This is a genomic window from Arsenicicoccus sp. UBA6765 (assembly GCF_002453335.1).
In the GTDB taxonomy this organism is placed as follows: domain Bacteria; phylum Actinomycetota; class Actinomycetes; order Actinomycetales; family Dermatophilaceae; genus Arsenicicoccus; species Arsenicicoccus bolidensis.
This window is the reverse complement of sequence record NZ_DKGR01000018.1, coordinates 107280-164950: the sequence shown is the minus strand read 5'-3', so window position 1 is coordinate 164950 and position 57671 is coordinate 107280. Positions and strand designations below refer to the sequence as shown.

The 57671-nt window shown below is 72.2% G+C and carries 50 protein-coding genes (1 of these 50 only partly in view); 29 read left to right on the top strand and 21 right to left on the bottom strand.

Features of this window, described 5'->3' with window-relative positions; all coding sequences use genetic code 11:
* Positions 1-813 carry the 5' end (the start) of an acetyl/propionyl/methylcrotonyl-CoA carboxylase subunit alpha gene (locus B4K29_RS05175; protein WP_239265743.1) on the bottom strand. The gene continues 972 nt to the left of window position 1, outside the view, so the window shows 813 of its 1785 coding nt (coding positions 1-813); its start codon is at positions 811-813; its stop codon lies off the left edge, out of view.
* Between the two features lie 118 nt (positions 814-931).
* On the opposite strand from B4K29_RS05175, the gene B4K29_RS05170 reads away from it, so the two are divergent.
* On the top strand, positions 932-1783 hold the full coding sequence (locus B4K29_RS05170) for an aldo/keto reductase (protein WP_239265745.1): 852 nt from the start codon (positions 932-934) through the stop codon (positions 1781-1783).
* A 325-nt stretch (positions 1784-2108) separates the two neighbouring features.
* Here the strand turns inward: B4K29_RS05170 and B4K29_RS05165 are convergent, their stop codons facing one another.
* A complete protein-coding gene (locus B4K29_RS05165) occupies positions 2109-2987 on the bottom strand; it encodes a vWA domain-containing protein (RefSeq protein WP_286966557.1) in 879 nt (292 codons plus the stop codon).
* Between the two features lie 16 nt (positions 2988-3003).
* Between B4K29_RS05165 and B4K29_RS05160 the strand changes: the two genes are divergently transcribed.
* A complete protein-coding gene (locus B4K29_RS05160; protein ID WP_286966556.1) occupies positions 3004-3183 on the top strand; it encodes a hypothetical protein in 180 nt (59 codons plus the stop codon).
* Between the two features lie 71 nt (positions 3184-3254).
* Here the strand turns inward: B4K29_RS05160 and B4K29_RS05155 are convergent, their stop codons facing one another.
* The 3 genes from B4K29_RS05155 to B4K29_RS05145 form a co-directional block, all read right to left on the bottom strand.
* Entirely contained in the window at positions 3255-4652 is a 1398-nt protein-coding gene (locus tag B4K29_RS05155) for a tryptophanase (RefSeq protein WP_029210736.1), read from the bottom strand.
* A 45-nt stretch (positions 4653-4697) separates the two neighbouring features.
* On the bottom strand, positions 4698-6392 hold the full coding sequence (locus tag B4K29_RS05150; RefSeq protein WP_286966555.1) for an excalibur calcium-binding domain-containing protein: 1695 nt from the start codon (positions 6390-6392) through the stop codon (positions 4698-4700).
* Between the two features lie 92 nt (positions 6393-6484).
* Positions 6485-6871 (bottom strand): MerR family transcriptional regulator, encoded by a 387-nt coding sequence (locus B4K29_RS05145; RefSeq protein WP_286966554.1) that lies wholly within the window; start codon positions 6869-6871, stop codon positions 6485-6487.
* A 126-nt stretch (positions 6872-6997) separates the two neighbouring features.
* Here B4K29_RS05145 and B4K29_RS05140 point away from each other — a divergent pair, with 126 nt between their 5' ends.
* Both B4K29_RS05140 and B4K29_RS05135 read left to right on the top strand, forming a co-directional pair.
* Positions 6998-8191: an acyl-CoA dehydrogenase family protein gene (locus tag B4K29_RS05140; RefSeq protein WP_019287271.1), complete on the top strand. Its 1194-nt coding sequence runs from the start codon at positions 6998-7000 to the stop codon at positions 8189-8191.
* Positions 8192-8230: 39 nt separating this feature from the next.
* Entirely contained in the window at positions 8231-9781 is a 1551-nt protein-coding gene (locus tag B4K29_RS05135; protein WP_034251834.1) for an acyl-CoA carboxylase subunit beta, read from the top strand.
* A gap of 141 nt (positions 9782-9922) precedes the next feature.
* Here B4K29_RS05135 and B4K29_RS05130 read toward each other — a convergent pair whose 3' ends face one another.
* From B4K29_RS05130 to B4K29_RS05105, 6 genes are all read right to left on the bottom strand, one after another.
* Positions 9923-10567 (bottom strand): Maf family protein, encoded by a 645-nt coding sequence (locus B4K29_RS05130; RefSeq protein ID WP_286959052.1) that lies wholly within the window; start codon positions 10565-10567, stop codon positions 9923-9925.
* A 59-nt stretch (positions 10568-10626) separates the two neighbouring features.
* Positions 10627-11352, bottom strand: a complete 726-nt coding sequence (locus tag B4K29_RS05125; RefSeq protein WP_286966553.1) for an alpha/beta fold hydrolase — start codon at positions 11350-11352, stop codon at positions 10627-10629.
* A 73-nt stretch (positions 11353-11425) separates the two neighbouring features.
* A complete protein-coding gene (locus tag B4K29_RS05120; protein ID WP_286966552.1) occupies positions 11426-13285 on the bottom strand; it encodes a Na+/H+ antiporter in 1860 nt (619 codons plus the stop codon).
* A 186-nt stretch (positions 13286-13471) separates the two neighbouring features.
* Positions 13472-15208 carry a DUF885 domain-containing protein gene (locus B4K29_RS05115; RefSeq protein ID WP_376786852.1) on the bottom strand — a complete coding sequence of 579 codons (1737 nt, stop codon included), beginning with the start codon at positions 15206-15208 and terminating at the stop codon, positions 13472-13474.
* Between the two features lie 37 nt (positions 15209-15245).
* Positions 15246-15491 (bottom strand): acyl-CoA carboxylase epsilon subunit, encoded by a 246-nt coding sequence (locus B4K29_RS05110; protein ID WP_019287280.1) that lies wholly within the window; start codon positions 15489-15491, stop codon positions 15246-15248.
* 28 nt (positions 15492-15519) lie between these two features.
* Positions 15520-17124 (bottom strand): acyl-CoA carboxylase subunit beta, encoded by a 1605-nt coding sequence (locus B4K29_RS05105; protein ID WP_286959051.1) that lies wholly within the window; start codon positions 17122-17124, stop codon positions 15520-15522.
* Positions 17125-17147: 23 nt separating this feature from the next.
* Between B4K29_RS05105 and B4K29_RS05100 the strand changes: the two genes are divergently transcribed.
* The 6 genes from B4K29_RS05100 (at position 17148) to purE (ending at position 24192) form a co-directional block, all read left to right on the top strand.
* Positions 17148-17948, top strand: coding sequence for a biotin--[acetyl-CoA-carboxylase] ligase (locus B4K29_RS05100; RefSeq protein ID WP_286966551.1), 801 nt, complete (start codon positions 17148-17150; stop codon positions 17946-17948).
* 61 nt (positions 17949-18009) lie between these two features.
* Entirely contained in the window at positions 18010-19197 is a 1188-nt protein-coding gene (locus B4K29_RS05095; protein WP_286966550.1) for an adenylate/guanylate cyclase domain-containing protein, read from the top strand.
* Positions 19194-19997 (top strand): enoyl-CoA hydratase/isomerase family protein, encoded by an 804-nt coding sequence (locus tag B4K29_RS05090; protein ID WP_286966549.1) that lies wholly within the window; start codon positions 19194-19196, stop codon positions 19995-19997. Before B4K29_RS05095 ends, B4K29_RS05090 begins: the two co-directional genes overlap by 4 nt.
* Positions 19998-20113: 116 nt before the next feature.
* Positions 20114-22339 carry a hypothetical protein gene (locus B4K29_RS05085; RefSeq protein ID WP_286966548.1) on the top strand — a complete coding sequence of 742 codons (2226 nt, stop codon included), beginning with the start codon at positions 20114-20116 and terminating at the stop codon, positions 22337-22339.
* Positions 22340-22438: 99 nt separating this feature from the next.
* Positions 22439-23662, top strand: a complete 1224-nt coding sequence (locus B4K29_RS05080) for a 5-(carboxyamino)imidazole ribonucleotide synthase (RefSeq protein ID WP_286966547.1) — start codon at positions 22439-22441, stop codon at positions 23660-23662.
* Positions 23659-24192, top strand: a complete 534-nt coding sequence (gene purE, locus B4K29_RS05075) for a 5-(carboxyamino)imidazole ribonucleotide mutase (RefSeq protein ID WP_034251826.1) — start codon at positions 23659-23661, stop codon at positions 24190-24192. Before B4K29_RS05080 ends, purE begins: the two co-directional genes overlap by 4 nt.
* Before the next feature lie 97 nt (positions 24193-24289).
* Here purE and B4K29_RS05070 read toward each other — a convergent pair whose 3' ends face one another.
* The gene (locus tag B4K29_RS05070) at positions 24290-26548 is read right to left on the bottom strand and encodes an FG-GAP-like repeat-containing protein (protein WP_286955692.1); all 2259 of its coding nucleotides are present in this window, start codon (positions 26546-26548) and stop codon (positions 24290-24292) included.
* A 121-nt stretch (positions 26549-26669) separates the two neighbouring features.
* On the opposite strand from B4K29_RS05070, the gene B4K29_RS05065 reads away from it, so the two are divergent.
* Positions 26670-27824 (top strand): acyltransferase family protein, encoded by a 1155-nt coding sequence (locus tag B4K29_RS05065; RefSeq protein WP_286955693.1) that lies wholly within the window; start codon positions 26670-26672, stop codon positions 27822-27824.
* On the opposite strand, the gene B4K29_RS05060 is transcribed toward B4K29_RS05065, so the two are convergent.
* The 3 genes from B4K29_RS05060 to B4K29_RS05050 are packed head-to-tail and all read right to left on the bottom strand — an operon-like array spanning position 27778 to position 30397.
* Complete coding sequence (locus B4K29_RS05060; RefSeq protein WP_286955694.1) at positions 27778-28563, bottom strand: SDR family oxidoreductase; 786 nt, start codon at positions 28561-28563, stop codon at positions 27778-27780. The two genes, B4K29_RS05065 and B4K29_RS05060, sit on opposite strands and share 47 nt — an antisense overlap.
* A complete protein-coding gene (locus B4K29_RS05055; protein ID WP_286955695.1) occupies positions 28560-29417 on the bottom strand; it encodes a cytidylyltransferase domain-containing protein in 858 nt (285 codons plus the stop codon). The genes B4K29_RS05060 and B4K29_RS05055 overlap by 4 nt, the downstream gene beginning before the upstream one ends.
* Complete coding sequence (locus B4K29_RS05050; RefSeq protein ID WP_286955696.1) at positions 29414-30397, bottom strand: Gfo/Idh/MocA family oxidoreductase; 984 nt, start codon at positions 30395-30397, stop codon at positions 29414-29416. The genes B4K29_RS05055 and B4K29_RS05050 overlap by 4 nt, the downstream gene beginning before the upstream one ends.
* 154 nt (positions 30398-30551) lie before the next feature.
* Between B4K29_RS05050 and B4K29_RS05045 the strand changes: the two genes are divergently transcribed.
* The 8 genes from B4K29_RS05045 (at position 30552) to B4K29_RS05010 (ending at position 39635) form a co-directional block, all read left to right on the top strand.
* A complete protein-coding gene (locus tag B4K29_RS05045) occupies positions 30552-31232 on the top strand; it encodes a NeuD/PglB/VioB family sugar acetyltransferase (RefSeq protein ID WP_286955697.1) in 681 nt (226 codons plus the stop codon).
* Entirely contained in the window at positions 31229-32299 is a 1071-nt protein-coding gene (locus B4K29_RS05040) for an N-acetylneuraminate synthase family protein (protein ID WP_286966545.1), read from the top strand. Before B4K29_RS05045 ends, B4K29_RS05040 begins: the two co-directional genes overlap by 4 nt.
* Positions 32296-33474: a UDP-N-acetylglucosamine 2-epimerase gene (gene neuC, locus B4K29_RS05035; protein WP_286966544.1), complete on the top strand. Its 1179-nt coding sequence runs from the start codon at positions 32296-32298 to the stop codon at positions 33472-33474. The genes B4K29_RS05040 and neuC overlap by 4 nt, the downstream gene beginning before the upstream one ends.
* Positions 33471-34529, top strand: coding sequence for a nucleotidyltransferase family protein (locus tag B4K29_RS05030; protein ID WP_286955700.1), 1059 nt, complete (start codon positions 33471-33473; stop codon positions 34527-34529). Before neuC ends, B4K29_RS05030 begins: the two co-directional genes overlap by 4 nt.
* 2 nt (positions 34530-34531) lie before the next feature.
* On the top strand, positions 34532-35569 hold the full coding sequence (locus B4K29_RS05025) for a GDP-mannose 4,6-dehydratase (RefSeq protein ID WP_286955701.1): 1038 nt from the start codon (positions 34532-34534) through the stop codon (positions 35567-35569).
* Positions 35566-36798: an aminotransferase class I/II-fold pyridoxal phosphate-dependent enzyme gene (locus B4K29_RS05020; protein WP_286955702.1), complete on the top strand. Its 1233-nt coding sequence runs from the start codon at positions 35566-35568 to the stop codon at positions 36796-36798. The genes B4K29_RS05025 and B4K29_RS05020 overlap by 4 nt, the downstream gene beginning before the upstream one ends.
* 118 nt (positions 36799-36916) lie before the next feature.
* Positions 36917-37873 (top strand): TIGR03885 family FMN-dependent LLM class oxidoreductase, encoded by a 957-nt coding sequence (locus tag B4K29_RS05015; protein WP_286955704.1) that lies wholly within the window; start codon positions 36917-36919, stop codon positions 37871-37873.
* 85 nt (positions 37874-37958) lie between these two features.
* The gene (locus B4K29_RS05010; RefSeq protein WP_286955705.1) at positions 37959-39635 is read left to right on the top strand and encodes an alpha-amylase family protein; all 1677 of its coding nucleotides are present in this window, start codon (positions 37959-37961) and stop codon (positions 39633-39635) included.
* Positions 39636-39746: 111 nt separating this feature from the next.
* Here B4K29_RS05010 and B4K29_RS05005 read toward each other — a convergent pair whose 3' ends face one another.
* Complete coding sequence (locus B4K29_RS05005; protein ID WP_286955706.1) at positions 39747-41030, bottom strand: cupin domain-containing protein; 1284 nt, start codon at positions 41028-41030, stop codon at positions 39747-39749.
* Positions 41027-41242, bottom strand: a complete 216-nt coding sequence (locus B4K29_RS05000) for a hypothetical protein (protein ID WP_029210705.1) — start codon at positions 41240-41242, stop codon at positions 41027-41029. Before B4K29_RS05000 ends, B4K29_RS05005 begins: the two co-directional genes overlap by 4 nt.
* Positions 41243-41372: 130 nt before the next feature.
* On the opposite strand from B4K29_RS05000, the gene B4K29_RS04995 reads away from it, so the two are divergent.
* From B4K29_RS04995 to B4K29_RS04985, 3 genes are read left to right on the top strand one after another with little or no spacing between them, the layout of a single operon-like run.
* Positions 41373-42539, top strand: a complete 1167-nt coding sequence (locus B4K29_RS04995) for an acyl-CoA dehydrogenase family protein (protein ID WP_019285702.1) — start codon at positions 41373-41375, stop codon at positions 42537-42539.
* Between the two features lie 8 nt (positions 42540-42547).
* Complete coding sequence (locus tag B4K29_RS04990) at positions 42548-43480, top strand: glycosyltransferase (RefSeq protein WP_239264068.1); 933 nt, start codon at positions 42548-42550, stop codon at positions 43478-43480.
* Positions 43477-44310, top strand: coding sequence for a glycosyltransferase (locus B4K29_RS04985; protein ID WP_286955707.1), 834 nt, complete (start codon positions 43477-43479; stop codon positions 44308-44310). The genes B4K29_RS04990 and B4K29_RS04985 overlap by 4 nt, the downstream gene beginning before the upstream one ends.
* 68 nt (positions 44311-44378) lie before the next feature.
* On the opposite strand, the gene B4K29_RS04980 is transcribed toward B4K29_RS04985, so the two are convergent.
* From B4K29_RS04980 to B4K29_RS04970, 3 genes are read right to left on the bottom strand one after another with little or no spacing between them, the layout of a single operon-like run.
* On the bottom strand, positions 44379-45704 hold the full coding sequence (locus tag B4K29_RS04980; RefSeq protein ID WP_286966542.1) for an LCP family protein: 1326 nt from the start codon (positions 45702-45704) through the stop codon (positions 44379-44381).
* Entirely contained in the window at positions 45691-46134 is a 444-nt protein-coding gene (locus tag B4K29_RS04975; RefSeq protein ID WP_286955709.1) for a DUF2304 domain-containing protein, read from the bottom strand. Before B4K29_RS04975 ends, B4K29_RS04980 begins: the two co-directional genes overlap by 14 nt.
* Positions 46131-46814 (bottom strand): glycosyltransferase family 2 protein, encoded by a 684-nt coding sequence (locus B4K29_RS04970; RefSeq protein ID WP_286966541.1) that lies wholly within the window; start codon positions 46812-46814, stop codon positions 46131-46133. The genes B4K29_RS04975 and B4K29_RS04970 overlap by 4 nt, the downstream gene beginning before the upstream one ends.
* An 89-nt stretch (positions 46815-46903) precedes the next feature.
* Here B4K29_RS04970 and B4K29_RS04965 point away from each other — a divergent pair, with 89 nt between their 5' ends.
* On the top strand, positions 46904-48040 hold the full coding sequence (locus B4K29_RS04965; protein ID WP_286966539.1) for a glycosyltransferase family 4 protein: 1137 nt from the start codon (positions 46904-46906) through the stop codon (positions 48038-48040).
* A gap of 131 nt (positions 48041-48171) precedes the next feature.
* Entirely contained in the window at positions 48172-49257 is a 1086-nt protein-coding gene (locus B4K29_RS04960) for a hypothetical protein (protein WP_286966538.1), read from the top strand.
* Between the two features lie 3 nt (positions 49258-49260).
* Here B4K29_RS04960 and B4K29_RS04955 read toward each other — a convergent pair whose 3' ends face one another.
* Positions 49261-50667: a lipopolysaccharide biosynthesis protein gene (locus B4K29_RS04955; RefSeq protein ID WP_286966537.1), complete on the bottom strand. Its 1407-nt coding sequence runs from the start codon at positions 50665-50667 to the stop codon at positions 49261-49263.
* A gap of 127 nt (positions 50668-50794) precedes the next feature.
* On the opposite strand from B4K29_RS04955, the gene glf reads away from it, so the two are divergent.
* From glf to B4K29_RS04930, 5 genes are read left to right on the top strand one after another with little or no spacing between them, the layout of a single operon-like run.
* Entirely contained in the window at positions 50795-51982 is a 1188-nt protein-coding gene (gene glf / locus B4K29_RS04950; protein WP_029210696.1) for a UDP-galactopyranose mutase, read from the top strand.
* The gene (locus tag B4K29_RS04945) at positions 51979-53952 is read left to right on the top strand and encodes a glycosyltransferase (protein ID WP_286966536.1); all 1974 of its coding nucleotides are present in this window, start codon (positions 51979-51981) and stop codon (positions 53950-53952) included. Before glf ends, B4K29_RS04945 begins: the two co-directional genes overlap by 4 nt.
* A 16-nt stretch (positions 53953-53968) precedes the next feature.
* Positions 53969-54859 (top strand): ABC transporter permease, encoded by an 891-nt coding sequence (locus tag B4K29_RS04940; protein ID WP_286966535.1) that lies wholly within the window; start codon positions 53969-53971, stop codon positions 54857-54859.
* A 2-nt stretch (positions 54860-54861) separates the two neighbouring features.
* Positions 54862-55614 carry an ABC transporter ATP-binding protein gene (locus B4K29_RS04935; protein WP_286966534.1) on the top strand — a complete coding sequence of 251 codons (753 nt, stop codon included), beginning with the start codon at positions 54862-54864 and terminating at the stop codon, positions 55612-55614.
* Positions 55611-57641: a DUF6541 family protein gene (locus B4K29_RS04930; RefSeq protein WP_286966533.1), complete on the top strand. Its 2031-nt coding sequence runs from the start codon at positions 55611-55613 to the stop codon at positions 57639-57641. Before B4K29_RS04935 ends, B4K29_RS04930 begins: the two co-directional genes overlap by 4 nt.
* The last annotated feature ends 30 nt before the right edge of the window (positions 57642-57671 follow it).

Here is a 57671-nt window from a genome sequence, read left to right as displayed (position 1 = left end):
GTAGTAACCGGCCTCCTGGAGGATCGCCTTGGAGGCGCGGACCAGCTCGGCGTTCTGCTCGTCGCTGAGGAACGGCGCGGGGGCCTCCTCGACGAGCTTCTGGTTGCGGCGCTGCAGGGAGCAGTCGCGCGTCGACACCACGACGACGTTGCCGTGCTGGTCGGCCAGGCACTGGGTCTCGACGTGCCGCGGCTTGTCCAGGAAGCGCTCCACGAAGCACTCGCCGCGCCCGAACGCCGTGACCGCCTCGCGCACCGCGGAGTCGAACAGCTCGGGGATCTCCTCCATGGTGCGGGCGACCTTGAGGCCGCGCCCGCCACCGCCATACGCGGCCTTGATGGCCACGGGGAGACCGTGCTCCTGCGCGAAGGCCACGACCTCGTCGGCGCCGCCGACCGGCTCCTTGGTGCCCGGCACCAGCGGCGCGTCGGCCTTGGTCGCGATGTGCCGGGCCTTGACCTTGTCGCCGAGGCCGTCGATCGCGGCGGGCGGCGGGCCGATCCAGATCAGCCCGGCGTCGATGACGGCCTGGGCGAAGTCGGCGTTCTCCGAGAGGAATCCGTAGCCCGGGTGCACGGCGTCGGCGCCGGACTCCTTGGCGATCTCGAGCAGCTTGTCCTGCACGAGGTAGGACTCGCCGGGCGTGGAGCCACCGAGGGCGTAGGCCTCGTCGGCGACCTTGACGTGCAGCGCATCTCGGTCGGGCTCGGCGTAGACGGCCACGGAGCCGATGCCTGCGTCCTTGCAGGCTCGGGCCACGCGGACGGCGATCTCGCCGCGGTTAGCGATCAGGACTTTGGTGATGGACGCCATGGCTCGGACTCTACTGCGGCCCACCCCCGCGGGCTTGCCGACGGGGGTGTGATCTGCGTCAGACGGCAGGTGGCGTGCGACGTCCGGCCGGGTGGGGCTCACGTCATAGGCTGGCCGTATGACGCAGAGCACAGCCCCCCAGATCATGCTCAACGACGGCCACGCCATCCCGCAGCTCGGCTTCGGGGTGTGGCAGGTGCCCGAGGACCAGGTCGTGGACGCGGTCAAGCACGCCCTGGCCACCGGCTACCGCCACCTCGACACGGCCGCGGCCTACGGCAACGAGGAAGGCGTCGGTCAGGCGCTCGCCGAGTCCGACGTGGCGCGCGACGAGGTCTTCGTCACCACCAAGCTGTGGAACGACGCGCACGGCCGCGACCGGACGCTGCGGGCGTTCGACACCTCGATGGACAAGCTCGGCCTGGACGTCCTGGACCTCTACCTCATCCACTGGCCCGTACCGTCGGCCGACGCCTACGTCGAGACGTGGAAGGCCCTGCTGGAGCTGCGCGACTCCGGGCGCGTGCGCTCCGTCGGGGTCTGCAACTTCCACGTCCCGCACCTGCAGCGTCTCGTCGACGAGACCGGCGTGGCGCCGGCGGTCAACCAGATCGAGCTGCACCCCTACCTCCAGCAGCGCGAGCTGCGCGCCCACGACGCCGAGGCGGGGATCGTCACCGAGGACTGGAGCCCGCTCGCCTCCGGCAAGCAGGTCATGGCGGACGAGACGATCCGCGCGATCGCCGACGAGGTCGGGGCGACGCCCGCCCAGGTGATCCTGCGGTGGCACCTGCAGCTCGGGTCGGTCGTCATCCCCAAGTCGGTGACGCCGTCGCGCATCGAGGAGAACTTCGGCTCCCTCGGGATCGAGCTCACGCAGGACCAGATGGAGCGCATCGGCGACCTCGACCGCGGCATGCGGACCGGGCCCGACCCCGACGAGTTCGCCGTGGGCGCCGTCACCGACTGACGGTCGAGCCCCGTCCACACCGACAGGGACACAGACAGGGACACAGATCGGGGACCTGAGTGCCGGGGATGCCGGCACGAGGGTCCCCGATCTGTGTCCGAGGTGGGGTCAGCTCACTTGCCGAGCAGCCAGATCAGCAGCAGGACCAGGAGGACGGCGACGGCGACGTCGCGCGAGGCCGAGAGCGGCGCGGCGGCCAGGGCAGCGGTGTGCAGTGCGGTCATGCCCAGCATGGTGCCACGACGAGGGCGCCGTGGTGGTGATGCACGCCGATCAGCCTGTATGCCGACTGGGTGGGCGCGACGCGGGAGGGGTCGAGCGGGGCTCAGCCCCGGCCCTGGCTCCCGCGCTGGCGACCGCTGCCCCGCGTGAGCAGCCACAGCAGGAGCAGCACCAGGATGGTGGCGCCGACGGCGCCGGGGTTGGTCTCGCCGCCGAGACCTGCGAGCCCGCTGCGGCTCCACCAGCCGGTGCCCGGCGCGGACCAGCCGGTGCTCGCGGCCCGGGCCGAGCCCACGGTGTCGGAGACGATCTTGGTGAGGTCGTCGCTCGTGGCGTCGTGGTAGGTGCCGCCGGTGGCGTCCGCCACGCACCGCAGCTGGCTGCGCGCGGGGGCCGAGACCTCGAGGCCGACGGTGTGCACGTGCAGGTCGATGCCCTGGCCGGCGAGGGTCTTGGCCACCGCGCACGGGTCGGCGGAGCAGGACTCCTCGCCGTCCGAGACCAGCACGACGCTGCGCCGACCGGTGGTGCCGAGATCGCCGGCGACCTGCTGCAGGGTGTAGCCGATCGGGGTGTCGCCGTGCGGGGCGAACGCGTCGATCGCGGTCTTGAGCCCACGGCGGTCCAGCGGACCGACCGGTGTCACGAGGCGGCTGTCGGTGCACGCCCTCGACCCGGGCGCCGCCTTGCCGGCGACCTTGACCCGCGATCCGTAGACGCGCAGACCGACCTGCGCGCCGTCCGGCAGCTCGTCGACGAGGGAGCGCAGCGCGTCCTGGGCGCCCTGCATGCGGGTGCGGCCCCGGGCGTCACGCTCGGCCATGGACCCGGAGGAGTCCAGGACCAGGAGCAGTCGTCCGTCACCCGCCCCCGCAGCGCCCGTGCCGGCAGTGCCCGTGCCGGCGGTGCCCGCCCCGCTCTCCGAGCCTGGCTGGATCCCCGGAGTCGCCCGCGCGACGGCTCCCGAGGCGGTGGCCTGCACCGCTGACGTGACGGTGGTGCTGGTCGTGCGAGTGGCGTCGGAGCACCCGGCGACCAGCAGCGTCACCGCCGACAGGGCCGAGATCGCCGACGCCCTCGAGATCGCCGACGCTCTCGACAGCTTCGACGCCGTCATCGCAGCCGACCGGGTGCGCCTGGGGGCAGCAGCTGCCCCCGTGGCGGCGGCGCGGGCGTGAGGCTGGCGGGACGGCATACGGTGCATTGTGCCCGCCCAAAGGTGACGAATCGGGCACGACCCAGGTCACGATCAGGTCATGGGCGCGAACCTCGCGGTGAAGTGCCGCAGGGCCGGCGGCTCTTCGACGATGCGGTAGCCCGGCAGGTCCCCGGCGCGGGCCTTGACCTGCTCGCACACCTCGATGACGTAGTCGATGTGGCTCTGGGTGTAGGTGCGGCGGGGGATGGCGAGGCGGACCAGCTCCATGGCGGCGGGCTTCTCGGAGCCGTCGGGCTGGCGCGCGAACATGACGGACCCGATCTCGCACGCCCGCACCCCGCCGGTCTCGTAGAGCGCGACGCTCAGCGCCTGCCCGGGGAAGTGAAGCGGGTCGATGTGGGGGAGCATCGCCTTGGCGTCGATGTAGACGGCGTGGCCGCCGGCCGGCTTGATGCACGGGATGCCCGCGTGCTCCAGGGCGTCGGCGAGGTAGGCCGTGGAGCGGATGCGGTAGCGCAGGTAGTCGTGGCTCACGGTCTCCTTGAGCCCCTGCGCCAGGGCCTCGAGGTCGCGCCCGGCCAGCCCGCCGTAGGTCGGGAAGCCCTCGGTGAGGATCAGCAGGTTGCGGCAGGCGGCGGCGAGCTCGTCGTCCTGCAGCGCCAGCCAGCCGCCGATGTTGCCCATCGGGTCCTTCTTGGCGGACATGGTCATGCCGTCGGCGCAGGCCGCCATGTCCTGGATGATGCTGACGACGTCCCGGTCGGCCTGGCCGGGCTCGCGCTCCTTGATGAACCAGGCGTTCTCGGCGAACCGGCAGGCGTCGAGGAACAGCGGCTTGCCGTGGCGGTGCGCGATCTCGGACACGGCGCGGATGTTGTCGAGCGAGACCGGTTGCCCGCCACCGGAGTTGTTGGTGACGGTGAGCATGACGACCGGCACGTCGTCGCCCCGCTCGGTGAGCAGGGCCTCGAGCCGGTCGACGTCCAGGTTGCCCTTGAACGGGTGGACCAGCGAGGGGTCGTGGCCCTCGGGGATGACCAGGTCGACGGCCTCGGCGCCGGTGAACTCGATGTTGGCGCGGGTGGTGTCGAAGTGGGTGTTGCTCGGCACGACCTTGCCGGGGCCGCCGAGGACGCCGAAGAGGATCTTTTCCGCGGCACGTCCCTGGTGGGTGGGGATGACGTGCTCGTAGGGGAAGAGGTGCCTCACCGCGTCACGGAACAGGTAGTAGGACGGCGAGCCCGCGTAGGACTCGTCGCCGTGCTGGATGGCGGCCCACTGGTCGCGGCTCATGGCGCCGGTCCCGGAGTCGGTGAGCAGGTCGATCAGCACGTCCTCGGCGTGCAGCTGGAAGAGGTTGTAGTGCGCCTCGGCGGCCTTGGTGCGGCGCTGGGCGGCGGTCGTCATGCGGAGCGGCTCCACGCTGTGGATGCGGAACGGCTCGATGACGGTGCGGAACTGCGGCTCGTGGCAGACGTCGTTGTCCATGGCCACACTGTGCCAGTGATGTCTGACAGACCCGTTCGCGGGGTGTCAGGCGCGCGCGCGGCGGCGGCCGAGGCGCACCAGCAGCGCCCCGAGCCCGATGGTGCCGAACGCCAGCGCGGACAGCTGCGGCGCCTCGAAGCCCGTCTGGGCGAGGGCGCCGGAGCCGCGGGGTCCCTCGTAGGGCTCGCAGGCGACACCGTCACCGTCGCGGTCGAGGTCGCCGCGGTAGAGCGGGCTCCCCGCGGGGATGCTCGACTGTCCGGCGGCGCGCAGCTCGTCACAGCTCTGGGTGGTGGTGGTCGTGCTCGTGCTCGTGCTCGTCGTCGGGCCTCCAGGCGTGACCGTCACCTGGTTGGTGGTCTGCGGGGCGGTGGCGACCCGGTTGCCGCCGAGGTTGACCGCGCCGTCGGCCCCGCTGCTCTCGCAGGCGATCCCGTCGTTGTCGCGGTCGAGCGCTGGGCGGTAGTCCGCGTCGAGGCGGGAGACATCGGTGCGGCCGAGCGCCGTGCAGGAGCTGGTGTCGGCGGCGGGGATCCGGGTGAGCGCTGAGGGAGCCTTGGCCGGGTCCTTGGACGGGGCCTTGACCGGGGCCTTGGCGAGGGGCCCCGTGACCGTCCCCGGCCTGGACGCCGACCTCGGCTGCGCGGGAGCCTTGGCGGCCGGCGCCGGGGCGGCCTGCCCAATCCTGGGCCGGGCGGCGGCGGTCGGCCGGGCCACGACGAGGGCGGGGGTGGCGGCGGTCGCCCCCGCCGCCACGATGCTGCGGCCACCGGTGATGCGCAGGGCGGCTCCGGGGGCGGCGCTCGCGGTGGGCGCCTGGATGCGATAGACGTCGACGGCGCCGGACGGGGTCAGCGACGCGTCCTGGACGAGGCGGGAGGTTAGGGCGCCGAGGGTGGCGGCGTGGCGGGCGTCCCCGGCATACGGCACCTCAGGGGCGACGGTGACGCCGGAGGAGAGCTGCCACACGGCCAGCTGGGCGGCCTGCAGCACGAGCTGGTCCACCTCGGCGGGCGTGCCGGCGGTGGCGTCGAGGCCGGCCCGCTGCGCGAGCGCGACGCGGGTCGGCTGGTCCGCGACGGCGCGGGCGATCCCGGCGACCCGGGCACGGATGCGGTCCCACTCGGCCGGGTCGGGCACGGCGCGGGTGGAGGAGTCGCTGGACCACTCCTGCTCGACGCCGAGGGTGACGCTGGAGCTCGTGGGCACCTGCAGGTCGGGCTCCATGACCAGGGCGGTGGACTCGCGGACGCCGTCGTGGTCCCGGTCGAGGGAGTAGGGGAGGGCCAGCACGGTCCGGCGCTCGCCGGTGCCCGGCAGGACGATGGTGACGGGGGTGGCCCCCGCGGGCCGGGCCGGCTGCAGGGCGGCGTCGGCGGGCGGGAGGGCGGGTGCGGCAGCGACCGGGGTGGTCGGGGCGGCGGTGGTCGGGACGGGCGTGGCGGACGGCGCTGTGACCGGGGCGACCTGCTCCGAGGGGGGCGCCGGTGGTGCGGCAGGGGTGGTGGGCGCCGGCGTCCGCGGGGCGGGCTGGCTCGCGGGGACCGCGGGCGTGGTGGAACGGGTGGGCGTCGGGGCCGGGGCGACGACGTCGCTGTTCGGCGAGGGAGCCGCCGGGAGAGACGTGGCCGGGGCCACTGGCGCGGGCGACGCGAACACGGGCGACGTGCTGCCGGCCGTCAGCGCGAGTAGCAGGACGGTGGATCCCAGGGCGGAGCGAGCGCTTAGGTGCTGGTGCATGCGCGTCCTTCGGTCGGCCACGTTCTGTCGCAGGATACCGAATGGAACGGTCAAACCATTACTCAAAGTACCGTCGATAGGCCGAACGGGTGTCAGGTGACGCGGCGACCCAGCTCCTCGCGGCACCGGCGCTCGAAGGCGTCCAGCTCGCGCATCGACTCCTGCAGGTCGGCGAGCCGTCGCTCGAGGTCGGTCCGCCGGTCGTCGATCTGCTCGAGGACGTAGCGCAGCTGTGAGGTAGGGCCCTGCGCCTCGTCATACATGTTGACGATGGTCCTGATCTCCTCCAGCGGGAAGCCGAGGCGCTTGCCGCGCAGGATCAGGGAGAGGCGGGTGCGGTCGCGGCGGCGATAGACGCGCTGCGTGCCGCGGCGCTCCGGCGCGAGCAGCCCCAAATCCTCGTAGTGCCGGATCGTGCGGTGGGTCACGCCGAAGTCGTCGGCGACCTGAGCGATCGTCCACTCCTCGGGGGTTGCCATGGGCGCCATCGTGCTTTACGTTTACGTCAACGTCAAGCATCTGTCCGTATGCCGTCACCGCCCGTCATCCCTCAGCCGCTCTCCCACCCATCCCCCGATCGCCACCGTCGTCGAAAGGCCCCACCCGTGTACGAGCTCAGCCAGGACCACGAGGACTTCCGCCGCACCGTGCGCGACTTCGCCGAGGGCGAGATCGCGCCGCACGTCGCCGAGTGGGACCGCGAGCACCACTTCCCGGCCCACCTGATCCCCAAGATGGGGGAGCTCGGGCTGTTCGGCCTGGTCGTCCCCGAGGAGTTCGGCGGCCACAAGTCGGCGGACGGCGAGGGCGGCGAGTTCACCTATCTGTGCGTCGCGATCGAGGAGCTCGGCCGCGTCGACCAGTCCATGGGCATCACCCTCGAGGCGGGCGTCGGCCTCGGCATCAACCCGATCCTGACCTTCGGCAGCCAGGAGCAGAAGGAGCGCTGGCTGCCCGACCTGGCCGCCGGGCGCACCCTCGCGGGGTTCGGGCTCACCGAGCCCGACGCGGGCTCCGACGCCGGCGGCACCAAGACGCGAGCCGTCCTCGAGGGCGGCGAGTGGGTCGTGAACGGCGCCAAGTCCTTCATCACCAACTCGGGCACCGAGATCACCTCGGTCGTCACCGCCACCGCGCGCACCGGCACCCGCGAGGACGGCAAGCCCGAGATCAGCGCCATCATGATCCCCTCCGGCACACCGGGATTCGAGGTCGCGCCGCCTTATCACAAGCTCGGGTGGAACATCTCGGACACCCACGGCCTGTCCTTCAGCGACGTCCGCGTCCCCGAGAGCAACCTGCTGGGCGCGCGCGGCAAGGGCTTCGGGCAGTTCCTCGCCACGCTCGACGACGGCCGCATCGCCATCGCCGCCCTCGCCGTCGGCTGCATCGCCCGCATGCTCGAGGAGTGCATCGCCTACTCCACGAGCCGCCTCGCCTTCGGGCGGCCCATCGCCGTCAACCAGGGCGTGTCCTTCCAGATCGCCGACCTGGCCGTGATGCTCGAGAACGCCCGCCTGCTCACCTACAAGGCCGCGTGGCTCAAGGACGAGATGGACGCCGGGCGGCGCAGCCTCGCCGAGGTCAAGCAGGCCGCCTCGATCGCCAAGCTCTACACCTCCGAGGCGGCCGTGACCTCGACCCGCATGGCGACCCAGATCTTCGGCGGCAACGGCTTCATGGAGGAGTATCCCGTCGCGCGCTTCTATCGTGACTCCAAGATCCTCGAGATCGGCGAGGGCACCTCCGAGGTGCAGCGCATGCTGATCGGCCGCGGCCTGGGCCTCCCCACCGCCTGACCCCGGCGCGCCCGACATACGACCCCCGAAGGGAATCTGATGGCCCACCAACCGGATCCGAAGGTCGCCGACGTCCGGGAGCGGCTCGAGGCGGCGCTCGAGGCCTCGGCCACACCACCCGACAAGGCCGCCGCCAAGCTCGCCTCCCAGGGCAAGCTCTATGTCCGCGAACGGATCTCGTTGCTGTTCGACGAGGGGAGCTTTGTCGAGGACGGGCGCTACGCCAACGCGATGGCGACCGGGCTGCCGGCCGACGGCGTCGTCACCGGCCGCGGTCTCGTGGACGGGCGACCGGCGATCGTCGTCGCGAACGACCCCACCGTCAAAGCGGGTTCGTGGGGCGCGCGGACCGTCGAGAAGATCGTGCGAGCCACCGAGAGCGCGCTGCGCGAGGAGCTGCCGGTCTTCTGGTTCGTGGACTCGGCGGGGGCGCGCATCACCGACCAGGTCGAGATGTTCCCGGGGCGGCGCGGGGCCGGACGGATCTTTCACAACCAGGTCGCGCTGTCGGGCAAGGTGCCCCAGATCTGTTGCCTGTTCGGCCCGTCCGCGGCCGGCGGGGCCTACATCCCCAGCTTCACCGACATCGTGATCATGGTCGACGGCAACGCCTCGATGTATCTCGGGTCGCCCCGCATGGCCGAGATGGTCGTGGGGGAGAAGGTTTCGCTGGAGGACCTCGGCGGCGCCCGGATGCACTGCACCGTCTCGGGGGTCGGCGACCTGCTCGCGGGCGACGACGCGGAGGCCATCGACCTGGCCAAGGAATACTTCTCCTACATGCCGCTGTCGTGGCGGCAGCCGACGCCGCACTTCTCCGTGGAGGAGCCAACCGCGGCCCTGACCCGGGAGGACATCCCGGAGGTCGAGTCCGTGCCGTTCGACATGCACGAGGTCATCGACCGGCTCGTCGACGACGAGCAGTTCTTCGAGGTCAAGCCGACCTTCGCCGCGGAGCTCATCGTGGGCTACGGCCGGATGGCCGGGCAGACCGTGGGCTTCGTGGCCAACAACTCCGCCGTCAAGGGTGGCGTGCTGTTCAGCGACTCCGCCGACAAGGCAACGCGATTCATCACGACGTGCGACGCCTACTCGATCCCCCTGGTCTACCTCGCCGACGTGCCGGGCTTCATGATCGGCTCCGAGGTCGAGCGCGGCGGCATCATCCGGCACGGCGCCAAGATGGTCTATGCCGTGTCGGCGGCGACCGTGCCGCAGCTGTGCGTCGTGGTGCGCAAGGCGTATGGCGCCGGGCTGTACGCGATGGGGGGCCCGGGCTTCGCGCCGGACGCGACGATCGCGCTGCCCACGGCGCGCATCGGGGTCATGGGTCCCGAGGCGGCCGTGAACGCGGTGTACGCCAACAAGATCGCCGAGATCCCCGAGGGGCCGGAGCGGGACGCGTTCGTCGCCGAGAAGCGGGCGGAGTACGAGAAGGACATCGACCTCGAGCGCCTCGCCGCCGACCTCGTCATCGACGACATCGTCGAGCCGGAAGCCTTGCGGGACACCATCATCCACCGGTTGAGCTACGCCGGGGGTCGGTCGCGCCACTTCACCGAGCGGCACACGGGGATCTCGCCGGTCTGACGCCGGTCACTCCGCGTCGCTGGACGCGGCGCGTGGCCGGCGCCGGCGTCACCCGACCGGTGAGGGTGGCGACGGGTGGAGAAGGCCACCGTCATCGGTGGTGCTCTCCACCCGTTGGTGATGCGGTGGGCGGGTGGGGCGTCATACGGCTCGCTCGAGGTCCCACCAGCCGATGCCGAGCTCGAGCAGGAGCTCGCGCAGCAGCGGCAGGGAGACGCCGACCACGTTGTGGTAGTCGCCCTCGATGCCGGTCACGAACGCGCCGCCGAGACCGTCGACGGTGAATCCGCCTGCGACCCAGAGGGGCTCGCCGGTCGCGACGTAGGCGTCGATCTCGGCGTCCGAGAGGTCGGCGAAGTGCACGACGGTCGACGCCGTGCGCGAGACCTGGCGGCCGGTGGCGAGGTCGGTGATGGCGTGGCCGGAGTGCAGGACGCCCTCGCCACCACGCATCCGCCGCCACCGCTCGACCGCGACGGACGACGTCTCGGGCTTGCCGTGCACCTCGCCGCCGAACTCCAGGACCGAGTCGCACCCGAGGACCAGCGTGGGGGTCGTCGTCGAGCCGGTCTCTGCGACAAGGGAGTCCGCGACGTCGTCACGCTTGGCACGGGCCAGGGCGAGGGCGTGCTCGGCCGGGCCAAGGCGGGCGCCGTCGGCCTCCAGCGCGGCGATCGTGGCGGGCTCGTCGACGCTCGAGACCTGGACGCGTGGAGCCAGGCCGGCCGAGCGCAGGGTGGCGAGGCGGGCGGGGGAGGCGGAGGCGAGGACGAGCTGGACGACCATGGCGCGACCCTACCGGGGGCAGAGGCATCGACCGGCCGTCGTCCGCCAGGCTGATGCCTCTACCCCCGGTAGGTCTGCGTGGCGCGGTCGAGCAGCCCCCGCAGGTGCGTCGCGCACGCCTCGGGGTGCGTCAGCGGCAGGAAGTGCGTCGCCCGCGGCACCGTCACCACCTGCGCGGCGGGGCAGGCGGCGGCATAGGCCCGCACCCCGAGCCGCATCTGGTCCAGCCCTCCGTTGAGGAGCAGGACGGGTATGTCGAGCCCGCCCAGCAGGTGGGGACCGCACTGCGCCATCACCGCCGACCAGGCCGCGGGCATCGCCGCGTAGCCCTGCCCGTCGTCGGTGACCTGGCTGATGTCGCGACCGCCAGCGAGTCGGCGCATGACGCCGTTGGCGACATGGGCCATCCGCGCCGACCCAACCACGGGCACGAGCCGGGCGAAGCCGCGGTAGACGGCCGCGCCCGCACCGGCCGGCACACCGGTGGCCCCGACGAGCCCGAGGCCCGCGAGGCGGTGAGGCTGCGCGGCGGCATACGACATCGCGACATAACCCCCCAGGCTGTGGCCGGCGAGGACGACCGGGCCGTCAGCGGGCAGGGCCTGCTCGACCGTCGCGACGGCGCCCTCCCACGTGAAGTCCTCGGCGCCGCGGGAGCCGTGGCCGGGGAGGTCCGGGGTGACGACGCGGACGCCGGGCAGCAGCGCGGGGTAGTCGCGCCAGAAGCCGGCGTTCATGCGGGTGCCGTGCAGCAGGACCAGGGTGGGTGTCGGGGTGGGGCCCATGCCGCGAACCTACCTGAGGTAGTCACAGCCGCCTGGCGTGCCAACCCGGGCGAGTGTGACGACCTGAGGTAGGTCAGTCGCCGGAGGCGAGCAGGCCGTCGACGAAGCACCAGCGCCAGGACTCGCCCGGCTCGAAGGACCGCATGGTCGGGTGACCGGTCGCCTCGTGGTGCCGCGTCGCGTGCCGCCCCTCGGAGGAGTCGCAGCAGCCGACATACCCGCAGGTCAGGCACAGTCTCATGTGCACGGGCGTGGTGCCCTCGGCGAGGCAGCCGATGCACTCGCCGTGGGTGCGCGGCTCGACGAAGGTCGGCGCCTCCGCCAGGTGCTGACAGGGCGCGTCGGGCAGGGCGGGGGAGAGAGCCCGCAGCCGACGGGCGCGCTGCTCGACCCGGATCAGCGAGGTCTCCTCGAAGTCCAGCGACGCCAGGACCGCCGAGATCACCTCGGACTCGACCTCGCCCTCGCTGCGCACCCGCAGGACCTCCTCGCGCTCGGCCCGGATGGCGGCGGTGCGGAGCCGGCGGTAGGTCTGGCTCGGGGTCTCCTTGCGCTCGTCGGGGCGGCCGAGCCGCTCCCAGATGGCGTTGACGCGGCGCTCGGCCTGGTCGCGGAGGGTGGCGATGGTGGCGGCGTCGTCGGGGCCGGCCTCGGCGTCCATGGCGCGGCGCCCGGCCTCGACCGCGCGGGCATAGACGGTCGCCTCCTGCAGCGCGTCCTCGCGGGGGTCCGGGCCGTGCACGTCCAGGCGGCGGGCGAGGACGGGGAGGGTGAGGCCCTGGATGAGGAGCGTCCCGGCGGTGACGACGAGCGCGACGAGCACGAGCACTGGGCGGTGCGGGGTGGCGAGCGGCAGGGTGAGCGCGGCGGCCAGGGTGACCACGCCCCGCATGCCCGCCCACGCGATGAGGGCCGACTCCTGCCAGGGGGTGACGCCGTCGCGGCCGCGCGCCCGCACGACGAACCGCGTCGCCATGATCCACGCGACGCGGAGCACCATCACCCCGACCAGGACGAGCAGGCACGCGGCGACGATGCGGCCCCAGCCGAGCGGAGAGCTCGAGGCGGCGGAGACGATCGAGCGCGTCTGCAGCCCGACGAGGAGGAAGACGGAGTTCTCGAGGAGGTAGGTGATGGTCTTCCAGTTGATGCGGGTGGTGACGCGGGACTGCGCCGTCTCGACGACGGGCGCCACGTGCCCGATGAGCAGACCGGCGACGACGACCGACAGCACGCCTGACGCGTGGAAGTGCTCGGCCGGCGCGAACGCGATGAACGGCAGCAGGAAGGACAGGGCCGTGGTGGCGACGGGGTCGCTGGTGCGCTTGAGCACGTATGACGCCGCCTTGGCCACGACCACGCCGACCACGATCGCGATGACCACCGCCTTGGCGAAGTCCAGCAGGACCGCGCCGACGGTGACCGCCGCGGTCAGGGCACCGGTCGCCGTGCGCAGCGACACCAGGGCCGTCGCGTCGTTGACCAGCGACTCGCCCTCGAGGATGGTGACGACCCGTCTCGGCAGGCCGATCTGCTTGGCGACGGCGCTCGCGGCCACGGCATCGGGCGGGGCCACGATGGCGCCCAGGGCGAACGCCGCTGCGAACGGCAGCGGCAGCAGCGCCCACGCCAGCAGGCCGATCCCCGCAGCCGTGAACAGCACGAGTCCGATCGACAGCCAGCCGATCGCGGACAGGTTGTCGCGGAAGTCCATCAGGCTGGTGTTGTGCGCCGCGGTGTAGAGCAGGGGCGGCAGGATGCCCACCAGCACGAGCTCGGGGGACAGGGTCGGCTCGTGGATGAACGGCAGGTAGGAGCCGACCAGCCCCACGACGATGAGCACCAGGGGTGCCGACAGGCCCCAGCGGTTGGACAGGGTCGTGACGGCGAGGACGGTCAGCGCGAGGCCGACCACGAGCGTGAGGATCTCCACGGCGCACATCCTCCCACCGGCGGGGCGGTGGCGCGGCCCGCGTTCAGACCCGCCGGGGGCCGAGGCATCAGCCTGGGGGACGAAGGCCGGTCGATGCCTTTACCGGGGGCGGGTGATCAGCCGGGGGTCAGCACATCCGCCTGGGGTCGGCACATCCGCCTGGCGTGCGAGGTCGGGCGAACGTGACTACCTGAGGTAGGGGTGGAGGACGGCGGTGCGCAGCGTGTCCAGGCCGACCCCGCCGATGTCGAGCGCCCGACGGTGGAAGTCCTTGAGCGAGAAGGCCTCGCCCTCGCGCCGCTGCACCTCGTCGCGCAGCTGCAGCCAGAGCCGCTCGCCGACCTTGTACGACGGGGCCTGCCCCGGCCAGCCGAGGTAGCGGTCCAGCTCGAACCGCAGCACGGCCTCCTCCATGTTGGCGTGCGCCGTCAGGTAGGCCCAGGCCTTGTCGTAGGTCCACTCGCCGCCGCCGACCTCGGCCGGCGCCTCGAAGCCGCAGTGCACGCCGATGTCGATGACCACGCGGGCCGCGCGCAGCGACTGCCCGTCCAGCCAGCCCATGCGGTTGCCCGGGTCGTCCATGTGCCCGAAGTCGGCCATGAGGCGCTCGGCATACAGCGCCCACCCCTCCCCGTGGCCCGAGGTCCACGAGAACTGGCGCCGCCAGGTGTTGAGCTGCTCGCGGTTGTGGACGGTCTGGGCGACCTGGAGGTGATGCCCGGGGACGCCCTCGTGGTAGACGGTGGTGAGCTCGCGCCAGGTCGTGAACTCGGTGACGCCCTTGGGCACCGACCACCACATGCGGCCGGGGCGGGTGAAGTCGTCGGAGGGGCCGGTGTAGTAGATGCCGCCGGTCTGCGTCGGCGCGATGCAGCACTCGATCTCGCGCACGGGCGCGGGGATGTCGAAGTGCTCGCCGTCGAGCAGCCGGACGACCGCGTCGGCCTCGTCCTGCATCCAGCGACGCAGCGCGTCCGTGCCGTCCAGGCGGTAGGCGGGGTCCTGGTCGAGCAGCGCGATCGCCTCGGCCACCGTCGCGCCGGGGCGCACCTGCTGGGCCACGTCCTGCATGGCCGCGGTGATGCGGGCGACCTCGTCCTGGCCCCAGCGGTAGGTCTCCTCGAGGTCGACGTCGGCACCGAGGAAGTAGCGCGAGCACAGGGAGTACTGGTCGCGGCCCACGGCGTCCTCCTCGGGCGCCTCGTCGAGCAGCTCGACGCGCAGGAACTCCGCCATGCGGGCGTAGGCGTCGCCCGCCGCCCCCACCTCGCGGGTCAGGCGCTCGCGCAGCTCGGGCGGCAGGGCGCGGTGGGGAGCGAGCGCGCCCTTGAGGAAGCCCGCGAAGTAGCCCTCGGGCTCGACCAGGTCGCGGCACTGCTGGATGCACGCCTCGACCTGGCGGCGCGCCGACACGGTTCCCTTGTCGCGGGCGGACAGCAGGGACTCCTGGTACTGCTCCAGGGCGAGCGGGATCCGGCCCATGCGCAGCGCGATCGTCGCCCAGTGCTCGACCGTCTCGGTCGGCATCAGGTCGAAGGCCGCGCGGATGTCCTGCAGCGGGGAGGCGATGACGTTGAGCGAGGACTCGACGATGCCTGCGGCATACATCTCCTCGGCGAGACCGAGCCGCTCGGTCATGGCGGTCACCGTGACCCGGTCGGTGTCGCTCGTGGGCTGGACGGAGGCGAGCGCCGCGAGCGTGCGGCGGCGCAGCTCGGACTGGGCGCGCAGCCCGTCGGGGGAGAAGTCGTCGATCTGGTCGTCGTGACCGGGGATGCCGACGTAGGTCGCGGTCAGCGGACTGAGCTCGAGCGTCTCGCGGACGAACTCGTCGGCGATGCGGTCCACGGCACTGCGGTCGGCGGCACTGCGGTCGGCGGCACTGCGGCGGGAGGTGGGGGAGGTCTCCTGGGCACTGGTCACCTCGAGCACGCTACCCAAGGAGGCGAGAGCCGGCCCGTCAGCGCGCCGATCGCCATCCCCACGAGGACCGGCGGCGGGCGCCGAGCGACGAGACGCCGAGGTTGCGGGCCCGGCTGGCCCAGATGCCGGTGGGCTGCTCCTCGGCGGTCGGCTCCCCGCTCGCGGCAGCGGCCACGACGAGCAGCAGCGCCGCGAGCTCCTCGTCGGTCGGGTTGCCCTTGGTCACGGACAGCAGGGTCGGTATGCCGCCCGTCTTCACGTCCGTCTTCACGTCGTCGGTCATCGGCGGGCCCTCCTGCGTCGGCGAGCGGTCACAGCGGGATGTTCCCGTGCTTCTTGGGCGGGTGGTTCTCGCGCTTGGTCTGCAGGGCCCGCAGCGCCTGCACGACGTTGCGGCGGGTCTCCTGCGGGGCGATGACCGCGTCGATGTAGCCGCGCTCGGCCGCGATGTAGGGGTTGGCGAGGTGGTCCTCGTACTCCTTGATGAACTGCGCGCGCGTCGCGTCGACGTCGCGGCCCTCCGCCTCGGCCGCGGCGATCTCCTTGCGGTAGAGGATGTTGACCGCACCCTGAGCGCCCATCACGGCGATCTGCGCGGTGGGCCAGGCGATGTTGACGTCGGCGCCGAGGTGCTTGGACCCCATGACGTCGTACGCGCCGCCGTAGGCCTTGCGGGTGATGACGGTGACGAGCGGGACGGTGGCCTCGGCATACGCGTAGATGAGCTTGGCGCCGCGGCGGATGATGCCGTTCCACTCCTGGTCGGTGCCCGGCAGGAAGCCCGGCACGTCCACGAAGGTCAGCACGGGCACGTTGAACGCGTCGCAGGTGCGCACGAAGCGCGCGGCCTTCTCGGAGGCGTCGATGTCCAGGCACCCGGCGAACTGCATCGGCTGGTTGGCGACGATGCCGACGCTGCGCCCCTCGACCCGCCCGAAGCCGGTGAGGATGTTGGGCGCGAACATCGGCTGGACCTCGAGGAAGGCCTGGTCGTCAAGGATCGCCGTGAAGACCTCGTGCATGTCGTAGGGCATGTTGGGCGAGTCCGGGATGATCGTGTCCAGGGCGACGTCCAGCTCGTTGATCTCGAGGTCCACCTCGGCCTCGAAGACCGGCGGGTCCTCGTGGTTGTTGCTCGGCAGGTAGGACAGGAGCTCCTTGACGTAGTCCATCGCGTCGTTCTCGTCGGAGCCCATGTAGTGCGCGCAGCCGGACTTGGAGTTGTGCGCCGTCGCGCCGCCCAGCTCCTCCATGCCGACGCTCTCGCCCGTGACGGTCCTGATGACGTCCGGGCCGGTGATGAACATGTGGGACGTCTGGTCGACCATGACCGTGAAGTCCGTGATGGCGGGGGAGTAGACCGCCCCGCCCGCGCAGGGCCCCATGATCAGCGAGACCTGCGGGATGACGCCGGACGCGAGGACGTTGCGGCGGAAGATCTCGCCATACATCCCCAGCGAGGCGACACCCTCCTGGATCCGCGCGCCGCCGGAGTCGTTGAGGCCGACGACCGGGCAGCCGATCTTCATGGCGAAGTCCATGACCTTGACGATCTTCTCCCCGAACACCTCGCCGAGGGACCCGCCGAACACCGTGAAGTCCTGGGCGAACACGCACACCTGACGACCGTCGACGGTGCCGTAGCCGGTGATCACGCCGTCGCCGTAGGGGCGGTTCTTGTCCTGCCCGAAGGAGGTCGAGCGGTGGCGGGCGTACTGGTCCAGCTCGACGAACGAGCCCTCGTCGAGGAAGGCCTCGACGCGCTCCCGGGCGGTCTGCTTGCCGCGGGCGTGCTGCTTCTCGACCGCCTTCTCGGAGGCCCCGTGCAGGACCTGCTCGTTGCGGTGGTGCATGTCGGCGAGCCGACCTGCGGTCGTGGCCAGGTCGAAGGTGTCCGTCGTCGGAGCGTCAGCCATGGCGACACCATAGCCTTGGCCTCGTGACCTCCGCTCTGCGACAAAGCGCTCTGACCAGCCATGTGACGGACGCCATGTCCCCGTGGCTCGATGTGGAGGTCCGCGACGCCGTCGCCAGCACCAACGCGGCGCTGCTGGCGTACCCCCGGCCCTGGCACGTGCTCACCACCGACCACCAGCAGGCCGGACGCGGTCGGCTCGCCCGGTCCTGGGAGACCCCGGCCGGCACCGCCGTCGCGCTGTCGGCCTGCGTGCCCGTCCCACCGGCTCGTATGACGGACGCGGGGTGGCTGCCCCTGCTCACCGGCCTGGCCGTGCGGGACGCCCTCGTCGGGCTCGGGCTGGCGGGGGCGGTGCTCAAGTGGCCCAACGACGTGCTCGTCGCCACCGACGGCGACCGCAAGGTGTGCGGGGTGCTGTGCGAGCTGGCGCCGGCCCCTGGTCCTGGGGATGGGGTCGCCGTGCTGGGGATGGGGATCAACGTGCACCAGACCCGCGACCAGCTGCCCGTCGAGACGGCGACCTCGCTCGCGCTGTGCGGCCTCGAGGTCGGACGCGAGGAGGTCGTGGTCGCCGTGCTGCGCGCCCTGGCCCACCGGCACCGGCAGTGGGCGACGGCGTCGCGGATGCCGGCGCTGCGGGCGGACTACGCCGCGGCGTGCGCGACGCTCGGGCGCCAGGTCGCCATCCACCTGCCCTCGGGTGCGGTGGAGCGGGGCGAGGCGGTGCGGGTCGACGAGGCCGGTCGTCTCGTCATACGCACCGCTCACGGGGACCGCACCCACGCGGCCGGTGACGTGGTGCACGCGAGGCTGTCGGCCTGAGGCATCATGGCGGGAGCGGTCGACGGCCAGCGTCGTCCCGCTGGACGGCAAGGAGGCGACGGTGGCGGACCCCCGCGAGGAGTCGATCCGGCTGTCGGAGGCCCCGGCCGGCCTCGACCCCCTGGTCGAACGCGTGCAGCGCGAGCTGCTCGGCGGCCCCCTGGACCTCGACCGCCGCGACGTGTCCCGCACCGTCGGGGTCTCCCTGCGCACCGCCGAGCGCTTCTGGCACGCCCTCGGCTTCCCCGGCAACGAGGACGGGGAGGCGGTGTTCTCCCAGCTCGACCTGACGGCGCTGCGGGGGGTGGCCGCCCTGGTGCGCCGCGGCGAGCTCGACGAGGAGTCGGCGCTCAGCCTGACCCGGGCCTTCGCGCGGACGGCGGACCGGTTGTCGGTGTGGCAGTGCTCGGTGTTCGCCGAGTCGCTGAGCCCGTGGGCGCAGGGCGAGGTCGACCTCGGCCGCGTGGCCGTCTCCGACGAGAGCCACGACTCCACCCGCGCCGAGCCCGACGAGGACACCGCCCTGGCCGCCGCGCGCAAGGTCGCCGAGCTGGCCGACGAGCTCGAGCCGCTCCTGGTCTATGCCTGGCGGCGGCACCTGGCGGCGGCCACGGCGCGCATGGTCGCCGACGCCGACCCGTCGGTGGGGGAGCAGGGGCTGCGGCGCTGCGTGGGGTTCGCCGACCTCGTGTCGTTCACGTCGCTGGTGCGGCGGCTGTCCGAGCGCGAGCTGGCCACCGTGGTGCAGAGGTTCGAGGCGCTGTGCAGCGACGTCATCACCGGCCACGGCGGCCGGGTGATCAAGACCGTGGGGGACGAGGTCCTGTATGTCGCCAAGGTGCCCGCCGACGGCGCCCGGATCGCGCTGGACCTGGTCGACGCCATCCGCTACGACGACATGCTGCCTCCCGTGCGGGTCGGCCTCGCCTACGGCCACGTCGTGTCGCGGCTCGGCGACGTCTTCGGCACCACGGTCAACCGCGCCGCGCGCCTGACCGCCGTCGCCCCCTCCGGCAAGGTGCTGGCGGACGAGGGGCTCGTCGCCCGCCTCGCCGACGCCCCCGACCTGACGGCGGTGCGCCAGCGCAGCCGCACGCTGCGCGGCGTTGGCGTGGTCGCACCGTCCCTGCTCCACCGCACGGTCGCCGTGCCCCACGGCCTGCCCGATGCGGCCCTGCCCGATCCGGCCCTGCCCGACCCAGCACCTCACGAGCTCCCCGACCCCGTCCGCGACCTGGAGGTCCGATGACCCACGACCACAACGTGACGATCACCCGCCACGGCGAGCACGGCCACGTCGCCGAGCTCGCCCTGGACCGGCCCGAGGCGATGAACGCCGTCTCGACCGCGATGGCCCGCGACCTCGGCGCCGCGACCGCCGAGCTGTTGGCGCTCGCCCTCAGCGGTGAGGTGCGGTCGGTGGTCGTGACCTCCACGCACCCCAAGGCCTTCTGCGTCGGGGCGGACCTCAAGGAGCGCAACGGCTTCACCGACGCGGACCTCATGGCGCAGCGACCGATCGCGCGGGCCGCCTACACCGGCGTGCTGACCCTGCCCGTCCCCGCCATCGCGGCCGTGGACGGCTTCGCGCTCGGCGGGGGCTTCGAGATCGCGCTGTCCTGCGACGTGATCGTCTGCGGGGCCGGGGCGACCGTGGGCCTGCCCGAGGTGTCGGTGGGCGTCATCCCCGGCGGTGGCGGCACCCAGCTGCTGACCCGCCGCGTCGGCTGGTCGCGGGCGTCGCGCATCATCTTCGGCGCGAGCAGGATGACGGCAGCCGAGGCGCTCGCGCTCGGGGCGGTCGACGAGGTCGTGGACGTCGGGACCGCCCGCGAGCACGCGCTGGAGCTGGCGTCCCTGATCGCCACCCACTCGCCGGTCGGGGTGCGCAACGCCAAGAAGGCCATGCGCCTCGGCTCCGACGTCGACCTGGCGGCCGGGCTGGAGATCGAGGACGGCTGCTGGCGGGCGACGGCGTTCAGCGGCGACCGGCGCGAGGGCGTCGCCGCCTTCGCCGAGAAGCGTCGACCGGCCTGGCCCGGCGTCTGACGACACCCGCCCACCCCGGCCCGGCTCCCCACGCAACCGGGGCCCTGACGGCCTGACGCCGCGCGCAGAGGTGCACCGTGTGCGACGGTGCTCGGCCACCGGGGCATCATGGCCCTGTGCCCTACCTCCTGCTCGTGCTGGGTTGCGCCCTCGTCGCCCTCGTGCAGGGGGTCGCCCCGGGTGACGTCCTGGGGTGGACGACCGTCCAGCTGGCCCTCTGCGTCGTCGGGCTGATGGTGGTGCGCGCCACCCGTGGGCGAGGTCAGCCGCTCGCGCTCGACCTGGCCCTCGGCGGTGCGGTCGGCACCGCGCTGCTGCTGCCGGCCTGGTGGGGACAGCTGCACCTCGGGGTGCCCTGCGCACTGACCCTCGCCGTCGTCGTCGTGGCGCTGCTGGCGCCGCCCACCACGCGGCGCCGGGTGCTCGATCGCGGCGCGGGGCGCCTGTCACGGGGTGTCTCCGCGTCGCTCTCGGGACTGGTCCTGCTCGTGCTGGGGTGGACGGTCGGTGACTTCACCCGGTGGACCGACCACTGGCAGAGCACCTCACGGACCTACTACCCCGACGTCCTCTTCAACCTGTCGCTGACCGCCGAGGCCCATCGGGCCCTGCCCCTCACCCTGCCCCAGGTCGCCGGCGAGGGTCTGCCCTACCACTGGTTCGCCAACGTCGCCATGGCGGCCGTCGGCGAGCTGGGCCGGGTGCCCGACCCGGTCGTCGTGCTGCAGCTCTGGTACCCCTACGTCACCGGTCTGACGGCACTGGCGCTGGCCGCGGCGGCCGGCGAGATGTTCTCCGACCGCAGCACCGGCAGCTGGGCCGCGTGGATCGCCATGGGCTGGACCTCGATCGGAGGCGCGACCGCGCTCGCCGCCGCCCCCCTCACGATCACGCAGAACTCCTGGGCGAGCCCCTCCATGAGCTATGCCCTGCTGCTCATGATGCCCGCCCTCGCTGCGATCGTCGGTCAGCTGAGGGGGACCTGGCGGCCGGGCCCGACGCTGGCGCTGGGGGCGGGGCTCTTCGCCGTGCTCACCGTCGCCAAGACGACGGTCCTCCCGGTCCTCGGGGTCGGGGTCGGATCCGTGCTGCTCGTCGCGGCCGCCCGCAGGCGGTGGCCTGACGCCGCCCGCGCGTCGGCCTGGTGCCTCCTGGTCGGAGCGGCCTTCCTGGGGGCCCGCGGGCTGGTCTACGGCAGCTCGGTGGACGGGCTGGTGGTCCGCCCGTTCTCCTACGTGTGGCGCTCGATGGTCGGTCGCGACGCGATGCTCGCCGACTCGGTCCCACGGTCGGTGTCGCAGGCCTGGACGTCGGCGACCGGGGTCGGTGTGCTGATTGTCCTCGTGGCCGTCCTCGCCGTCTCGACCCTGGCCGTCGTCTGGCCCGGGATCCGCCGGCCGGCGGGCGGAGAAACGGTCCTGGCCCCGCTGCTGCTCGGCGGGGGAGCCGCCGGGCTGGGCGCGACGCTGCTGCTCTCCCACCCGGGCACGAGCGAGGTGTTCTTCCTCCGCACGGCCTTCCCGCTCCTGGCGATGTCGGCGGCGGGAGCCTTGGCGCCGACCTGGCAGGCCGCGTCACCTCGCCTGCGCCTCCGGCTGCTCGTCGCCGTGGCGGTCGGGGCCGTGGCCTGGACGGCACTGACCCGCGCGCGGCTGCTCGAGCAGCTCGTCGTCGAACCCTGGGCCGTGCTGGGGGCCGTGCGCCTCGGTGGCTATGCCGTCGCGGTGGCCGTCCTGGCGCTGGCCGCGTGGGTCGCGACGCGCCGCCGGGACGACCTGCTGACGCTCGCCCCCTGGGCCATGGTGCTGGCGGCCGGGCTGGGGACGACGCTGGGCCACGTCGTGCCGACGGAGCGGGGGACCGTCGCGGCCGCGATCCGGGCCGACAACCCCAATCCCCTCCGGGTGGCCGAGCTGGAGGCGGCGGCGGTCCTGAGGTCGACGGCACCACCGGAGGACGTCGTCGTCACCAACACCAGCTGCCTCCTGCCCCGCGAGCGGATCGCGGGCCACTGCGACGCGCGGGGCTTCTGGGTGAGCGCCCTGGGCGGGCACCGCACCCTGGTCTCCGGCTGGGGCTACGACCGCAGGATCCTGGCGCGGGGGGCGACCAGCACCCGCCCCTACCCGACCCTGGCCTTCTGGGACCCCCCGCTCCTGCGGACCAACCTGCAGGTGATCGAGCGCGCCGACCCCGAGGCGGTCACCCGGGTCTGCCGGTCCGGCGCCCGGTGGATCCTGGCGGATGCGGCCTACGGCCCCGTCAGCCCACGGTTGTCCGAGGTGGGCGAGCGTCTGTTCGTCGCCGACGGGGTCCAGGTGCTCCGGCTCCGCTGCCCCTGACCCTGCCGCCCGAAGGCTCCCGGGGGCGTGGGTGCTCCCAGCAGGCCCGGACCGGCCGGCGCGTGGTGGCGGGCGCGGCCGCACCGTACCCTGTGGCCTGTGACATCTCCCCGCACCGCACCAGGTGGATTCCCCGTCGTCGGCATCATCGGGGGTGGACAGCTGGCTCGTATGACGGCACCTCCCGCCGTCGGGCTCGGCGTCACGCTGTCGGTGCTGGCGGAGTCGGAGACCGCGTCGGCCGCGCAGGTCGTGCCCTCGTCGCCGGTCGGTGACCACACCAGCATCGAGGACGTGCTCGCCTTCGCGCGGAGGTGCGACGTCGTGACCTTCGACCACGAGCACGTGCCGCCGGAGGTGATCGCCGCCGTCCAGGACGCCGGGGTCCGGGTCGAGCCGTCGCCCGACGCGCTCCTGCACGCCCAGGACAAGCTGGTCATGCGGCGCAGGCTCAGGGCCCTCGGCATCCCCTGCCCGGACTGGGCGCACGTGACGAGCCGCGCCGACCTCGAGGCCTTCGGCCGACGGGTCGGCTGGCCGCTCGTGCTCAAGACGCCGCGAGGAGGCTACGACGGCAAGGGGGTCCGGGTGGTCACTGGCCCGGACGACGCTCGCGACTGGCTCGACGCCGTCGAGGCCGCCGGTGCCGGTGGGACCGACGGCGAGCACGGGACCACGATGGCTGACGGGCTGCTCGCCGAGGCCATGGTCGGGTTCACGCGCGAGCTGGCCGTCCTCGTCGCCCGCTCGCCGTCCGGGCAGGCCGCCGTCTGGCCGGTCGTCGAGACCGTGCAGACCGACGGGATCTGCACCGAGGTGCTGGCCCCCGCGCCGGACCTCGACCCCGAGCTGGCCTCGCGGGCGAGCGAGTCCGCGCTGCGCATCGCCGGGGAGCTGGGTGTCACCGGCGTCATGGCGGTGGAGCTCTTCGAGACGCGTGACGGCGACGGCCGTCCGGCATACCTGGTCAACGAGCTGGCGATGCGCCCCCACAACTCGGGCCACTGGACCATCGACGGCTCGGTCACGAGCCAGTTCGAGCAGCACCTGCGGGCGGTCCTCGACCTGCCGCTCGGCTCGACCCGCTCCCGGGCGCGCTGGACCGTGATGGGCAACGTCCTCGGCGGCGACTACCCCGAGCTCTACGCGACCTACCGCCACCTCATGGCGCGCGACCCCGCGATGAAGTTCCACCTCTACGGCAAGGACGTGCGCCCCGGCCGCAAGATCGGGCACGTCGACGTGAGCGGGGACGACCTCGACGACCTGCGGGCGCGAGCGCGCCACGCCTGCGACTACCTCCAGGGAGTGATCACCGAATGACACGGTCCGACCATGACTCTCAGGGCCCGGCCGTCGGGCTCGTGATGGGCTCCGACTCCGACTGGCCGGTCATGGAGCAGGCGGCGCTGGCCCTCGACGAGCTCGGCATCGCCTACGAGGCGGACGTCGTCTCGGCCCACCGCATGCCGACCGAGATGATCACGTATGGCGAGCAGGCCGCCTCGCGCGGGCTGCAGGTGATCGTCGCCGGCGCCGGGGGTGCGGCGCACCTGCCCGGGATGCTCGCGGCCGTGACGCCGCTGCCGGTGATCGGGGTCCCGGTGCCGCTGAAGCATCTCGACGGCATGGACTCGCTGCTGTCGATCGTGCAGATGCCGGCCGGCGTGCCGGTCGCGACCGTGTCGATCGGCGGCGCGCGCAACGCCGGCCTGCTGGCCGCGCGCATCATCGGCTCTGGCCCGGGTGAGGAGGCGCGGCGCGTGCGCGAGGCGATGATGGCCTTCCAGGCGGCGCTGCGCGACGAGGCGCACGCCAAGGGCGAGAAGCTGCGCTCCCGCCAGTCCTCCTGACGTCCCCCGGGTGCGCGAACGACGGGCTCGTCCGGCAACGGCCCGACGCACGTGAAGGGGCCCGCGCCACTGCGCGAGCCCCTTCACGTGCGGGTGGTCAGGACTGCCAGGTGTAGGACAGGCCGCCGCCGCCCACCTGCTGCTGGAAGTCCGGCCAACCGAGGCTGGACTCGTCGACGAAGGGCACGTCCCGCAGGAGACCGTCCTGGGAGATCATCAACAAGCTGTTGAACCAGCCGGTGAAGCGCTCGGGGGCGGTCATCTGGGGGATCGCGGCAAAGCTGCCGGCGCGCGGCTGATAGACACCCGCGAAGGTTCCGGCCGCCACGCCCTTGGACGTGTAGACGCGCAGGGTGCCGTCGTTGCGGTTGCGGACGAGCAGGTCGAAGTGGTTGTCGTAGTTGGCGTCGCCGACCCCGAGGATCACGTTGAAGGGCGCCCAGCCGGTCCCCAGCTGCACACGGGGGGAGAACATGCCGGCGCCGGGCGAGCTCGTGCGCCCGTTGCCGGGGTACAGCCACAGCACGCCGTTCCAGTCGCGTGCCACGAGGTCAGGCTTGGTGTCGCCATCCCAGTCGCCGCCGAACGCCGGGACGTACTTGTGCCAGCCGCCACCGATGGAGATTCGCGGCTGGAGGCTGCCTGCGGCATTGCCGCGGTACAACCACAGGGCGCCGTTGGGCTCACGGGCGGCAAGGTCGCCGTGGCCGTCGCCGTCCCAGTCGCCGACCGAGAAGACGTGGTTGTAGACCCCCCAGCCCGACCCGAGGGACGTGCGCGGGGCCGACAGCGGACTCTGCGGGCTGGTGCTGTTGCGGTAGAGCCAGAGCGTCCCGGAGGCATCCTTGGCCAGCAGGTCGTTGTACCCGTCCCCGGTGAAGTCGGAGGTCGACTTCGGGGAGGTCTGGCGGACGTCGAAGTACCTGGCGACGGCGAGCGGATCGCTTGCCGTCGCCCCGCCCCGGGTCAGCTGGGGCGTGCTGTCGGTCAGGCGGTAGATGCCGGTGTAGGCGTCGCCGTTGGTGGCGTCGGCCGGCGTCGGGTCGGTGTCGATGCGCAGGTAGTAGGCCCGACGGTCCTGCGTGAGCCGAGGATTGGCCACCCGCTGCCCGACCGCCCCCCGCCACCGCACCGTGACCTGGCCCGCGGGGCTCACGATGGCGAGAGAAGACGACTGGTCGCCGTTGCGGATCGCCGCCAGGATCGCCCCGTTGGCGGCGACCGACACGTCATAGGCGCCCGGGGCGCCGATGACGGACTGGGCTCCCGTGGCGGTGCTGGTGCGCACCAGGTCGCTGGAGCCCCCAGCGGCGTGACGCACGCCCACCGTGGTGATGCCGTCGGCGAGGAACGTGGAACGCTCGGGCACGACGCTCCCGGCGGTGCGGGGCACCGTGGTGGTGGCGCCGGTGTCGAGGACCCTCACCATGGTGCGCAGGGCGACACCGTCAGTGTCGTAGACCGTCCAGACGAGCTTGCGTCCATCAGGTGAGAACGACGGCTCGGAGTGGTAGTCGGTGCCGCCGGGAGCGACGGTGGTGACTGCCCCGGTCCCGTCCGCGCGACGCAGGACGAGGTCGCCGCCCTGGGAGGCGTTGGCACGGGTGACGGCGAGCCACATGCCGTCGGGGGAGAACGCTGGGGTCTCGGTGCCGGCGTCGGAGCCGACCGGGATGCCGGCGGACGTGTCGTTCTGCATGACGAGCGGGCCGTTGTCCCACGTCGACACCACGAGGTCGGGAGTGCCACGCCCGGCATCCTCGAACATCGCGAGGCCGTCGACGGGATTGCCGTTCCCGTCGACGAACGAACAGGTCTGCACCCCGGTGGAGAACGGCACGACGAGGCGGTACTCCACCGGTGCGTTCGGCGCGGTGTCGCGGTCGACGGCGACGCCGGCGGACCCGGCGGCCGCGGTCACGGCTCGCCACTGGGTGCCCGTCGAGATGCGCCGCTGCACGGTGATGGTGCCGGTCGGGGCGGCCGACGGCGTCCACAGCAGCGCGGTGCGATCGCGCAGCTGGGAGATGTCCAGGTCCAAGGCCGCGCACTGCGGGGTGACCGCGGTGGCGGAGCCTGTGGTGGAGCCCTGTCGCCTGGTGGCGCCCCTGCGGGTCGAGGTGCCCTCCTGCATCCGGCCCAGGTCGACGGTCTCGGGGGAGGAGGACGGTCGGGCCGGGGCGGGACGAAGCCGCTCGGCGGACGACGTCGTCGTCATCCGGTCACGGTTCGGGCCGGCACCGTTCTCGGCGGAGGCCGGCCCGACGGCGGGTGCGGCGAGAGCGATGACCAGGGAACCGGTGACGGCGAGGGGCAGACGGGAGGTTCCCCGCTGCAGGCGTAGACGTTGGTACATGTCTCCCCTTGTTACTAAGAGTGATGAATGGCTACATAGTGCCATCCCTGGGAGATTTCTGGCAGGCGGCTCACGAGAGTCCTTCGCGGGGTGCCGCCTGGTGGTCGTTAGGGTGGCGGCCATGACCTCGGGCCTCAAGCACCAGATGACCTATTTCGACCTGGTCCGGGGTCTGTCCGCCCAGCTCGTGGTGCTGGGGCACGCCAGCGTGCTGGCCCTGCCGGCGCTGTTCGCCGCCCGCGGGCGCGATGGCCGCCTGGGCGCTCGGCCGGATCAGTTCCACGTCCAGTCCTACGGCGTCGTGATCTTCCTGGTGCTCTCCGGCTACCTGATCACCATGTCCGTGCAGCGTCGGCGACGCGACCCGTCCTACGGCTTCCGGGCCTATCTCGTCGACCGGTGGGCCCGTATCTTCACCCCGCTGCTGCCCGCGATGGTGGCCGTCGTCCTCATCGACCGCCTGGTCTTCTCCGGCAGTGCATCCTCGCGCTTCATCGTCGTGAGGCACGACATCACCACCGTGCTCAGCAACCTCCTGATGCTGCAGGACAACTCCGTCCTGCGCCAGGCTGCCGCCGCCACGGGAGCGCCGCTCGCGGCACGGTCTCTGGGCAGCGCAGCGCCGTGGTGGACCGTTGCCTTGGAGTGGTGGATCTACGTCGGGTTCGGCCTGGTCGCCCTCGTCCTGCTGCACCGACCGACGACCGGGCGCGGCCTCGCCGCCCTGCCCGCGCTGGTCTTCGCGGCTGCCACGGTCCTCGGCACCGTCGAGACGGGGAGCGGCTTGATGCTCTCCTGGCTGGTCGGTTTCGCCTATGCCTGGTGGGCGCCGGCGATGCGGGCCGTCCCACGGTCCGTGCACGCGGGACTCACCGTTCTGGCGGTCCTTTGGCTGTGGTGGTGCTTCGACGTCGTCCACCTCGGGGTCTACGCTCCCACGGTGTGCGTCCTGACGGGGGTGGCCGTGGTCTCCGGCTTCCACATGCTCGACTGGTCACGGGTGCTCGGCCCAGCCCGCGGGCCGGTGGCCTTCGTCTCGGACTACTCCTACTCGCTGTACCTCGTGCACTTCTCGGTCATGATCTGGCTCGCGCACCTGGTCGAGGGCCGCGTGACGGGGATCGAGCTCTACGTCCTGCTCGTGGCCGCGGGCAACGGGGCGGGCGTGTTGTGGTGGTGGTTGTTCGAGCGGCACTTCGGCCGCGTCCGCGACACGCTGCGGCGGGTTGTCACCAGGCCGTCCAGCCCCCGTCCACGGCGATCACCTGTCCGGTGACATAGGCCGACTCGTCGGACGCGAGCCAGCGCACGACCCCGCGGAAGTCGTCCTCCGTGGCCATGCGCCGCAGCGGCGTGAGGCCCTCGTAGCGCTCGACGAACTCCTCGGCCTGCCCGCGCGCGATCCCTCCGGGGGCGAAGGCGTTGCACCGCACGTCGGGGGCGAGCACCGTCGCGAGATAGCGCGTCAGCTGGGCGATCCCGCCCTTGGACGCGCCGTAGGCCGCGGGGTTGCCCATCACCGTCCCGGCATACAGGCCCATGTTGGGACCGACCAGGCCGTAGATGCTGGACACGTTGACGACGCTGCCGTGGCCGGTGCGCCGCAGGAGCGGCAGCAGGCGCCGGGTCAGGCTGAAGGGCACCGTGAGGTTGAGCCGCAGCGCCAGCTCGAAGGCGTCGTCGGTCTGGTCCTCGAACGGGACGGCATAGCCCGGGACGCCCGAGGTGCCGGTGAAGGCGGCGTTGTTGACGAGGACGTCGCAGGCGCCCAGCCGCTCGACCTGCGCCACCACCGAGGCCAGGGCGTCGGCGTCCAGCAGGTCGCCGACGATCCCGCGATGATCGCCAGCGGGCAGCTCGGCCAGGGCCTGGTCGACCAGGTCGGTGTCGCGGTCGACCAGGACCACCCGGGCACCGGCCTCGGCGAGCGAGGCGCACAACGTGCGTCCGAGCGGGCCGGCCCCGCCGGTCACCACCGCGGTGCGGCCCTCGAGGGACCCGGCGTCGCCGCTCATCGCCCTGCCTCCTGCCGGTCGCCGTCGTCGCTGTCGCTGTCGCTGTCGCTGTCGCTGTTGCTGCCGGCGCCGAGCCACGGCAGGTCCAGCAGCCCGGCGCCCAGCAGCGCCTCGATGAGCCGGAACTCGTACTCGTCGTCGATGGAGAAGGCCTGCGGCTCCGGGATCTCGTACATCCCGTGCCGGCCCTCGTCGAACCAGGACACCTGCAGGCGGCGCACGAAGTCCGCCCGCCAGACGTAGAAGTTGCCATTGATGCGCAGGAAGCGGCCCGTGTCCTGGCGGCGGGTGACACCCCGCCCCTCGGCGTAGTAGCGCTCCACGGGTCCGGACGGCGTGGTCTCGCGGACGCCGACCCAGGTGGGCTGGAAGGTCGGCTCGGACACGCTGATGACGCCGTCGAGGTCCGGGGAGTCGTGCAGCTGGGAGATGGCCTCGGCGATCTGCTGCGGGATCCGCGAGGGGCTGGTCGGGTCGAGCAGGACGAAGACGTCGTAGGTCGAACCCTCCTGCTGCTCCACGGTCTCGAGCGCGTGCTGCATCACCGGCCCCATGGGGGTCCAGTCGGTCGCGAGCCGGTCCGGACGCAGGAAGGGCACGTCCCCGCCGTGGGTGCGCGCCACCTCGGCGATCTCCGGGTCGTCGGTGGAGACGATGCAGCGGGTGATGCCCGGGCACAGGGCGGCGGCCTTGATGCTGTGGCAGATCAGGGGCAGCCCGGCCAGCTCACGGACGTTCTTGCCGGGGAGGCCCTTGGACCCGCCCCGGGCGGGGATGACCGCGAGCACGCGCGGGGCGCCGTCGCCGGGCTCCGCCGGGGTCGGGGGAGCGGGCTTCCTGGTCGGGCCGGTCATGGGGTCCTCCGATCGGGACGGGTGGGGGCCGACGGGGGGTCGGTCCCCCGGGCGCGATCGCACAGGCGCACGGTCTCGAGCGCCTCCGCGAGCGTGGGTGGTGCGGCGGGGTCGGCCGGTGCCGCCGGGCCAGGGCCCTCGTCGAGGAGGGCCCTGGCCTGACGGGCCATGATGGCGTTGCGGTCGGCGTCGTCGGCGTAGGTGCGCTCGTGCCGCTGCCCCTGGGCGTCGACGTGGACCACGGTGTGGGACAGCACGTCCCAGTCGACGCGGAGGTCGGGTCCGTCGAGGCACAGCTGCCGACGGCCGGGTCTGGAGACGTAGTCCAGCCGGGCCAGGACCCGGTCGCCGGCCGGTGTCGTCCACGCGAGCGTCGCGGCCTGCTCGGCGCTCATCTCCAGGGGGCCGGAGCGGTCGAGGGCGGCCCAGGACAGCTCGGGCCGCCCGAGCAGGGCCGTAGCGTAGTCGAGCTCGTGGACGAGGTCTCGCAGCACCCCGCCCTCGTCGGCGCGGGCGGAGTAGCTCTCGCGGTAGTCGCGCCCCGGCCGCCAGTCGGGGAGCCAGGACTGGCAGGAGACGTGGGCCGACAGCGGTCGGCTCGCGCCACCGACCAGGTCGAGGACAGCGGCGTAGGCCCGGTGCCCGCGCAGGGGCGCGGCGACGCGCACCCGGTCGGCCCGACCGTGCCGGGCCAGCGGCTCGGCGTCGGCGGCGGTGGGGGACAGGGGCTTCTCGACCAGGACGCGGTCCGCCCCCGCGTCGAGCGCGGCCACGGCGTCACCGACGTGCCGTCCGGTGTCGGTGGCGACCACCACGAGATCGGCCCTGGCGCAGGCCGACGGCCCCTCCTGGTCGTCGAGGATCCCGGCAGCCGGGGGGCGCGGCCGGACCGGCCACAGGTCGACGGAGAGGCCCAGGGAGCGCAGGACCTCGACGTGCCGTGCGCCGATCGACCCGCCCCCTCGGACGACTGCGTGCACGGGCACCTCCTGGCTGCGATGTGCGCCCCATGGTGCCACGCGCCTGCTGGGCCGGCGGGGTCACACGCCGCCGTCCTGCCCGTCCTGCCCTGCCCGCCCGGCCCTCCCGGCGCGGGGGCGGGGGGAGAGCGGCGCTCGTCACTATGCTGGACGGGTGCCCGCACCGAACCCCCAGACCGACGCCCCGTGGGCCGTGCTGGGAGCCGGGGGCCACGCACGCAGCGTCGCCGACGTCCTGCGCCGCGCCGGGGCACGGGTGGTGGCCGTCAGCGGCACCCCCCAGGGCGCCTGGCCGGGCCACGTGCGGCTCCTGGCCGACGACGCGGCGGCCCTCGCCCTGGCACGCAGCCAGGGGGTTGCCCTCGTCCCCGGGATCGGCGCCAACCACGTCCGGCTGCGAGTCGTGGACGCCGCGTGGCCGCACGCCTCGATGCCGCCCGTCGTGGCCGCCACCGCCACCGTCGCCCCCGACTGCGCCGTCGGCGAAGGCACCGTCGTGCTGGAGCACGCGCACGTCGGTCCGTCGGCTCGCATCGGCCGAGCCGTGATCGTCAACACCGCCGCCGTGGTGGAGCACGACGTCGTGGTGGGCGACGGCGTGCACGTGGCGCCGGGGGCCGTGGTGCTGGGGGGCGCGAGCGTCGGAGACCTGACGCTCGTGGGCAGCGGGGCCCGCGTCCTGCCCGGGGTCCGCGTCGGGGCCGGATGCGTGGTGGCGGCGGGCGCGGTCGTCATACGGGACGTGCCCGACGGCCACCGCGTGGCCGGGGTCCCGGCGCGCAGCATCGACGACCATGACGACGAGCAGGACGAGCAGACGGAGGAGCAGCAGTGAGCGTGCGAGCAGCGAGCATCGGGGACAGGACGATCCCGACCGAGCGGGACGTCTACGTCATCGCCGAGGCCGGGGTCAACCACAACGGCGACCTGGAGACCGCCCACCGCCTGGTCGACACCGCTGCCGAGGCGGGCGCCGACGCGGTCAAGTTCCAGACCTTCGACGCGGCCAAGCTGGTGTCGAGCGTCGCCGCGACCACCCCGTACCAGCGGGACCGCGGCGGTGCCCAGGACCAGCGATCGCTGCTGGAGGCGCTCACCCTGCCGATGACGGCGTGGGCCGAGCTCCAGGCCCACACCCACGAGCGCGGGCTGGAGTTCCTGTCCACCCCGTTCGACCTCGACAGCGCCCACGCGCTCGCCGAGCTGGGCCTGCCGGCGATGAAGGTCTCCAGCGGCGAGCTCACCAACCTGCCCTACCTGCGCGAGCTCGCCCGCCTGGGCGTGACGATGCTCGTCTCGACCGGCATGGGCACCTCCGACGAGGTCGCCGCGGCCGTCGACGCCTGCGCCGAGGCCCCCGGTCTGGTGCTGTTCCACTGCGTGTCGGCCTATCCCGCGCCCATCGAGGAGTGCAACCTCCGCGCCATCCCGGCGATGCAGGCCGCGCACGGCGTCCCCGTCGGCTGGTCCGACCACACGCCCGGCCTGCAGACGGCGCTGGGGGCGGTGGCGCTCGGCGCCCCCGTCCTCGAGAAGCACTTCACGCTGGACCGCACGATGCCCGGACCCGACCACATGGTGAGCCTCGAGCCCGCCGAGCTCGCGGACTACGTCAGGTCCACCAAGGCCCTCGCGGTCGGTCTCGGCGACGGGGTCAAGGTGCGCCAGCCCTCGGAGCAGGACAACGCGGTGCTCGTGCGCCGCAGCTGGCACGCCGGCCGTGACCTGCGCGCGGGCTCGACGCTGGACGGTGCGGACCTGTCCCTGCTCCGACCCGAGGGCGGCATCAGCCCGGCCGTGGACATCCGCGGGCGCGTGCTGGCCCGCGACGTGGCTGCCGGCGCCCAGATCGTCGACGCGGACCTCGCCCCGGACGCACCCGCCGCTGGGGCGGCCCGATGACGCAGGCCCCCCAGAGGGTGGCGGTCTTCGTCGGCACCCGGGCCGACCTGGGCCCGCTCTCGCCCGTCATCACCGCCCTGGCCGACGACCAGGACGTCGAGCTGCACCTGCTCACCGGCGTGGCCTACGACGTGGACTCCCTGGCGTCCGCGCTGCGTGACGTCGCCCCGCACGCCGTGGTCGACGGGCGCCTCCACGCCCTGTGCCCGCCGGTCGAGCACCTCGACCCGGCGGCCGTGGTCCGGCACGGCGCCCACCTCGCGGAGGGCGCGGGGCGCCTGCTGCCCGCGCTGCGCCCCGACACCCTCGTGGTCCTCGGCGACCGCTGGGAGCTCCTCCACGTCGTGCCGACGGCCTTCCTGCTCGGCATACCGGTCGTACACCTGCACGGCGGCGAGGTGACCGAGGGGGCCGTCGACGAGCGGGTCCGCCACGCCGTGACCAAGCTCGCCGACCAGCACTGCGTGGCGTCGCCGGACGCCGGACGCCGTGTGCGGCAGATGGGAGAGCCTGCCGACCGCATCCACGTGACCGGCGCGCCGGGGCTCGACCGGCTCGCGTCCTCCACTGCGCTGACCGACGCCGAGCTCGCCGACCTGCTCGGCGTTCCCGTGCTGCGACCGCTCGCGATGTTCACCTACCACCCGCCCACCGCCGAGGGCGACGTGCCGGTGGGGGAGTGGGCGGCCGAGGCCCTGCAGGCGACCTTGGACACCTGCGGCACCGTGCTCGCCACGCACCCGGGGCTGGACACCGGCCGCGAGGAGATCCTCGCCGTCCTCGAGCAGGCGGCGCTCGACCACCCCCAGCTGGTGGTCGTCGAGTCCCTGGGCAGCCGCTACCCCCGGGCGCTGCACGCCGTCGACGTCGTCGTCGGCAACTCCTCGTCCGGGATCATCGAGGCCGCCAGCGCCCACGTCCCCGCGGTGGACGTCGGCGAGCGGCAGCGGGGACGACTGCGGGGCGACAACGTCATCCACGCCGCCGAGGGCTCCGCCGCGGTGCGTGCCGCGATCGATCGTGCCCTGTCGCCCGAGGGCCGGGCCGCGGCGGCGGCCGTGGTCAACCCCTATGGTCGTGGGGACGCCGCCGCGCGGGTCCTGGCGGTGGTCCGCCGGGCGCCGGCGAGCGACCGCACCAAGCCGTTCGCCGAGATCGAAGGAGCCGACCGATGACCGCGCGCGACCTGCACCGCACCTGCATCGCCGAGACGGGGACGATCCGTGAGGCGCTCCAGGTGATCGACGCGGCCGCCACCACGGTCGCGCTCATCACCTCGCCCGACCGGGTGCTGCAGGGGCTGCTCACGGACGGGGACATCCGGCGTGCTCTCCTGGCCGGCGCCGCCCTGGACGACCCGGCCCTGCCGTTCGCCACCAAGACCCCGTCCACCGTCAGCGCCGGGTCGCCCCGGGCCCTCGTGCTCGACCTGCTGCGCGCACGACACCTCACCGTGGTCCCCGAGGTCGACGAGGGTGGCCGGCTCGTCGGGCTGCACACGCTCTTCGACGTGGTCGGCAGCGAGCCGCTGCCCAACGTCGCCGTGATCATGGCCGGTGGCAAGGGGACCCGGCTCGGCGAGCTCACCAGGGACCGCCCCAAGCCGCTGATGACCGTCGCCGGGCGCACCATCCTCGAGTGGATCATCCTCAACCTCGTGGGCGACGGCATCCGCGAGATCTACGTCAGCGTCAACTACCTCGCAGAGCAGATCGAGGAGCACCTGGGGGACGGGTCCCGGCTCGGGTGCCAGGTGCACTACCTGCGCGAGGAGCCCGACAACCCGCTCGGGACCGCCGGCTCGCTGACGCTCCTGCGCGACCGGCGCCCGGACCTGCACGACCCCGTCCTGGTGATGAACGGTGACCTCATGGTGCAGTTCGGCGCCCAGGAGCTCATCGACCGGCACGAGCGCAGCGGGGCCCGGCTGACCATGGCGACCCGCAGCTACCAGCACGAGATCCCGTTCGGCGTCGTGGACTGCGACGACGCGGGCTTCGTGACGGGGATCAGCGAGAAGCCGACGATCAGCGTCGACATCAACACGGCCGTGTATGCCGTCGACGCCGACGCCCTCGGGCTCCTCCCGGACGGGCGACCCAGCACCATGCCGGAGCTCGTGCAACAGTTGCTGGACCGTGGTGATCGGGTCGCCACGTGGACGATGTCATCGGATTGGATCGATGTGGGCACCCCCAAGGACCTTGCCCGCGCGAAAGGACAGGCGTGAACATGACCGCACCGCAGCAGGACTCGTCCTCCGTAGCCACTCTCAAGGGCAAGCGGGTCCTCGTGACCGGCTCGGACGGGTTCATCGGCTCGCACCTCGTCGAGCGGCTCGTCGCCGACGGGGCGCAGGTCTCGGCCTTCTGCCTCTACAACTCCAACGGGTCCCTGGGCTGGCTGGACGAGTCACCGAGCTTCCAGCAGGCGCTCAAGGACGGGCAGGCCGAGGTCGTGCTCGGCGACATCCGTGACCCCGAGCACGTGATGGCCTCGGTCGAGGGCATGGACGTCGTCCTGCACCTGGCGGCCCTCATCGCGATCCCCTTCTCCTACGTCGCGCCCCGCTCCTACGTCGAGACCAACGTGATCGGCACGCTCAACGTCCTCGAGGCGGTCCGCCGGCACGGGACGCCGCGCCTGGTCAACACCTCCACCTCCGAGGTCTACGGCACCCCCAAGGAGGTGCCGATCACCGAGACCCACGAGCTGCGCGGCCAGTCGCCCTACTCCGCCACCAAGATCAGCGCGGACAAGATGTGCGAGTCCTACGCGCTGTCCTTCGAGACGCCGGTGACGATCCTGCGGCCGTTCAACACCTACGGGCCGCGCCAGTCGACCCGCGCCGTCATCCCGACGGTCCTGTCGCAGATGCTCGTGGGTGCCGAGGAGATCCGCCTCGGGGCGGTCTCGCCCAAGCGCGACTTCACCTTCGCCACCGACACCGCGGACGGCTTCGTGCGCGCCGCGCTGACGGACGTCCCGCCGGGCGAGGTCATCCAGCTGGGCACCGGCCGCACGGACTCCATCGGCGAGATCGTCGAGATCTGCAAGCAGGTCACCGGCTCGTCCGCCCGCATCGTCACCGACGAGGAGCGCATCCGTCCCGCCGGGTCCGAGGTCGAGATCCTGCTCTCCGAGCCCCGCAAGGCCAAGGAGCTGCTGGGCTGGGAGCCCACGGTCTCGCTCGAGGACGGCCTGGCCCAGGTGGCCGAGTGGCTGCGCCCGCGCGTCGACGCCGACAAGGCCGCGAGGTACCACCGATGAGCGACGCCGAGACCGCCTCAGGCACCCCGGACGCCGGCGCCGCGACGAGCGCCCGCCACAGCGTGGGCGGCGAGGCGAACGCCCCCGGTGCCCACGAGCAGGGCTTCGTGCCGCTGTCCGTCCCCAACATCGGCGAGCTCGAGCGGCGCTACGTGCTGGAGGCCGTCGAGTCCGGGTTCGTGTCCTCCGTCGGGCCCTTCGTGTCCGAGTTCGAGGAGCGGTTCGCTGAGTATGTCGGCGCCGGCTACGCCGTCGCGACCTCCTCGGGCACGGCCGCCCTGCACGTCGCGCTGATCCTGCTCGGCGTCGAGCGCGACGACGAGGTGATGGTCAGCGACTTCACCTTCGTCGGGTCCATCAACCCGATCGCCTACCTCGGCGCCCGCGCCGTCCTCGTGGACAGCGACGCGTCCTGGGACCTCGACCCCGACCTGGTCGAGACCGAGCTCCAGCGACGCGTCGACGCGGGCGAGCCCCTGCCCAAGGTCCTCGAGGTGGTTCACGTGCTCGGCCAGCCGGCCGACATGGACCGGCTCGTCGAGATCTGCGAGCGGTTCGGCGTGGCCGTGCTCGAGGACGCCGCCGAGTCGCTCGGCGCGACCTGGACGACCGGGGAGCTGGCGGGACGTCATACGGGCACCGTCGGCCGCATCGGGTGCTACTCGTTCAACGGCAACAAGGTCGCCACCACCGGCGGCGGGGGCATGCTGGTGACCGACGACGAGGCCCTGGCCCGACGGGCCAAGCACCTCACCACCCAGGCCAAGGTGCCCGACATCGGCTACCTGCACGACGAGGTCGGCTACAACTACCGCCTCACCAACATCGCCGCCGGCCTCGGGCTCGCGCAGCTGGAGCGGCTGCCGGGCTTCCTCGAGGCCAAGCACCGCATCGCGCGGCGCTACGACGAGGCCTTCGCCGAGCTGCCGCTCACGCTCCCCCCGCGGATCGAGGGGACCGAGTCCAACGACTGGCTCTACTCCGTCCTCGTGCCCGAGGACAAGGGCGGTCGGGACGCGTTCATCGCGCACCTGAACTCGCGCCAGGTCCAGGGCCGGGCCCTGTGGCGGCCGTTGCACGCGCAACCGCCGTTCGCCGGCTCCACGGTGCTCGGTGGGGACGTCGGCGACGACCTGTTCGCCCGCGGCGTGTCCCTGCCCTGCTCCACCGACCTGACCGAGGCCGACCAGGAGCGGGTCGTCGAGGCCGTCCTGACCTTCTTCGACTGACGCGCACCTCGTGATCGTGTGCGCCCCGGTGACCACCCGGGGCGCACACGACTCTCCGGGTCGGACAACCGCTGATCGGGCGAGGTTCCGGCGCCGACGCACCGGGTAGGGGTCAGCAATGACTGTCGTTGGATTCCACTGCTCGCACGAACAGATCTCTCCACGCCAGCTGCTCGCCGACGTGCAGCTGGCGGAGCAGGCCGGCTGGGACGCCGCCATGTGCTCGGACCACTGGGCGCCGTGGGGCTCCAGGCAGGGCCAGTCGGGCTTCGCCTGGTCCTGGCTCGGCGCCGCCCTCGCGAGCACCGACCTGCGCCTCGGCTGCGTCAACGCGCCGGGCTACCGCTACCACCCCGCGATCATCGCCCAGGCCTCGGCCACCCTGGCCCAGATGTTCCCCGGCCGCTTCTGGGTGGCCCTCGGGTCGGGGGAGTACTCCAACGAGTTCATCACGGGTGAGGCGTGGCCGCCCAAGGCGGAGCGGCAGGAGCGTCTGCTGGAGTGCGCTGACATCATCCGTCGCCTGCACCGCGGCGAGACCGTCACGCACAAGGGGCACGTCACGGTCAACGAGGCCCGGCTCTGGACGCTGCCGGAGAAGCTGCCAGAGCTCATCCAGCCTGCGGTCTCCGTCGAGACCGCCCGCCAGGGAGCGGCCTGGGCGGACGGGGTGGCCACCATCAACCAGCCCCTGGACACGCTCAAGGGGCTGGTCGCGGCATACCGCGAGGCCGGCGGAGCCGGCACCCTCACCCTGCAGGTGCACGTCTCGTGGGCCCCCACCGAGGACGAGGCCTGGGAGATCGCCCGGGACCAGTGGAGCACCAACGTGTTCCCGCCGCCGGTGTGCTGGGACCTGACCACGAGCCAGCTCGACGTCGTCAGCCAGAACGTCTCCGACGAGCAGATCGCCCAGTCGGTCATCGTCAGCTCCGACCACCAGGCCATCGCCGCCCAGGTCAAGGAGATGGTGGACCTGGGCTTCGACGAGGTCTACCTGCACCACGTCGGCCAGTCCCAGGCGCAGTTCATCGAGACCTTCGCCGAGCACGTGGTGCCCCAGCTGCGCGGCTGAGCCGCGCCCATCGCCCCGCCCCGGCACGCGGCGGGCGCGCGGCATACGCATCCCCGGCCCCCGACCGAGCACCCGAGGAGAACCCATGCGCATCACCGAGACCGGCGACCTGTGGTGGAAGAACGCCGTCATCTACAGCCTCGACGTCGAGACCTACAACGACGGCAACGGCGACGGGATCGGCGACTTCGCCGGCCTCGCCGGACGCATCGACTACCTGGCCGAGCTCGGGGTGACCTGCCTGTGGCTCATGCCCTACTTCCCCAGCCCCGACCTCGACGACGGCTACGACATCACCGACTTCTACAACGTCGACCCGCGCCTCGGGAACCTGGGTGACTTCGTCGAGGTCACCCGCACCGCCCACGACCGGGGGATGCGGGTGATCATCGACCTCGTCATCAACCACACCTCCGACCAGCACCCGTGGTTCAAGCAGAGCCGCAAGAGCACCGACAACCCCTACCGCGACTGGTACGTCTGGCGCTCGGACACCCCGCCGGACACGTCCGACAAGGTCGTCTTTCCCGACCAGGAGGTCTCCATCTGGGAGAAGGACGACAAGACGGGGGAGTGGTACCTCCACAACTTCTACAAGCACCAGCCGGACCTCAACATCGCCAACCCCAAGGTGCGCGACGAGATCTTCAAGATCATCGGGTTCTGGGCTCAGCTCGGCGTCGACGGCTTCCGGATCGACGCCGTGCCCTTCATCTTCTCCACCGAGGGCAACACGCCCGAGGAGATCGAGGCCTTCGGCGACCCGCACGACTTCCTGCGCGACATCCGCGCCATGGTCGGCCGCCGCACCGGTGACGGGATCATCCTCGGCGAGGTCAACATCCCCTACAAGGACCAGTACACCTTCTTCGGCGAGGAGCACGGTGACGGCCTCACGATGCAGTTCGACTTCATCGGGATGCAGGCGGCCTACCTGTCGCTAGCGCGGCAGGACCCGGCCCCGCTGGTCAAGGCGCTCGGGCAGCGCCCGCAGCTGTCCCACGGCACCCAGTGGGCCAACTTCCTGCGCAACCACGACGAGCTCACCCTGGACAAGCTGACCGACAAGGAGCGCCAGGAGGTCTTCGACGCCTTCGGCCCGGAGCCGGAGATGCAGGTCTACGGCCGCGGGCTCAAGCGTCGCCTGCCCTCGATGATGGGCGGCGACCCCCGCCGGATCCGGATGGCCTACTCGCTGCTGTTCTCCCTCCCGGGGACCCCCTCCCTGTTCTACGGCGAGGAGATCGGGATGGGCGAGGTGCTCTCCGAGGAGGGCCGTATGGCGGTGCGCACCCCCATGCAGTGGACCCCCGAGTCGAGCGCCGGCTTCAGCACGGCCGGCGTCCGCAAGCTCGTGGCGCCGCTGCCGTCCGACGGCTACTCGCCCGAGCACGTCAACGTGGCCGACCAGCGCAGCGACCCCGACTCGCAGTACGCCTTCGTGCGCGACCTGATCTTCCGCTACCGGCAGCACCCGGAGCTGGGGTGGGGTCACCACGAGGTGATCGAGCAGCCGCACACGGCGGTGCTCGCGCTGCGCTGCCGGCACGAGGAGAACAGCGTCATCACCCTGCACAACTTCTCGCCGGACGGGGTCACGGTGGCGTTCTCCCTCGACGAGGAGCCGGGCACGGTGCTGGTCGACGTGTTCACCGGTGAGGAGTGCCGGCTCGACGACGAGGGCCGGATCGAGGTCGTGCTCGACGGCTACGGCTACCGCTGGTATCGCGTGCACGGCCCGGACGACCGCCGCCTCTACTGAGGCTCGCACGAGGCGAACTCCCCTCCCCTCGACAAAGATCGTGAGGGTCTGGTCCAAGGATGTTGGACCAAACCCTCACGATCTCGGCATCGTGCGGGGGAGGAGGGCGGGTCAGGCGGGGACGAGGACCCCGGCGCGCAGCAGGGTCCGCGCGGCCTCCTGCCCCAGCTCGGCGGCGGTGGTCTCACCACCGTCGAGGAGTATGTCGAGAGCCGGCCGACCGGCCGCGGGGATCCGCTGCAGCCCGAGGCGGCTGTCCAGCATGAGCTGCTCGTCGTCGGCCGGGACCGGCGAGACCGTGATCCGCAGGTGCGGGCGCAGCCGCAGCCGGGTGGCGTCGCCGAGGTCGAGCACCGCCTGGACCTGGGCGATCGGCGAGATCGGCGACAGCCGCCGTCCGGCCTCGTCACGGCGGGTCAGGGCCCGCGAGATGGAGGCGTCGTCGAGCTCCTCGATCGCGCGCACCAGCGCCGCCCGAGCCACCGCGAACCCGCTCGTGTCCGTCGAGATGTCGACCCCCAGGTCCAACGACCGGCGGACGTCGGGGTCGGAGGCCGCGCGGTCGAGGGCGAGCTCCCCGATGACCTCGGCGGCGGCATACGGCGTCCAGGTGTGGACCCCGATGGTGACGTGCGACGAGATCTCGCCGAAGGTCGAGGCCGCGTGGATCGTCCCCCGCGGGAGGTAGAGCACGTCGCCGGGCTCGAGCGTCACGTCGAGGACGGGCTCGGTGCGGGCCGCCTCCTCGACCTGGCTGCGGCGCTCCGCCCAGGGGTGGTGCCGCAGGGGCGCCTCCAGCACGGGCGCGTGGAGCACCCAGCGCTTGCGGCCGCTCGTCTGCACGACGAAGACGTCGTGCACGTCGTAGTGGTCGGCGAAGCCCTGGCTCTGCGGCGGCGTGATGTAGGCGTTGATCTGCACCGGGTGGCCGAGGTCGACCGCCAGCTGCTGGCCCAGGTCGACCAGCGCCGGCCAGGTGCGGTGCAGGCCCTGGGCGACGATCGTGGCCCCACCGGCGAACTCGCGGTGCAGCTGGTCGTCGCCGACCTGGTCGCGGACGCTCGCCCCCACGCCGCCGGCGGTGGTGAACAGGCTGTCGGGCAGCGGGGACCCGTCCTTGGCCAGCCGCAGGAAGGGCGCCCGCAGGCCCCGGCGGGACACCATCTCGTCCACCGCGTCGGGACCGAACAGGTCGGTGAAGTCACGCCCGTCCTCGGCCAGGGCCTCGGCGCCGGTGCGCAGCAGCGGACGGCGGCTCCACACCTCGGCGGCGAAGGTCTCGACGTCACCGACGAGACGAGCGAGTGCCGGGCGCTGCTGGGTCGCGGCTGCGTCGTCGGTGCTCCCGGCGCTCCCGGCGCTCCCGGTCGTGCGGCTGGCGGTGCCGGCGGTCATGCCCCGGGCTCGATCGTGGGGCCGCGGCCCTCGGACTGGTCCTCGTCGAGGTCGGCGCCGGCGAGCTCGGGGTCGTCCCCGCCCGACGAGGCCTGCTGGTTGTCGTCCTGGTCGTCCTTGGTGGGATAGAGCCCGGAGCGCGACACCTGGCCGGCGTCACCGTCCTGGGCCTGGTCCATCACCGAGGGCTCCTCTGGCTGCTGCGTGGTCATGCCTGCCTCCTCGCGTCGCGGGTATGGTCCTAGGACCATACCGAGCGGAGGCCCCCGGCATACGTGGCAGGTGGTGAGGGACACGCTCCCGGCCGCCGCCGGGAGAGCCGGGCGCAGGTAGGCTCGGCCCGTGGCTTCCAACACCGACTTCGACCTGTTCAAGACCTCTGAGGAGCACGAGGAGCTCCGCGCGATGCTGCGCGAGGTGGTCGCCGACAAGATCGCGCCCGCCGCCGCCGAGGTGGACGACAAGAGCATCTTCCCCCAGGTCGCCTACGACGCCCTGTGCCAGGTCGACCTCCAGGCGCCGCACGTGGCGGAGGAGTACGACGGGGTCGGCCTCGACGCTCTCGGCACCTGCATCGTCATCGAGGAGGTCGCCCGCGGGTGCGCCTCCTCCTCGCTGATCCCGGCCGTCAACAAGCTCGGCTCGATGCCCCTGATCCTGGCGGGGTCCGAGGAGGTCAAGCGCCGCTACCTGCCGCCGATGGCGCGCGGCGAGGCGATGTTCTCCTACGGCCTGTCCGAGCGTGAGGCCGGGTCCGACACGGCCGGCATGCGCACCCGGGCCCGCCGCGAGGGCGACGACTGGGTCCTCAACGGCACCAAGGCGTGGATCACCAACGCCGGCGTCTCCGAGTTCTACACCGTCCTCGCGGTCAGCGACCCCGACGGCCGCCGCGGCGCCAACGTCACGGCCTTCGTGGTCGAGAAGGGCGACGAGGGCTTCGGCTTCTCCGAGCCCGAGCGCAAGCTCGGCATCAAGGGCAGCCCCACCCGCGAGCTGCACCTCGACAACGTCCGCATCGGCGACGACCGCCGCGTCGGCGAGGTCGGCGACGGCCTCAAGATCGCGCTGCGCACCCTCGACCACACCCGCATCACGATCGGCGCCCAGGCCGTCGGGATCGCCCAGGGCGCCCTCGACCAGGCCGTGGCCTATGTCAAGGAGCGCAAGCAGTTCGGCAAGGCCATCGCCGAGTTCCAGGGCATGCAGTTCATGCTCGCCGACATGGCCATGGAGCTCGAGGCCGCCCGCCAGATGGTCTACGTCGCGGCCGCCAAGTCTGAGCGCGGCGACGCCGACCTTCCGTTCTTCGGCGCGGCCGCCAAGTGCTTCGCCTCCGACGTGGCGATGAAGGTCACCACCGACGCCGTCCAGGCGCTCGGCGGCGCCGGCTACACCAAGGACTTCCCGGTCGAGCGGATGATGCGCGACGCCAAGATCACCCAGATCTACGAGGGCACCAACCAGGTCCAGCGCCTGGTCATGGCACGTCAGCTGCTCAAGGGCTGACCGGCCGGATGACGCCTGACGCCTCCGTCGTCGCCGTGGTCGTGACCTGGAACCGGCACGACCTGCTCCTCGAGGTGCTGTCGGCGCTGCGATCCCAGACCCTGCCGGTCTCGCGGGTCGTGGTCGTCGACAACGCCTCCACCGACGGCACCGCCGAGACGCTCCGCGCCCAGGGCGAGGACGTCGTGACGGTGACGGCGCGCACCAACACCGGTGGGGCCGGGGGGTTCGCGATCGGCATACGGCGGGCGCTCGAGCTGGGGTGCGACGCCGTCTGGCTGATGGACGACGACACGGTCCCGGAGCCCGAGGCGCTGGCCGCCCTGGTGCGGGCCCGCGGCGAGTTCCCGCTCGGCACACCGGCGGTCGTCGCCAGCCGGGTCGTGTGGACCGACGGTCGTGACCACCCGATGAACACCCCGCGCCCGTCGCCCTTCGCGTCGGCGCAGGAGCGCGAGGCCGCGGCGTCGATCGGCTGCGTCCCGGTGCGCTCGGCGTCCTTCGTGTCGATCCTGTGCGACGCCGCCGCGGTGCGCGAGCGCGGTCTGCCGGTCGCGGACTACTTCCTGTGGAACGACGACTTCGAGTACTCCACGCGCCTGATCCGTGGTGGCCACGGCCTCGCCTGCCCGGGGTCGGTGGTGGTGCACAAGACCAGGACCTTCGGCTCGACCGACGCCGACCCGGGCCCCCGCTTCTACTACGAGGTCCGCAACAAGGTGTGGATGTGGACGCGCTCGCGGTCCCTGACGCCGGTGGAGAAGGTCGTCTACGGCGGGTCCTCCCTGCGGCGCTGGGTCCGGACCGTCGCGCGGTCCGGTGACCGCGGGACGCTGGTGCGGGGACTGGCCAGGGGTGTGCGCGACGGGGTGCTGCGCGGCCCGCGGCGCACCGAGGACGTCCTGTCGGAGGCCGTGGGGGAGCAGGGGCGAGCCGTATGACGGAGCTGCCGTTCAGCGTGCTGATGTGCGTCTACCGCGGAGACGACCCGGCCCACCTGCGCGAGGCCTTCGACTCCGTGACGGTCGAGCAGGTGCGACCTCCCGCCCAGGTCGTGCTGGTGCAGGACGGGCCGGTGCCGACCGCGCTCGACGAGGCGATCCAGCGGCTGGTCGCGGAGCCGGTGGTGCCGGTGGAGCTGGTCCGGCTCCCGGTCAACCGCGGTCTCGGCGTCGCCCTCACCGCCGGCCTGGCGCGGTGCGCCCACGACGTGGTCGCCCGGATGGACGCCGACGACATCTCGCTGCCCGACCGGTTCGCGGTGCAGCTGCCCGTCGTCGAGGGCGGCGCCGACGTGGTCGGGTCGGGGATGCTCGAGATCGGCTCGGGCCGGGACGACGTGGTGGGGCGGCGGGTGCCGCCGCTCACGCCCGAGCGGATCGTCGAGTCCTCCCGGATGGCGCAGCCGTTCAACCACCCGACCGTCGTCTACCGCCGCTCCGCCGTCGAGGCCGCCGGCGGCTACCAGGACTTCAAGCAGATGGAGGACTACCTGCTGTTCGCCCGGATGATCCAGGGCGGGGCACGGGTGGCCAACGTCGCCGAACCCTTGCTGTGCTACCGGGTGGGGGAGGGGGCCTACGCCCGCCGTGGCGGGTGGTCCATGCTGCGCACCGAGCTGGCGCTGCAGCGGCGCTTCCTCCGGATGGGGTTCACGACGCCGGCGCAGTGCGTGCGCAACGTCCTGGTGCGCGGCGTCTACCGTCTCGTGCCCGAGCAGCTGCGACGTATGGCCTACGGGGCGATCATGGCGCGCCGCGGCGAGCGTTGACCTCCCTCAGGTAGGCACATCCGCCCGGGTTGGCACGCCAGGCGAGTGTGACTACCTCAGGTAGATCCTCAGGGGAGCGGCTGGTCGTCCTTGATCTTGCCGAAGAACTCCTGCGCCTTGGCGGTGTCCCACTTGACGGCGACCCCCGCCGCCGTGGGGTAGGCCGGGTTGGAGATCGGCACGACCAGGGACTGCCCGTCGCCACCCGAGGACGATCGCATCGCCTGCAGGACGCGCGTCAGGTCCGCCGGCGTGGTCCCGTCACCGACCTTGACCCCCTCGGCGGCGCTGTGCGTGAAGCCCCAGTAGCGCCACGGCAGGAGCACGGTCGCGGGACTGGCGGCCTTGCGCATGATCGCGCCGAGGAACTGACGCTGGCGCTTGGCCCGGCCGAGGTCGCCCTCGGGGTCGGAGTAGCGGGACCGCACGAAGCCCAGGGCCTGCGGACCGGTCAGGGTCTGCTCGCCCTTCTTGAGGTTGATGCCGGCCTTCTCGTCGTTCATGTCGAACGGCACGTCCACGGAGACGCCGCCCAGGGAGTCGACGACCCGGGCGAACCCGCCGAAGCCGATCTCGACGTAGCCGTCCACGTGCACGCCGGTCGCCTGCTCCACCGTCTCGACGAGGAGCTTCGGGCCACCGATGGAGTAGGCCGCGTTGATCTTGTTGCGGTTGTGACCCGGGATCGGCACGTAGGAGTCGCGCGGCAGGGAGACCAGCGCGGACTTCTGCCCGGACTCGGAGACGTGCACGAGGATGATCGAGTCGGTGCGCTGCCCGGCGTCGTCTCCGGTCGCGAGCTGCTGCTGCTCCTCGGCGCTGAGCCCGGCCCGCGAGTCGGAGCCGACGAGCAGGTAGTTGTAGCCGCTCACCCGCGCCGGGCGATCCCCCGCGGGAGAGGCGTCGACGTTCGACACCGAGCTCCATGCGTGCAACGGCGTCACGACGAGGAAGGCGATCCAGGCGAGCAGGGCCACGAGCAGGAGGGCCACGACCCGCCGGCGGCGGTGCACCCGGCGCGGCGGCCGACCCGGCCGGGCGTCGTACGACCGGCGCGGGGGCGAGGTGGGGGGCTGGGCCGGTCGGGACGGCTGGACCGGCATCTGGCGGGTGCCGGACCGGCCCCCGTCGTCCCAGCGATCGTCGTATGCCGCGCCCGCCGGGTAGGCCGCGCCGCCCCCACGCGCCTGGTCCACGGGCTCGTCGCCCCACCCGTCATCGCGCCGAGGGTCCGGGTCAGGACGGTGGTCCTCGTCGGGACGGCGGCGACCAGTGATGCGACTCGCGCCGCCGAGCGGGTTGCGCGGGCTGGACATCCGTCCGCGCCGCCTGCGCGTGTCGACGACGTAGGACTCGGTGTCGTCGTGCGGGTCTCGCTCGTCAGCGGGGGTCATCGCTCGGGTCGGCCTCCGGGTCGGGGACGTCGGTCATGTCTTCTGGACGCATCACCGTAGCCGCAGGTTGTCCCTGCGACCTGGACGCCACCTCCGGGTGTCGTGCGGCAGCCTCGTCGAGCGCGATGCGCCTCGAGAGCCGGGTGAACCGCACGTCCATCTCGCGGAAGCGCAGGTGGGTGCTCATCATGTAGCCGAGGAACGCGATGGCGAGGACGTAGAGCACCAGGTCGGTGCCTCGACCGACGCCCACCGCCCGGGCCAGACGCACCCACACCGACGGGAAGATGATGGAGTACACCGCGAAGGCGGCGAAGGCGAACATGCCGAGCCGCCGGATCGCCTGGGTGCGCGCCCCGCGTGCCGTGGTCATCCGCAGGAGCACCACGACGATGGTGGCGATCAGCGCGAGCTGGATGAGGGCCTTCACTTGAACATCAGCTCCACGAGGATGTTGACCGAGTTCCACAGGGACTGGCCCTTGGAGACCGAGTAGTCGGTGTAGAGGATGTGGACGGGCTCCTCGGCGTAGCGCACCGGTCTGCCGTCGACCTGCATGGCCCCGATCTGCGCCACGATCTCGGACGCGTGGGCCATGCGGTTCATGGTGATGTCGAGCTGCTCGACGACCGGTCGGGACAGGACCCGCAGCCCGTTGTGGGCATCGGTGAGCCGCGTCCCCGTCGAGAGGTTGGTGTAGGCGACCGCGAGGCGCAGGACGAGCTTCTTCAGCGCGCTCGGCTTGGTCCGCTCGTCCAGGAACCGTGACCCGAAGATGACGTCCAGGTCGTCGGTCCGGATCCGGTCGAGCATCTGCAGGACGTCGTCCACCTGGTGCTGCCCGTCGGCGTCGAAGGTGACGACGTACGCCATCTCGGGATCGGTCAGGGCGAACTCGAACCCCGTCTGGAGGGCGGCGCCCTGACCCATGTTGACCGGGTGCTGGACGAGGCGGGCACCAGCGGCGAGTGCCCGCGCCGCGCTCTGGTCCTTGGACCCGTCGTCGACGCACACGACGTTGGGGAAGGTGCGCCGGGCATGGGTGACGACGTCGCCGATCACCGTCGCCTCGTTGTAGAGGGGGACGACCAGCCAGACGTTCTCGTTCACGCATGACACGATAGGGGGTCGCGGCAGGTCTGCCGCTGCGCGGCGCGCCCCGGCGTCATGATGAGCACGTGATGGACGTGAGGAGCGGCATGCCCGAGCAGCGGAGTCCCCACCTGCTGGTGGTGGTCACGAACTTCCGGAACTCATCGGGCGGTGTCGAGAGCCACCTCCAGGCCCTGCTTCCGCGCCTGGTGGGTCGTGGGGTGATCGTCACGGTCGTGCAGCTCGGTGGTGGCAGCGATCCCTACCTGTGGCAGGGGGTGCGGGTGCTGCCCCTGCGCAGGCACCTGGACGTCGGCGAGGTGGTGGCGGTCCCCTCGCCGTTGGAGTGGGCCCGTGTCGTCCGACTCGTGAGGTCGGGTCGCCTCCTCGGCGGTCCGCCCGTCACCGACGTGGCCACCCACACCCGGTTCTTCCCCATGAGCGCCCTCGGGGTGCTGCTGGCCCGCGACCTGTCGGTGCCGCTGCTCCACACCGAGCACGGCGGGGGTTTCGTCGCCGCCGGCGGTCTCGTCTCGGTGGCGAGCCGACTGGTCGACCTGACCCTCGGGCGGTTCGTCCTCCGCGCGGCGGACGACGTCCTCGCGGTGTCGGCCAGGACGGCCGAGTTCGTCGGGCAGCTCGCCGGCGTAGGCTGCGTGCCCTTCGGCAACGGCCTCGACCTGGCCCGTTGGGTTCCCTCGGCGCAGGAGGGTCCCGCGGAGCGCCCCCGGAGCCTCGTGTATGTCGGACGCCTGGTGGAGGAGAAGGGCTGGCGCACGTTCCTGCGCGTGGTCGAGGCCTGCCGCGAGGCTGGCTGGCAGGGGGAGGCGCACCTGGCGGGGGACGGACCTGATCTCGAGCGGGCCGGACGCGAGGCCACCAGGCTCGGCGGGACGACGGTCCACGGTCGCCTGGACCCGGAGCGGATCCGCCGCCTGCTCCACGGCTCGGTCTACGTCAACCCCAGCACCGCCTCGGAGGGCTTCCAGCTGACCCAGGTGGAGGCGGCGGCCGCCGGTGCCACGGTCGTCGGCTACGAGGTCGGGGTGGCGCGCGAGCTCGCTGCGGCCGTGCCGACGGTCGTCGTCGTCCCGTCCGGGGACGAGCCGGCCCTGACCGCCGAGGTGCTGAGCGCCGTGGATGCGGCGCCCACGGGATCCGCGGCCGACCTGCTCGGGGACTGGGACTGGGACGTCCTGGCGGATCGCTACGCCACCATGCTGCACGGCCACCCCGTGACCTGACCTCCAGTGACCTGACCTCCCGCGCCCCACCCCTCTCGGATCGCCCCGCAGCGCCCCCGATCTCCTTTGATCCCCCCCCGGATCTCCCCCCGACCTTCCCCCGATCTCCCCGACCTACGCAGGAGTGCCCGATGGACATCCAGAACCACTTCTACGGCCACACCGCGGTCCTGGCGCACGCCGCCGGACAACCACGGGTCCGCCACCTCGCCGGCCTCGTGCAGCACGGGTGGGTGGTCACGTCGCCGCTGGTCAGCAACATGGGTCAGTTCCCGTCCGTGGGCCTGCCGGGGGACCGCCGTCGGGTGCTGGTCTGGTCCCACGAGGCTCGGTCCTGGGACCCGGCGGACGAGGCGCGGCCGACCACGGCGATCGGCGCTCCGTGGCTCTACCTGGTCAGGCTCATGCGGGACGCCGGGGTCGAGGCCGACCCGGTGGTCGAGCCCCGGCCGCTGATCATGCCGATGCACGGGACCCACGTGCATCGGGTCGAGTCCGACGCCCGGGCGCTGGCCGACTACTACCTGCAGACCGAGGGGCCGTCCACGATCTGCCTGCACGTCGAGGACCTCAAGGATCCCGAGATGGTCGCGGCCTGGAGCGTCGGCGGCAACCAGGTCGTGTCCGCGGGCGGGCGGTTCGACACGCACTTCATGACCCGCCTCTACCTCGGCATGCAGCGAGCATCCCGCGTCGTGAGCAACCGGGCCGGCACGTCGACCTGGTATGCCGCGAGCCTGGGCCTCCCCTCCTGCGTGCACGGTCCGGAGCCACGGCTGGTGGGGCAGGGGAGCGACGTCGGCGCGAGGATGCGTGAGCTGTGGCCCGAGGTCTACACGCAGTCCCCGGACGTGGACGCGGTGCGCGCCGTGAGCGACCTGGAGCTCGGCGCCGGGCACCTGCGCGATCCCGAGGAGCTGCGGGTCCTCGCCGGGTGGCAGCACCCCCTGTCCCTGCGCCCCGCGTTCGACTACTGGGCGGGCATGCCCCTCGAGAAGGCCGCTGGGGTGGTGCGCGGGCACCTGGGGCGGTCCCGCGCCGCCGACGACGCAACCCCCGGGGAGGGCGTTCCGGTGGCCCCGGCCGCAGCGCCGCCGCACGCCACCCCTCACCCGCTCAGCTTCCTGCGCCACCCGATGAGCCACCTGCCCCGCCGACTCCCGGAGAGCTGGACGCCGACGACGGCGGGCTGGCTGCGTCCGGGACAGGTGGGCTGACGCTCAGCGACGCACCACCCGGCGCACCTGCCACAGCGCGACGAGCCCCAGGCCCGCGGCCACGGGGAGACGGACGAAGGACGTCACGCCACTCGCGGGCAGCCACGCGCCCAGCAGGCACGCGGCCGCGCCATGCAGCACGGGGATGGCGAGCACGCTCTGCCTCCACCGGTCGGCTCGGCCGGCATGGCGCGCGAGGCTCACCAGGGCCCACTGGCAGGCGTAGGTCGCCGGGAACCCGAGGGCGACCGCGCGCAGGTCGAGCCGTCCGGCCAGGTAGGCGACCGTCATGCCCACGGCCAGGGACACGGGGGTGATGATCGCCAGCGCGGTGGTGCGTCCCTGCACGAACAGCAGGTGGGAGTTGGCGAGGTAGCCGATGGCGAGGACCGTGCCGATCCCCGCCAGACCCACGGCCGGCACGAGTGCCAGGGGCTGGTATCGACTGTCCGCGAAGGCCTGGAGCAGCCAGGGCGAGAGGACGCTCACGCCACCGGCGACCGTGGCCGTCAGCATCGCGATGTCGGCGGTGGTGCGCTCGAGGACGGGGACGCGGTCCTGCGGCGTGGCGGCGAACACCACGGGGGCCCAGGAGTTGTTGAGGGCCGAGGTCACAACCCCCGGCGCCACCCCCAGCAGCAGGGCTATCCCGAGCCGACCGGCCGCCGCGTCGTCGTAGAGGCTGGAGGCCACGAACAGCATGCCGCCGTTGGCGCAGTAGAGGGCGACCATGTGGGGCAGCAGGGGAGTCCCCATCCGCAGGGCTCGACGGAGGTCGCCGGGCTCGCGACGGCGCTCGCCACGGCCCGTGAGGACGAGGCCGACCGCGCCGGCCAGGGCGTACCCCACGGCCACGCCGACGACGTAGACCCAGGCCGATCGGAGCCAGAGGAGCGTCGAGGCCAGCCCGATCAACGGTCCGCCGAGGGTGGCGAGGACGCTGACCGTCACGAAGGCGCCCGGGCGGTCCAGGACACGCAGCATCGCCTGCGAGTTCTCCACGGCGACGAAGGCTCCGCCGCCCAGGACGGCCAGCGCCGTGACCAGAGCAGTGCCGCCGACCAGCCCGTGCCACAGGGGACTCGTAACGGCGGCAAGGATCGCCAGGCCGGCGCCCGCGAACGAGGCGCGCAGCAACAGGTCACGAGCCCCCGCGACCCCGCCGCGCGCCAGCATGCCCTGGCGCGTGATGACCGAGGGCATGCCGAGGCTGGCCAGCATCATCACGACCTGGAGGACGACGAGCGCCTTGAGGATCTGGCCGTACTCGCCGACGTCGTCACGAAAGACGCGGGTGAGGGCGGGGGTCACGAGGGTGTTGGCCAGGATCGGTCCCGCCGTCCCGAGCGCATAGATGGCGCCTCGACCGAGGACACCCCGGCTGGCCTCGCTCGCGGCGGATGAGCTCATGCGCCAAGGCAACCACGCCGGCCTGCCGGGCCTCACCTCGGACACGCGACCGGCGGCCGCCGAGCCGACAGGAAGGGGTGAAGTAGGGTGAACCGACACCTGGCAGCACACCTCTTGGGAGTATCGCGTGAACCCAGATCTCGTCGTCGTCGGCGCCGGCCTCTTCGGGCTGACCGTCGCCCAGCAGGTGGCGGAGCGCTTCGACCGCAAGGTCCTGGTCCTCGACCGGCGCCACCACGTGGGGGGCAACGCCTACAGCGAGATCGACCCCGAGACGGGGATCGAGGTGCACAAGTACGGCGCGCACCTGTTCCACACGTCCAACGAGCGGGTGTGGGACTACGTCAACCGGTTCACGTCCTTCACGGGCTACCAGCACCGCGTGTACACCAGCCACGGCGGCGAGGTCTACCCCATGCCGATCAACCTCGGCACGATCAACCAGTTCTTCCGCTCGTCCTACTCGCCGGACGAGGCGCGCGCGCTGATCCGCGAGCAGTCCGCGGAGCTGGGGGACAAGGAGCCCGAGAACTTCGTCGAGAAGGGCGTGTCCCTCATCGGGCGCCCGCTCTACGAGGCCTTCATCGCGCACTACACCGCCAAGCAGTGGCAGACCGACCCCGAGAAGCTGTCGGCCGACATCATCAGCCGGCTGCCCGTGCGGTTCACCTACGACAACCGCTACTTCAACGACACCTACGAGGGCCTGCCGACCCGCGGCTACACCCACTGGCTGCAGACCATGGCCGACCACCCCAACATCGAGGTCCGCCTCGAGACGGACTTCTTCGACGAGGGCCAGGAGCTGTCCCGGGGCAACGTCGTGGGCAACGTGCCGGTCGTCTACACCGGCCCCGTCGACCGTTACTTCGACTACCAGGCGGGCCGCCTCGGCTGGCGGACCATCGACCTGGAGGAGCAGCGCCTCGACGTGGGCGACTTCCAGGGCTGTCCGGTCATGAACTACCCCGACGCCGACGTGCCCTTCACCCGCATCCTGGAGTTCCGGCACTTCCACCCCGAGCGGGACATGGCCAAGGACAAGACGATCATCCACCGCGAGTACTCCCGCTTCGCCGGCGACAGCGACGAGCCCTACTACCCGGTCAACACGCCCGAGGACCGCCAGCAGCTGCTGGCCTACCGCGACCTGGGGCGCGCGGAGCAGGGGGTCCTGTTCGGGGGCCGCCTCGGCACCTACAAGTACTTCGACATGCACATGGCCATCGGCGCCGCGCTGAGCATGGTCGACAACAAGCTCGCCCCGCACTTCGAGCAGGGCGAGGCGCTGGTCAGTGGAGGAGTGGACGCATGAGCGAGGCTGGGACCACCATGGCGACCCGACGTCCGACGCGAGGTCGCCGTCCCGTCGACGACCTGGCCGGTGAGGGGCGCCGCACCGCGATGCGCGTCATCTTCCCGTACGACGGCGACCTGGACACGCTCAACCTCTACATCGACCTGCCGAAGGGTGCCAGCCAGGAGGAGGTCCACCCGGACGACGTCCTGGGTCGGCACAGCGTGCGGGTCCGCCCGGGTCGACGACTGTCGATGGGGTCCTACTTCAACGCCTTCCCGGCGTCCTACTGGCGACGGTGGACGGTGGCGACCGAGACCCGCCTGACGGTCCGCACGCGAGGCGAGGGCGCGGTGATCGTCTACCGCTCCAACGCGCGTGGCAACCAGCAGCGCGTGGACTCCGTGCGCGTGGACAATGAGGCCACGTCCACGTTCGACCTCTCGTTCACGACCTTCGGGGACGGTGGCTGGTACTGGTTCGACCTGGTCTCGGGCACCGACGGCATGGTGCTCGAGGGTGCCGACTGGTCCGTGGCGGAGAACGACCGCCCCTACGGCACCGTCACCCTCGGCGTCACCACCTTCAACCGCTCGGACTACTGCGTCCGCAACATCGGCGTCGTCGCCGAGGACGACGACCTGCGCGCCGTCCTCGACGAGCTGATCATCGTCGACCAGGGCAACAAGCTGGTCGAGGACGAGCCCGACTTCCCGGGCCTCGCCGAGCGCATGGGCGAGCAGCTGCGCGTCATCCGGCAGGACAACCTCGGTGGGTCCGGCGGTTTCGCCCGCAACCAGTACGAAGCCGCGGTGGGCGGCAAGAGCGACTACGTCGTCATGCTCGACGACGACATCCAGCTCGAGCCCGAGTCGATCATCCGCATCACGACCTTCGCCGACCTGTGCCGCAAGCCCACCCTGGTGGGTGGCCACATGTTCGACCTGCTCAACAAGTCGGTCCTGCACACCTTCGGCGAGATCGTGGACCCCTACCGCTGGCAGCCCACGCTGCCGGGGCCCGACCAGTACCTCGGCCACGACTTCGCGCGCACCCCGCTGCGCAAGACGCCGTGGATGCACCAGCGCGTCGACGTCGACTACAACGGCTGGTGGATGTGCCTCATCCCCACCCAGGTCATCCGCGAGATCGGGCTGTCCCTGCCCGTCTTCATCAAGTGGGACGACGCCGAGTACGGCCTGCGCGCCAAGGCGGCGGGCTACCACACGGTCTCGCTGCCGGGGGCGGCCTGCTGGCACGTCTCCTGGATCGACAAGGACGACCTGGTGGGGTGGCAGGCCTATTTCCACACCCGCAACCGCCTCATCTCCGGGCTCCTGCACAGCCCCTATCCCTACGGCGGCGAGCTGGTTCGGCGGGCCGAGATGGACGACGTCAAGCACCTCGTGTCCATGCAGTACTACACGGTCGAGGGGCGCCTCCAGGCGCAGCGCGACCTGCTCGCGGGACCGGACGCCCTCCACGACATCCTCCCCAAGAGGCTGCCCGAGCTGCGAGCCCGTATGACGGCGCACGACGACAGCGTGCTGCGCCCCGAGGTGGACGAGTTCCCTCAGGTCAGGTCGCCCAAGCCGCGTCGCCCGCGCAAGTGGAAGACCCCGCCGGTCGGACGACTCGTGCTCGAGGGCGGCAAGGCCCTGGCGCGCCAGGTCCTGCCATTGCGCGAGGGCGCCGAGGAGCACCCCCAGACGCTGATCGCCCACAAGGACAACAAGTGGTGGAACGTCGCCCAGTACGACAGCGCGTTGGTCACCAACGCCGAGGGCACCGGGATCGCGTGGTACCGGCGCAAGCCCGAGCTGGTGCGCTCCATGCTGCGGGAGTCGGCCACCAACCACGCCCGCATCCTCGCCGAGTTCCCTCGGCTGCGTAAGGAGTACCAGGAGGCGCTGCCGCGCATCACGTCCTTCGAGGCGTGGGAGCGGACCTTCGGCATCGAGCCGCGAGACCGCGGCACCGAGCAGTAGGGACGAGCAGCGCTCCGTGGACAACCCCTCGTCGATCACCGCTCAACCCTTCCGGGAGCCCGGCCACAGCGCTGGGCTCCTGGAGATCCCGAAGTGGCGGTTCCTGCTCCGGCTCCTCGTCCGCAAGGAGCTCCGCGTGCGCTACCGCGGCTCGGCGCTCGGGCTGCTGTGGAGCTATGTCAAGCCGGCCGTGCAGATCGTGGTGTTCTACCTCGCGCTCGGCAAGTTCCTCCGGCTGGAGGAGTCGATCCCGAACTACGTGATCTACATGTTCGGCGGGATCGTCATGGTCAACTTCTTCAACGAGGTCTTCGGCAACACCACGAAGTCCATCGTCTGGAACGCCGACCTGGTCAAGAAGATCTACCTGCCGCGTGAGCTGTTCCCGGTCGCGAGCGTGTGGGTGGCCTTCGTGCACTTCGTCCCGCAGCTGGTGGTGCTGCTGGTCGGGGCGCTGATCGCCGGGTGGCGTCCGGGGCCGCTCAACCTGCTGGCCGGTCTGGGGTGCGTGACCATCGTCGGTGTCCTCGCGCTCGGGATGGGCCTGCTGTTCGGGTCGATGAACGTCCTGTTCCGTGACGCCGAGAACTTCGTCGACCTGATCGTCATGGTCGCCACGTGGCTGTCTCCGGTGCTCTACACCTGGCAGAAGGTGCACGACGAGGTCCCGGGGTGGGCGTGGACGATCTACCAGGCCAACCCCCTCACGGCTGCGGTCGAGCTGGCGCACTACGCCTTCTGGATCCCCACGTCCGGCGTCGTGCCCGCCGGGCAGGATGCCGCCGCGCTGATGCCTCCCCACTGGGTGTGGTGGAGCGTGCTCGGCCTGGCCCTGTCGTCCTTCGTCCTGCTGCTCGGTCAGCTCGTCTTCCGCCGGCTCGAGGGCCGCTTCGCCCAGGAGCTGTGATCGTGACCGACACCCGTGCCGACCTGACCGTGGTCCGCGTCGACCACGTCGACAAGAGGTTCACCCTGCGCCACTCCCACTCCCTCAAGGAGTGGGCCATGTGGACCGTGCGGGGCCGCCAGGGCGAGCTGTCCGAGACCTTCCTGGCGCTCGAGGACATCACCCTCCAGATCGAGCGCGGCGAGTCCGTCGGGCTCTTGGGCTTCAACGGTTCCGGCAAGTCCACGCTGCTCAAGCTGCTGTCGGGCGTCATGCTGCCCGACCGGGGCACCGTCGGGATCCGAGGTCGGATCGCCGGGCTGATCGAGGTGGGCGCGGGCTTCCACCCTGATCTCACCGGCCGCGAGAACGTCTATCTCAACGGCTCGATCCTCGGCATGTCGGAGGCGGAGATCGACGCCAAGTTCGACGCCATCGTGGCGTTCAGCGAGATCGAGAAGTTCATCGACACGGAGGTGAAGTTCTACTCCTCCGGCATGTTCCTGCGCCTGGCGTTCGCGGTCGCCGCTCACTCGGAGCCCGACATCTTCCTCATCGACGAGATCCTCGCGGTGGGCGACGAGCCCTTCCAGCGCAAGTGCCTCGAGCGGGTCTCCGAGCTCAAGGCCCAGGGACAGACCCTGGTGGTCGTGACCCACGACCTCGACATGGTGCAGCGCGTCTGTGACCGGGGGGTCGTCCTGGAGCGCGGCCACGTGGTGCACGACGGGACGATCGTCAGCGCCGTCGAGCACCTCCGCGGGGGCGCGCGATGACGTGGGTCCCCGTCCTGCCGGCGCTGCTGGTCGCTGCTCTGCTGCTGACCGTTCCGGGGTTGCTCGTCGGGCTGGCGCTCGGCCTACGGAACGAGCCGTCGCTGGGCGCCGCGCCGCTCCTGTCCGTCGCGACCGTCGCGCTCGCCATCCCGCTGTCCTCGGTACTCGGCATGGAGTGGGGGCTGCTGCCCATCGCGGCGACCACGGCGGCGCTGGTGCTGGGAGGCCTGCTGTGCTGGTGGCTCGCACGCAGGTTCCTGTCGGCCACGGCTGTGGCAGCCCGCCGCGACCCGCGGTGGGCGCGCCTCGACCTCCTGACCTTCTCGATCACGGTGGTGGCGGGAGCCGCATGGGTCGGGGCTGTGTGCATCCACACCATCGGAGACGTGGCGACCGTCCAGCAGACGTTCGATGGTGTCTTCCATGTCAACGCCATCGCGCGGGTCGCCGAGACGGGCTCGGCATCGCCCGGCACCGTCTCCGCCACGTCCAACACGACTGGCGCCGCTCCGTTCTACCCCCCGTTGTTCCATGCGCTGGGTGGTCTGCTGGTGGCCTGGCTCGGCCTCACTCCCGTGGTCGCCGCCAACGTGCTCGCAGTGGTCGTGGCCGCCGTGGTCTGGGTGCTGTCGATCGCGCTCCTGGGGCACGTGGTCCTCGCCCGACGACGTCTCGGGGTGGCAGCCTGCGTGCTCGCGGCCTGCGCCATGCCCGTGTTCCCCTACCTGCTCATGTCCTTCGGGGTTCTCTGGCCGAATCTGCTGAGCGTGGCCGTGCTTCCCACGGTCCTGGCCTTCGTGGTCGTGGTGCTGGGGGAGTCGGAGGTACCGACGATTCCCTGGGCCACCTCCCTCGTGGGGGGTGTCCTCAGCCTGGCGGGTCTCTACTACGCACACCCGGGCGGGGTGTTCGCCGCCGTCGCGCTCGCCCTCCCCGTGCTCGCCTCGTCGCTCGTGTCCGTCGGCGCGACCGTATGGCGCCGCCGACCGCTCGGTCCGTTCTGGGCGGTCCTGGGTGGGGTCCTGGTCGTCGTCGGCCTTCGCGTGGCCTGGAACCTCGTGCTCTCGGTGCCGCAGGTGCAGAGCACCATGAAGTTCGACTGGCGGGCGACGATGACCATGGCTCAGGCGTTCGGCAACGCACTGGCGCTGGCGACGCCTCTGTCACCCGCCTCGTGGTTGCTCGCATGGCTCGTCGTCGGGGGAGCGGCCCTGGCGATCCGGCATCGCCATCAGCGCTGGCTCGTCCTCGCCCACGCCGTCGTCGTGTACCTGTACATGCTCGCAGCGGGCAGCGACGAGCAGACGTCCCAGGAGCTGACCGGCTTCTGGTACAACGACCAGTACCGTCTGGCGGCGTTGCTGCCCATCACGGGTGCGCCACTCGCCGGCCTCGCGCTCGTGCGGTGTCGTGATCTTCTGCTGCGAGCGCTGTCCCTCTGGCGCCATACGCGGGGCTCGCACCAGGAGTCCTCGGACCCGGGTCGACGCGGCCCGGACATCCTGCGCTGGGGAGCTGCTGGTGCCGTTCTTGCGGTCGTGGTGCTGCTGCTGCCTGGCCAGTGGCGCCTGGTCGGCCCGGCCTATGTCCTCCGGGGTGGCTACTACCCAGGCTCTGACGCATCGGAGCTGATCGACCAGCCCGAGCGGCAGCTCTATGCCCGGCTGCTGGCGCCCGCGCCGGGGGACGAGGCGCTGGTGATCGGCGACCCGTGGACCGGTGGGGCGCTGGCCGGCCCGATCAGTGGCAGGGAGGGCGTCTACGGCCACATGATCAACCGCATGGACCCTGACCGCGAGCTGCTGAGCACCAGGTTCCGGGAGCTGGCGACGGATCGGGCGGTGTGCGCGGCGGTCCGCAGGCTCGGCATCGGCTACGCCGTGGAGGACACCCGGCACTTCAGGCCCGATGACCCGCGGACCCGGACCTACCCCGGCATCGACGGGCTTGCCGGCCGTCCCGGGCTGCAGCTGCTCGGGCGCGAGGGCACCGTGTCCGTCTACCGCGTCCTGCCCTGCCAGACCTAGGACGAGGGGCACGCAGCGGGGGTCGGCCAC

What these genes read in the sequence shown, in the direction of transcription:
- B4K29_RS05170 (WP_239265745.1), top strand. Translation starts at nt 932, where the DNA reads ATGACGCAGAGCACAGCCCCCCAGATCATGCTCAACGACGGCCACGCC.
- B4K29_RS05155 (WP_029210736.1), bottom strand. Translation starts at nt 4,652, where the DNA reads ATGGACAACGACGTCTGCCACGAGCCGCAGTTCCGCACCGTCATCGAG.
- B4K29_RS05150 (WP_286966555.1), bottom strand. Translation starts at nt 6,392, where the DNA reads ATGCACCAGCACCTAAGCGCTCGCTCCGCCCTGGGATCCACCGTCCTG.
- B4K29_RS05145 (WP_286966554.1), bottom strand. Translation starts at nt 6,871, where the DNA reads ATGGCAACCCCCGAGGAGTGGACGATCGCTCAGGTCGCCGACGACTTC.
- B4K29_RS05135 (WP_034251834.1), top strand. Translation starts at nt 8,231, where the DNA reads ATGGCCCACCAACCGGATCCGAAGGTCGCCGACGTCCGGGAGCGGCTC.
- B4K29_RS05130 (WP_286959052.1), bottom strand. Translation starts at nt 10,567, where the DNA reads ATGGTCGTCCAGCTCGTCCTCGCCTCCGCCTCCCCCGCCCGCCTCGCC.
- B4K29_RS05125 (WP_286966553.1), bottom strand. Translation starts at nt 11,352, where the DNA reads ATGGGCCCCACCCCGACACCCACCCTGGTCCTGCTGCACGGCACCCGC.
- B4K29_RS05110 (WP_019287280.1), bottom strand. Translation starts at nt 15,491, where the DNA reads ATGACCGACGACGTGAAGACGGACGTGAAGACGGGCGGCATACCGACC.
- B4K29_RS05105 (WP_286959051.1), bottom strand. Translation starts at nt 17,124, where the DNA reads ATGGCTGACGCTCCGACGACGGACACCTTCGACCTGGCCACGACCGCA.
- B4K29_RS05090 (WP_286966549.1), top strand. Translation starts at nt 19,194, where the DNA reads ATGACCCACGACCACAACGTGACGATCACCCGCCACGGCGAGCACGGC.
- purE (WP_034251826.1), top strand. Translation starts at nt 23,659, where the DNA reads ATGACACGGTCCGACCATGACTCTCAGGGCCCGGCCGTCGGGCTCGTG.
- B4K29_RS05070 (WP_286955692.1), bottom strand. Translation starts at nt 26,548, where the DNA reads ATGTACCAACGTCTACGCCTGCAGCGGGGAACCTCCCGTCTGCCCCTC.
- B4K29_RS05065 (WP_286955693.1), top strand. Translation starts at nt 26,670, where the DNA reads ATGACCTCGGGCCTCAAGCACCAGATGACCTATTTCGACCTGGTCCGG.
- B4K29_RS05060 (WP_286955694.1), bottom strand. Translation starts at nt 28,563, where the DNA reads ATGAGCGGCGACGCCGGGTCCCTCGAGGGCCGCACCGCGGTGGTGACC.
- B4K29_RS05055 (WP_286955695.1), bottom strand. Translation starts at nt 29,417, where the DNA reads ATGACCGGCCCGACCAGGAAGCCCGCTCCCCCGACCCCGGCGGAGCCC.
- neuC (WP_286966544.1), top strand. Translation starts at nt 32,296, where the DNA reads ATGACGCAGGCCCCCCAGAGGGTGGCGGTCTTCGTCGGCACCCGGGCC.
- B4K29_RS05030 (WP_286955700.1), top strand. Translation starts at nt 33,471, where the DNA reads ATGACCGCGCGCGACCTGCACCGCACCTGCATCGCCGAGACGGGGACG.
- B4K29_RS05025 (WP_286955701.1), top strand. Translation starts at nt 34,532, where the DNA reads ATGACCGCACCGCAGCAGGACTCGTCCTCCGTAGCCACTCTCAAGGGC.
- B4K29_RS05020 (WP_286955702.1), top strand. Translation starts at nt 35,566, where the DNA reads ATGAGCGACGCCGAGACCGCCTCAGGCACCCCGGACGCCGGCGCCGCG.
- B4K29_RS05015 (WP_286955704.1), top strand. Translation starts at nt 36,917, where the DNA reads ATGACTGTCGTTGGATTCCACTGCTCGCACGAACAGATCTCTCCACGC.
- B4K29_RS05010 (WP_286955705.1), top strand. Translation starts at nt 37,959, where the DNA reads ATGCGCATCACCGAGACCGGCGACCTGTGGTGGAAGAACGCCGTCATC.
- B4K29_RS05005 (WP_286955706.1), bottom strand. Translation starts at nt 41,030, where the DNA reads ATGACCGCCGGCACCGCCAGCCGCACGACCGGGAGCGCCGGGAGCGCC.
- B4K29_RS05000 (WP_029210705.1), bottom strand. Translation starts at nt 41,242, where the DNA reads ATGACCACGCAGCAGCCAGAGGAGCCCTCGGTGATGGACCAGGCCCAG.
- B4K29_RS04990 (WP_239264068.1), top strand. Translation starts at nt 42,548, where the DNA reads ATGACGCCTGACGCCTCCGTCGTCGCCGTGGTCGTGACCTGGAACCGG.
- B4K29_RS04985 (WP_286955707.1), top strand. Translation starts at nt 43,477, where the DNA reads ATGACGGAGCTGCCGTTCAGCGTGCTGATGTGCGTCTACCGCGGAGAC.
- B4K29_RS04980 (WP_286966542.1), bottom strand. Translation starts at nt 45,704, where the DNA reads ATGACCCCCGCTGACGAGCGAGACCCGCACGACGACACCGAGTCCTAC.
- B4K29_RS04965 (WP_286966539.1), top strand. Translation starts at nt 46,904, where the DNA reads ATGCCCGAGCAGCGGAGTCCCCACCTGCTGGTGGTGGTCACGAACTTC.
- B4K29_RS04960 (WP_286966538.1), top strand. Translation starts at nt 48,172, where the DNA reads ATGGACATCCAGAACCACTTCTACGGCCACACCGCGGTCCTGGCGCAC.
- B4K29_RS04955 (WP_286966537.1), bottom strand. Translation starts at nt 50,667, where the DNA reads ATGAGCTCATCCGCCGCGAGCGAGGCCAGCCGGGGTGTCCTCGGTCGA.
- B4K29_RS04945 (WP_286966536.1), top strand. Translation starts at nt 51,979, where the DNA reads ATGAGCGAGGCTGGGACCACCATGGCGACCCGACGTCCGACGCGAGGT.
- B4K29_RS04930 (WP_286966533.1), top strand. Translation starts at nt 55,611, where the DNA reads ATGACGTGGGTCCCCGTCCTGCCGGCGCTGCTGGTCGCTGCTCTGCTG.